General features: G+C 60.1%; 58 protein-coding genes (1 of these 58 only partly in view). 56 read left to right on the plus strand and 2 right to left on the minus strand.

Translation table 11 applies throughout. The features are described 5' to 3' along the window. Positions 1-383: 383 nt before the first annotated feature. The 56 genes from rfbF to ACM6IO_RS13340 all read left to right on the plus strand — a co-directional run bounded on the left by rfbF (position 384) and on the right by ACM6IO_RS13340 (position 56,358). Positions 384-1,157, plus strand: coding sequence for a glucose-1-phosphate cytidylyltransferase (rfbF, locus tag ACM6IO_RS13065; protein ID WP_192419584.1), 774 nt, complete (start codon positions 384-386; stop codon positions 1,155-1,157). Further along, on the plus strand, positions 1,139-2,221 hold the full coding sequence (gene rfbG / locus ACM6IO_RS13070; protein WP_207285378.1) for a CDP-glucose 4,6-dehydratase: 1,083 nt from the start codon (positions 1,139-1,141) through the stop codon (positions 2,219-2,221). The genes rfbF and rfbG overlap by 19 nt, the downstream gene beginning before the upstream one ends. Further along, complete coding sequence (locus ACM6IO_RS13075; protein ID WP_192226012.1) at positions 2,218-2,778, plus strand: dTDP-4-dehydrorhamnose 3,5-epimerase family protein; 561 nt, start codon at positions 2,218-2,220, stop codon at positions 2,776-2,778. Before rfbG ends, ACM6IO_RS13075 begins: the two co-directional genes overlap by 4 nt. Then, positions 2,775-4,001, plus strand: coding sequence for a class I SAM-dependent methyltransferase (locus ACM6IO_RS13080; protein ID WP_192226014.1), 1,227 nt, complete (start codon positions 2,775-2,777; stop codon positions 3,999-4,001). The genes ACM6IO_RS13075 and ACM6IO_RS13080 overlap by 4 nt, the downstream gene beginning before the upstream one ends. Next, positions 3,998-5,119 carry a DegT/DnrJ/EryC1/StrS family aminotransferase gene (locus tag ACM6IO_RS13085; RefSeq protein ID WP_414911600.1) on the plus strand — a complete coding sequence of 374 codons (1,122 nt, stop codon included), beginning with the start codon at positions 3,998-4,000 and terminating at the stop codon, positions 5,117-5,119. The genes ACM6IO_RS13080 and ACM6IO_RS13085 overlap by 4 nt, the downstream gene beginning before the upstream one ends. After that, positions 5,116-5,781: an acetyltransferase gene (locus ACM6IO_RS13090; RefSeq protein WP_414911601.1), complete on the plus strand. Its 666-nt coding sequence runs from the start codon at positions 5,116-5,118 to the stop codon at positions 5,779-5,781. Before ACM6IO_RS13085 ends, ACM6IO_RS13090 begins: the two co-directional genes overlap by 4 nt. A 31-nt stretch (positions 5,782-5,812) precedes the next feature. After that, a complete protein-coding gene (locus ACM6IO_RS13095) occupies positions 5,813-6,541 on the plus strand; it encodes a cephalosporin hydroxylase family protein (RefSeq protein WP_223436172.1) in 729 nt (242 codons plus the stop codon). A 54-nt stretch (positions 6,542-6,595) separates the two neighbouring features. Beyond that, positions 6,596-9,529 (plus strand): glycosyltransferase family 2 protein, encoded by a 2,934-nt coding sequence (locus ACM6IO_RS13100; RefSeq protein WP_414911602.1) that lies wholly within the window; start codon positions 6,596-6,598, stop codon positions 9,527-9,529. A 30-nt stretch (positions 9,530-9,559) separates the two neighbouring features. Next, positions 9,560-10,561, plus strand: a complete 1,002-nt coding sequence (gene pseB / locus ACM6IO_RS13105; RefSeq protein ID WP_192226024.1) for a UDP-N-acetylglucosamine 4,6-dehydratase (inverting) — start codon at positions 9,560-9,562, stop codon at positions 10,559-10,561. Then, positions 10,558-11,721, plus strand: coding sequence for a UDP-4-amino-4,6-dideoxy-N-acetyl-beta-L-altrosamine transaminase (pseC, locus tag ACM6IO_RS13110; protein ID WP_008044617.1), 1,164 nt, complete (start codon positions 10,558-10,560; stop codon positions 11,719-11,721). The genes pseB and pseC overlap by 4 nt, the downstream gene beginning before the upstream one ends. Positions 11,722-11,725: 4 nt before the next feature. Further along, positions 11,726-12,421 (plus strand): pseudaminic acid cytidylyltransferase, encoded by a 696-nt coding sequence (pseF, locus tag ACM6IO_RS13115; RefSeq protein WP_192226026.1) that lies wholly within the window; start codon positions 11,726-11,728, stop codon positions 12,419-12,421. Then, positions 12,418-13,923: a UDP-2,4-diacetamido-2,4,6-trideoxy-beta-L-altropyranose hydrolase gene (pseG, locus tag ACM6IO_RS13120; RefSeq protein ID WP_414911603.1), complete on the plus strand. Its 1,506-nt coding sequence runs from the start codon at positions 12,418-12,420 to the stop codon at positions 13,921-13,923. Before pseF ends, pseG begins: the two co-directional genes overlap by 4 nt. Continuing rightward, entirely contained in the window at positions 13,916-14,968 is a 1,053-nt protein-coding gene (gene pseI, locus ACM6IO_RS13125) for a pseudaminic acid synthase (RefSeq protein WP_008044612.1), read from the plus strand. Before pseG ends, pseI begins: the two co-directional genes overlap by 8 nt. Before the next feature lie 228 nt (positions 14,969-15,196). After that, positions 15,197-16,123: a ketoacyl-ACP synthase III gene (locus tag ACM6IO_RS13130; RefSeq protein ID WP_008035244.1), complete on the plus strand. Its 927-nt coding sequence runs from the start codon at positions 15,197-15,199 to the stop codon at positions 16,121-16,123. Positions 16,124-16,209: 86 nt separating this feature from the next. After that, complete coding sequence (locus tag ACM6IO_RS13135; RefSeq protein ID WP_414911604.1) at positions 16,210-17,502, plus strand: motility associated factor glycosyltransferase family protein; 1,293 nt, start codon at positions 16,210-16,212, stop codon at positions 17,500-17,502. Next, positions 17,499-17,774, plus strand: coding sequence for a hypothetical protein (locus ACM6IO_RS13140; RefSeq protein ID WP_414911605.1), 276 nt, complete (start codon positions 17,499-17,501; stop codon positions 17,772-17,774). Before ACM6IO_RS13135 ends, ACM6IO_RS13140 begins: the two co-directional genes overlap by 4 nt. Before the next feature lie 244 nt (positions 17,775-18,018). After that, positions 18,019-18,864, plus strand: a complete 846-nt coding sequence (locus ACM6IO_RS13145) for a flagellin domain-containing protein (protein WP_008044606.1) — start codon at positions 18,019-18,021, stop codon at positions 18,862-18,864. Between the two features lie 72 nt (positions 18,865-18,936). Further along, positions 18,937-19,302 (plus strand): flagellar protein FlaG, encoded by a 366-nt coding sequence (locus ACM6IO_RS13150; protein WP_008044605.1) that lies wholly within the window; start codon positions 18,937-18,939, stop codon positions 19,300-19,302. 82 nt (positions 19,303-19,384) lie between these two features. Continuing rightward, on the plus strand, positions 19,385-20,818 hold the full coding sequence (fliD, locus tag ACM6IO_RS13155; RefSeq protein ID WP_192226036.1) for a flagellar filament capping protein FliD: 1,434 nt from the start codon (positions 19,385-19,387) through the stop codon (positions 20,816-20,818). Between the two features lie 129 nt (positions 20,819-20,947). Further along, positions 20,948-21,343 (plus strand): flagellar export chaperone FliS, encoded by a 396-nt coding sequence (gene fliS, locus ACM6IO_RS13160; RefSeq protein WP_008044602.1) that lies wholly within the window; start codon positions 20,948-20,950, stop codon positions 21,341-21,343. Between the two features lie 10 nt (positions 21,344-21,353). Then, a complete protein-coding gene (locus tag ACM6IO_RS13165) occupies positions 21,354-21,650 on the plus strand; it encodes a hypothetical protein (protein ID WP_008044601.1) in 297 nt (98 codons plus the stop codon). 173 nt (positions 21,651-21,823) lie between these two features. Continuing rightward, positions 21,824-23,299, plus strand: coding sequence for a sigma-54 dependent transcriptional regulator (locus ACM6IO_RS13170; protein WP_008044600.1), 1,476 nt, complete (start codon positions 21,824-21,826; stop codon positions 23,297-23,299). Positions 23,300-23,409: 110 nt separating this feature from the next. Next, positions 23,410-24,633, plus strand: a complete 1,224-nt coding sequence (locus ACM6IO_RS13175; protein ID WP_404943246.1) for a sensor histidine kinase — start codon at positions 23,410-23,412, stop codon at positions 24,631-24,633. 5 nt (positions 24,634-24,638) lie between these two features. Next, positions 24,639-26,024 (plus strand): sigma-54-dependent transcriptional regulator, encoded by a 1,386-nt coding sequence (locus ACM6IO_RS13180; protein WP_414911606.1) that lies wholly within the window; start codon positions 24,639-24,641, stop codon positions 26,022-26,024. A 214-nt stretch (positions 26,025-26,238) separates the two neighbouring features. Next, the gene (fliE, locus tag ACM6IO_RS13185; protein WP_008044594.1) at positions 26,239-26,568 is read left to right on the plus strand and encodes a flagellar hook-basal body complex protein FliE; all 330 of its coding nucleotides are present in this window, start codon (positions 26,239-26,241) and stop codon (positions 26,566-26,568) included. Positions 26,569-26,583: 15 nt separating this feature from the next. Continuing rightward, complete coding sequence (fliF, locus tag ACM6IO_RS13190; protein WP_008044586.1) at positions 26,584-28,371, plus strand: flagellar basal-body MS-ring/collar protein FliF; 1,788 nt, start codon at positions 26,584-26,586, stop codon at positions 28,369-28,371. After that, positions 28,364-29,383 (plus strand): flagellar motor switch protein FliG, encoded by a 1,020-nt coding sequence (fliG, locus tag ACM6IO_RS13195; RefSeq protein ID WP_003184041.1) that lies wholly within the window; start codon positions 28,364-28,366, stop codon positions 29,381-29,383. The genes fliF and fliG overlap by 8 nt, the downstream gene beginning before the upstream one ends. A gap of 7 nt (positions 29,384-29,390) precedes the next feature. Next, a complete protein-coding gene (fliH, locus tag ACM6IO_RS13200) occupies positions 29,391-30,191 on the plus strand; it encodes a flagellar assembly protein FliH (RefSeq protein ID WP_192226040.1) in 801 nt (266 codons plus the stop codon). After that, positions 30,181-31,539, plus strand: coding sequence for a flagellar protein export ATPase FliI (fliI, locus tag ACM6IO_RS13205; protein WP_192226042.1), 1,359 nt, complete (start codon positions 30,181-30,183; stop codon positions 31,537-31,539). Before fliH ends, fliI begins: the two co-directional genes overlap by 11 nt. Positions 31,540-31,545: 6 nt before the next feature. Next, entirely contained in the window at positions 31,546-31,995 is a 450-nt protein-coding gene (fliJ, locus tag ACM6IO_RS13210) for a flagellar export protein FliJ (RefSeq protein ID WP_008024572.1), read from the plus strand. Positions 31,996-32,209: 214 nt separating this feature from the next. Further along, a complete protein-coding gene (locus tag ACM6IO_RS13215) occupies positions 32,210-32,509 on the plus strand; it encodes an STAS domain-containing protein (protein WP_223436157.1) in 300 nt (99 codons plus the stop codon). 5 nt (positions 32,510-32,514) lie between these two features. Beyond that, positions 32,515-34,218, plus strand: a complete 1,704-nt coding sequence (locus tag ACM6IO_RS13220; RefSeq protein WP_414911607.1) for an ATP-binding SpoIIE family protein phosphatase — start codon at positions 32,515-32,517, stop codon at positions 34,216-34,218. 30 nt (positions 34,219-34,248) lie between these two features. Beyond that, on the plus strand, positions 34,249-34,617 hold the full coding sequence (locus ACM6IO_RS13225) for an Hpt domain-containing protein (protein ID WP_280163294.1): 369 nt from the start codon (positions 34,249-34,251) through the stop codon (positions 34,615-34,617). Between the two features lie 82 nt (positions 34,618-34,699). Next, positions 34,700-36,079: a flagellar hook-length control protein FliK gene (locus ACM6IO_RS13230; RefSeq protein WP_414911608.1), complete on the plus strand. Its 1,380-nt coding sequence runs from the start codon at positions 34,700-34,702 to the stop codon at positions 36,077-36,079. Positions 36,080-36,316: 237 nt separating this feature from the next. Further along, positions 36,317-36,817, plus strand: a complete 501-nt coding sequence (gene fliL / locus ACM6IO_RS13235; RefSeq protein ID WP_008039807.1) for a flagellar basal body-associated protein FliL — start codon at positions 36,317-36,319, stop codon at positions 36,815-36,817. A gap of 9 nt (positions 36,818-36,826) precedes the next feature. Continuing rightward, on the plus strand, positions 36,827-37,795 hold the full coding sequence (gene fliM / locus ACM6IO_RS13240; protein WP_008024584.1) for a flagellar motor switch protein FliM: 969 nt from the start codon (positions 36,827-36,829) through the stop codon (positions 37,793-37,795). A 69-nt stretch (positions 37,796-37,864) separates the two neighbouring features. Continuing rightward, the gene (gene fliN, locus ACM6IO_RS13245; protein WP_008039811.1) at positions 37,865-38,323 is read left to right on the plus strand and encodes a flagellar motor switch protein FliN; all 459 of its coding nucleotides are present in this window, start codon (positions 37,865-37,867) and stop codon (positions 38,321-38,323) included. After that, a complete protein-coding gene (fliO, locus tag ACM6IO_RS13250) occupies positions 38,324-38,767 on the plus strand; it encodes a flagellar biosynthetic protein FliO (RefSeq protein WP_414911609.1) in 444 nt (147 codons plus the stop codon). After that, positions 38,767-39,525 (plus strand): flagellar type III secretion system pore protein FliP, encoded by a 759-nt coding sequence (gene fliP, locus ACM6IO_RS13255; RefSeq protein ID WP_008039813.1) that lies wholly within the window; start codon positions 38,767-38,769, stop codon positions 39,523-39,525. Before fliO ends, fliP begins: the two co-directional genes overlap by 1 nt. Beyond that, positions 39,522-39,791 (plus strand): flagellar biosynthesis protein FliQ, encoded by a 270-nt coding sequence (gene fliQ / locus ACM6IO_RS13260; protein ID WP_008024593.1) that lies wholly within the window; start codon positions 39,522-39,524, stop codon positions 39,789-39,791. The genes fliP and fliQ overlap by 4 nt, the downstream gene beginning before the upstream one ends. 3 nt (positions 39,792-39,794) lie before the next feature. Next, a complete protein-coding gene (gene fliR / locus ACM6IO_RS13265) occupies positions 39,795-40,580 on the plus strand; it encodes a flagellar biosynthetic protein FliR (protein WP_008039814.1) in 786 nt (261 codons plus the stop codon). A 3-nt stretch (positions 40,581-40,583) separates the two neighbouring features. Beyond that, entirely contained in the window at positions 40,584-41,723 is a 1,140-nt protein-coding gene (gene flhB / locus ACM6IO_RS13270) for a flagellar biosynthesis protein FlhB (protein WP_414911610.1), read from the plus strand. Positions 41,724-41,980: 257 nt separating this feature from the next. Continuing rightward, positions 41,981-44,110 (plus strand): flagellar biosynthesis protein FlhA, encoded by a 2,130-nt coding sequence (flhA, locus tag ACM6IO_RS13275; protein WP_008039816.1) that lies wholly within the window; start codon positions 41,981-41,983, stop codon positions 44,108-44,110. A gap of 11 nt (positions 44,111-44,121) precedes the next feature. Then, complete coding sequence (gene flhF / locus ACM6IO_RS13280) at positions 44,122-45,450, plus strand: flagellar biosynthesis protein FlhF (protein ID WP_008024604.1); 1,329 nt, start codon at positions 44,122-44,124, stop codon at positions 45,448-45,450. A 116-nt stretch (positions 45,451-45,566) separates the two neighbouring features. Continuing rightward, positions 45,567-46,397 carry a flagellar synthesis regulator FleN gene (gene fleN, locus ACM6IO_RS13285; RefSeq protein WP_008001746.1) on the plus strand — a complete coding sequence of 277 codons (831 nt, stop codon included), beginning with the start codon at positions 45,567-45,569 and terminating at the stop codon, positions 46,395-46,397. Next, positions 46,394-47,134: an RNA polymerase sigma factor FliA gene (fliA, locus tag ACM6IO_RS13290; RefSeq protein ID WP_007894214.1), complete on the plus strand. Its 741-nt coding sequence runs from the start codon at positions 46,394-46,396 to the stop codon at positions 47,132-47,134. The genes fleN and fliA overlap by 4 nt, the downstream gene beginning before the upstream one ends. 167 nt (positions 47,135-47,301) lie before the next feature. Continuing rightward, the gene (locus tag ACM6IO_RS13295) at positions 47,302-47,673 is read left to right on the plus strand and encodes a chemotaxis response regulator CheY (RefSeq protein WP_008006721.1); all 372 of its coding nucleotides are present in this window, start codon (positions 47,302-47,304) and stop codon (positions 47,671-47,673) included. Between the two features lie 22 nt (positions 47,674-47,695). Beyond that, positions 47,696-48,484, plus strand: a complete 789-nt coding sequence (locus ACM6IO_RS13300; protein WP_008039817.1) for a protein phosphatase CheZ — start codon at positions 47,696-47,698, stop codon at positions 48,482-48,484. Between the two features lie 55 nt (positions 48,485-48,539). Next, on the plus strand, positions 48,540-50,810 hold the full coding sequence (locus ACM6IO_RS13305; RefSeq protein WP_414911611.1) for a chemotaxis protein CheA: 2,271 nt from the start codon (positions 48,540-48,542) through the stop codon (positions 50,808-50,810). Between the two features lie 50 nt (positions 50,811-50,860). After that, positions 50,861-51,991, plus strand: a complete 1,131-nt coding sequence (locus ACM6IO_RS13310; protein ID WP_008024614.1) for a protein-glutamate methylesterase/protein-glutamine glutaminase — start codon at positions 50,861-50,863, stop codon at positions 51,989-51,991. After that, entirely contained in the window at positions 51,991-52,731 is a 741-nt protein-coding gene (locus ACM6IO_RS13315) for a flagellar motor protein (RefSeq protein ID WP_008039834.1), read from the plus strand. Before ACM6IO_RS13310 ends, ACM6IO_RS13315 begins: the two co-directional genes overlap by 1 nt. Positions 52,732-52,746: 15 nt before the next feature. Further along, a complete protein-coding gene (motD, locus tag ACM6IO_RS13320) occupies positions 52,747-53,637 on the plus strand; it encodes a flagellar motor protein MotD (RefSeq protein ID WP_008024618.1) in 891 nt (296 codons plus the stop codon). 39 nt (positions 53,638-53,676) lie between these two features. Next, positions 53,677-54,465: a ParA family protein gene (locus ACM6IO_RS13325; RefSeq protein ID WP_008039835.1), complete on the plus strand. Its 789-nt coding sequence runs from the start codon at positions 53,677-53,679 to the stop codon at positions 54,463-54,465. Position 54,466: 1 nt separating this feature from the next. Next, the gene (locus ACM6IO_RS13330; protein ID WP_414911612.1) at positions 54,467-55,405 is read left to right on the plus strand and encodes a chemotaxis protein CheW; all 939 of its coding nucleotides are present in this window, start codon (positions 54,467-54,469) and stop codon (positions 55,403-55,405) included. A gap of 74 nt (positions 55,406-55,479) precedes the next feature. Then, the gene (locus tag ACM6IO_RS13335) at positions 55,480-55,965 is read left to right on the plus strand and encodes a chemotaxis protein CheW (protein WP_008024622.1); all 486 of its coding nucleotides are present in this window, start codon (positions 55,480-55,482) and stop codon (positions 55,963-55,965) included. Then, entirely contained in the window at positions 55,966-56,358 is a 393-nt protein-coding gene (locus ACM6IO_RS13340) for a DUF2802 domain-containing protein (protein ID WP_008039837.1), read from the plus strand. It begins immediately after the preceding gene. A gap of 117 nt (positions 56,359-56,475) precedes the next feature. Here ACM6IO_RS13340 and ACM6IO_RS13345 read toward each other — a convergent pair whose 3' ends face one another. Together ACM6IO_RS13345 and ACM6IO_RS13350 are read right to left on the minus strand one after the other, a co-directional pair. Then, positions 56,476-56,805: an EscU/YscU/HrcU family type III secretion system export apparatus switch protein gene (locus tag ACM6IO_RS13345; protein WP_414911613.1), complete on the minus strand. Its 330-nt coding sequence runs from the start codon at positions 56,803-56,805 to the stop codon at positions 56,476-56,478. Further along, on the minus strand, positions 56,802-56,835 hold the 3' portion of the coding sequence (locus ACM6IO_RS13350; protein WP_223436141.1) for a flagellar hook-length control protein FliK. The gene runs 1,541 nt beyond the window's last position; 34 of the gene's 1,575 nt are visible here — the last part of the coding sequence; its start codon lies beyond the right edge, outside the window — the gene reads right to left on this strand; it ends in the stop codon at positions 56,802-56,804. The genes ACM6IO_RS13345 and ACM6IO_RS13350 overlap by 4 nt, the downstream gene beginning before the upstream one ends.

The raw sequence follows: 56,835 nt of genomic DNA on the forward strand, positions 1-56,835 counted from the left end.
AGCCGCCCCCGGCCATGGATGGCCGATGGCGGCGGGCCCACGGAGCAGGACCGGAGCGAGGGAATGCCGAGCCTAGGCGAGGCACCGAACGAAAGGGGCAAGAGCGCTTTGGTTACTTTCGCGCTTTTCGAAAGTGACTCGCCGTAAGGGCGAAACCAATAGCCGCCATGACCACAAAAACGGATATACACCCAAGGCCCAGAGCCCACCCACCCCAGCGAAAGAGCTGGCGCGTTTCCTGCAAGCCCCCCCGATATCGCCATAAAACGAGCACTTCCGGTGAATCCAGAAGCGCCCTGAGCGGCATTGAAGGTTTTATCCAGAAGGCCTGCAAAAGCTTGATACAGCTTGGCTGAGCCCTGTGACGAACAAGAGGGGAGACGATGAAGGCAGTTATTTTGGCGGGCGGCCTGGGCACGCGCATCAGTGAGGAGTCGCACCTCAAACCCAAGCCGATGATTGAAATCGGCGGCAAGCCAATTCTCTGGCACATCATGAAGCAGTACTCCGCTCACGGGATCCATGACTTCGTGATTTGCCTGGGCTACAAGGGCTACGCGATCAAGGACTTCTTCGCCAACTACTTCCTGCACACCTCTGACGTCACGTTCGACATGTGCAACAACCGCATGGACGTTCACCAGAACTACAGCGAGCCATGGCGCGTCACGCTCATCGATACCGGTGAAGACACCATGACTGGCGGGCGCTTGCGTCGGGCCAGCCGCTACCTGGAAAACGAAGACGCGTTCTGCTTCACCTACGGCGACGGCGTGTCCGATTTGAACATCGGTGCCCTGGTGGACTTCCACCTGTCCCACGGCAAGCTCGCCACGGTCACGGCGGTTCAGCCGCCCGGTCGTTACGGCGCACTGGAACGCGACGGTCACCTGGTCCGCGGTTTTACTGAAAAGCCGCGCGGTGACGGAGGCTGGATCAATGGTGGCTTCTTTGTGCTGTCGCCCAAGGTCCTGCCGCTGATTACCGCCGACGAGACGGTTTGGGAATCCGAGCCTTTGGTCGGCCTGGCCAGCAGCGGTCAACTGGCTGCCTACCAGCACGATGGTTTTTGGCACCCGATGGACACCCTGCGCGATAAAAACCATCTGGAGCAGTTGTGGCAGAGCGGGGAGGCCCCATGGAAGCAATGGGACTGAGCCCGGAATTCTGGCGCGGCAAGCGGGTTCTGCTGACCGGCCACACCGGTTTCAAAGGCAGTTGGCTGACGTTGTGGCTGCAAAGCCTCGGCGCGAAAGTCAGCGGGTTTTCGCTCGATCCGTCCACCGAGCCGAGCCTGTTCGAACTGGCACGTGTCCACGAAGGCATCAACGATCAGCGCGGTGACCTGCGTGACCTGGGGGCCCTGCTTGAACTGATCGCCGACACCCAACCGGAAATCGTCCTGCACCTGGCGGCCCAGCCGCTGGTGCGCGAGGGTTATCGCGATCCGCTGGGGACTTACTCCAGCAACGTCATGGGCACCCTGAACCTGCTTGAAGCGATCCGTCAGGTCGGCGGCGTGCGCGCCTGCGTGCTGGTAACCACCGACAAGGTCTACGCCAATCAGGAATGGTTGTGGCCATACCGTGAAAACGAAGCCCTCGGCGGCCACGATCCTTACAGCAGCAGCAAAGCCTGCTGCGAGTTGCTGGCGCAGTCGTATGCGGCATCGTTTTTCCCGGCTGAGAAGTATGCCGAACACGGTCTGGCCCTGGCCACGGCCCGAGCCGGCAACGTGTTGGGCGGCGGTGATTTTGCCCCTGAACGTTTGATTCCAGATGTCCTGAAAGCCTGGTCCGCCGACGAGCCGGTGACCCTGCGCTACCCGCAAGCGGTCCGCCCGTGGCAACACGCGCTGGAGCCGCTGGCCGGTTACCTGCAACTGGCCGCCGGTCTTTACGAGCGAGGCCCCGAGTTCGCCGGTGCGTGGAACTTCGGCCCGAGCGAAGCGGACATGTGCAGCGTCGGCGAAGTGGTCGAGCTGCTCGCCAACCGCTGGCCACAAGCGCGCGGATTGCGCATCGAACCGAGTGAATTGCATGAAGCAGGCCTGTTGCGCCTGGACAGCAGCCGCGCCCGCCAACTGTTGGCCTGGCAGCCGCGCTGGTCGTTGCAACAATGCCTGACCCAGACCCTCGACTGGCATCTGGCCTGGCAAAACGGCGACGACATGCGTGGCATCACGTTGGGTCAGTTGAACCTGTACCGAGGCGCGCTGTGAGCGAGTTTTCGTTGAAGGCGCTGCCGCTGACGGGCTTGTTCAGCGTGCAGCACAAACGCTTCGAAGACGATCGCGGGCACTTCGCCCGGTTGTTCTGCGAGGGCAGCCTGAGCGCCTTCGGCCAAGCGTTTTCCATTCGCCAGATCAACCATTCCTGCACCCGCGCACGCGCGAGTGTGCGTGGTCTGCATTACCAGAATGCCAACGCGCCGGAAGCCAAGCTGATCACCTGCCTGCGCGGTGAAGTCTGGGATGTGGCGGTGGATTTGCGGCCCGACTCCGCAACGTTCCTGCACTGGCACGCCGAACACCTGCGGGCCGGCGACGGTCGCAGCCTGCTCATACCTGCCGGGTTTGCCCACGGCTTCCAGACCCTGACCGACGACGCCGAATTGCTTTACCTGCACAGCGCCGACTACGCGCCGGAGCATGAAGGCGGCTTGTCGGTGAACGATCCACGGCTGGCGATTGCCTGGCCGTTGCCTGTCAATAATCTGTCAGCCAGGGACGCCAGCCATCCCTTGCTCGATGAACGTTTCGCTGGAGTGCGTCTATGAACTGCCGTGGTTGCGGTACTCCTTTGGCCTTGCCGCTGATCGACCTCGGCACCTCGCCGCCGTCGAACGCCTACGTTCGTGCCGATCAGCTGGAACAGGCTGAACAGTGGGTGCCACTCAAGGTTGCGGTATGTCAGCAGTGCTGGTTGGTGCAAACCGAGGATTACACCAGCGCCGACAGCCTGTTCGACGCTGAGTATGCGTATTTCAGTTCGTTCTCCAGCACCTGGCTGGCGCATGCCGATCGCTACGTCGCCGAGATGGTCGAGCGCTTCGGCCTGACCGCCGACAGTCGTGTGGTGGAAATCGCTGCCAACGACGGTTACCTGTTGCAGTACGTCGCCGGTCGCGGCATCCCTTGCCTGGGCGTTGAGCCAACCCGCAGCACCGCGCAAGCGGCGCGGGAAAAAGGCCTGGAGATCCGCGAGTTGTTCTTCGGCCGTCACACCGCTGCGCAATTGGTCAGCGAAGGCTGGTCCGCGGACCTGATGGCTGCCAACAACGTGTTGGCCCACGTGCCGGACATCAATGATTTCCTCGGCGGCTTTGCGACCCTGCTCAAGCCGACCGGCGTGGCGACGTTCGAGTTTCCGCAACTGCTGACGCTGATGGCCGGGCAACAGTTCGACACGCTGTATCACGAGCACTATTCCTACCTGTCCCTGACCGCCGTGCAGACATTGTGCGAACGCAACGGCCTGGAAGTGTTCGACGTCAGTCAGCTGTCGACCCACGGCGGTTCGCTGCGGGTTTTCGTCCAGCGTGCCGATGGCGTTCGTCGTGACGTGCAGCCTGCGGTTGCTCAGCAACTGCAAGCCGAAATCACCGCCGGTGTGAAAACCCCCGAGTACTACGCGACCCTCGCGCCAGCCGCCGAGGGCATCAAGCACCAATTGCTGCGCTTCTTGTTGCAGGCGAAAGCCGATGGCAAACGTGTGGTCGGTTACGGCGCCGCCGCCAAGGGCAACACGTTGCTCAACTACGCCGGGGTCAAGCCTGATCTGTTGGCCTGGGTCGCCGACGCCAATCCGCACAAACAGGGCAAGTTCTTGCCTGGCAGCCGGATTCCGGTGGTGTCGCCCGAGCGTATCGCCCTCGAACAACCCGACTACATCCTGGTTCTGCCATGGAACCTGTTGCCTGAAATCACCCAGCAATTCGCCTCGGTCAAAGAGTGGGGCGCACAGTTTGTCGTTGCCGTTCCGGAGTTGAGTATTCAATGAGCAGAATTCACTACACCAAACCGAGTGTCGGCGAACTGGAAGCCCGGTATGCCCTGGATGCCGTGCAGAACGGTTGGGGCGCGCGTTGCTACGAATACCTGACGCGTTTCGAGCACGGGTTTGCCGAGCACCTTGGTGCGACCTATGCCATCGCGACGTCGAGCTGCACCGGCGCGCTGCACATGGGGATGGCGGCGCTGGGCATCGGCGCGGGTGATGAAGTGATCCTGGGCAACACCAACTGGATCGCTTCGGCGGCACCGATCACCTATCTGGGCGCTACGCCGGTGTTTGTCGATGTTCTGCCGGATAGCTGGTGCCTGGATCCGGAGCTCGTCAGGCAGGCAATTACCCCGAAGACCAAAGCTATTCTCGCGGTCCATCTTTACGGCAACCTGTGTGACATGGACGCATTGCTGGCGATCGGTCGCGAACACGGTATCCCGGTCATCGAAGACGCCGCCGAAGCCATCGGCTCGCAGTGGCGCGGCAAGGCTGCCGGCTCGATGGGGGCGTTCGGTGCGTTTTCATTCCATGGCACCAAAACCATGACCACCGGCGAGGGCGGCATTTTCGTCACCTCGGATAAAGCCCTGTATGAGCGCGTCCTGACGTTGTCCAACCATGGTCGTGTCGCGGGCAGTACCAAACAATTCTGGCCAGAGTTCATCGGCTTCAAATACAAAATGAGCAACTTGCAGGCGGCCGTCGGCTGCGCTCAGGTTGAGCGGATCGAAGAGCTGATCGAACGCAAGCGGACGATATTCGCCAATTACGCCCGCGCGCTGTCATCGCTGCCGGGGGTTTCGCTGAACCCCGAACCTGCCCATGCCCGCAACGGTTACTGGATGCCCACGGTGGTATTCGATGCCGAGACAGGGATCCATCGCGACGAGATGATCGCCGCGTTCCAGGCCGCCGATATCGACGCCCGCGTGTTCTTCTGGCCACTGTCGTCGTTGCCCATGTTCAGCGAGCACGTAGTCGATACTCCGGTTTCGTCTGCCTTGCCGGAGCGTGCGTTCAACCTGCCGAGTTATCACGACATGACTGACGCCGATCAGGCACGGGTGGTGGATGTGGTGCGTACACTGCTGGCAAAAAGGCAATCACTGTGAAGATGTACTTGCTGGGCGCGGCCAACCCGGAAGCGGTGCGCATGCTGCACGCGGTGAAGCGCAGCACGCCGAATGTCGAGTTTGCGTTTCTGGACAATGACCCGAACAAACACGGGACACCGTTTTTTGGTGTTCCGGTCATTGGCGGTTCGGCGTTGGTCAGTGAGCTCAAGGGGCCGGACGTACGTTTCGTCAACCTGATCACCGGCAGCACCCAACTGCGCTACGAGACCACTCGCCAACTGGTCGAGGCCGGAGCAACGCTGGGCCAGTTCATCCACCCCGGCATTGACCTGACCATGACTCGCATGGGGCAGGGCAGTTATCTGCAGGAAGGCGTAATCATGCAGGCCGAGGTAACGCTGGGCGACAACACCAGCATCAGCGCCGGCAGCGTGGTGGGGCATGAAGGGCAAATCGGCCACTCGGTGTTCATGGCGCCCGGCGTATGCATCGCCGGTTGCGTGGAGATCGGCGACGGCACGTTCATCGGCACCAACGCCACGATTCTGCCGCGCTTGCGTATCGGACGCTGGGTGACCATCGGCGCCGGTGCCGTCGTCACCAAAGATGTCCCGGATTATTCAGTCGTGGCGGGCAATCCCGCCAGGATCATCAAGACCAACGTGGTGCCTTACCCCGACGGTAAGGTCTTCAACTAACCCGTTTGCCTATTTTTTTTGGAGCGTTTCAATGAATCCCCATGAGCAGTTTCGCGAAGAAGTAAAAGACAACATCGAAGGCCTGAAGAAGGACGAGGCGCTGCAAGCCGAGTCGCTGGCCTGGGTCGGCACCACGGCCAAACACAAGTACACCTACAACTTCAGCTGGATGGGCCGGCCGATCATTCAGTTCCCGCAGGACATGGTCGCCATGCAAGAAATCATCTGGAACCTGCGTCCGGATGTGATTGTTGAAACCGGCATCGCCCACGGCGGTTCGCTGGTGTTTTACGCCTCGATCCTGGAACTGATGGGCCATGGCGAAGTGCTGGGTGTCGACATCGATATCCGCCAGCACAACCGCGAAGCGATCGAAGCTCACCCGATGAGCAAACGCATCCAGATGATCCAGGGTTCGAGCATCGACACGGCCATCGTCGACCAGGTGCGCGAGCGCATCCAGGGCAAGAAAGTGCTGGTGGTCCTGGACTCCAATCACACCCACGAACACGTGCTCGAAGAGCTGCGCCTGTATGCACCGATGGTCTCGGTGGGCAGCTATTGCGTGGTCATGGACACCGTGGTCGAAGACATGCCGGAAGATGCGTTCCCGGACCGTCCATGGGGCAAGGGTGACAACCCGAAAACCGCGGTCTGGGCCTACCTGGAAGAGAACCGTGATTTCGAGATCGACCAGGCCATTCACAGCAAGCTGCTGATCACTGTCGCGCCGGATGGCTACCTGCGCCGAGTACGTTAAGCGACACCTCTATTCAAGCGTTAATCAGGCAATCGGTCTGTGGTGGGGAAGGATATGCAAGGCATTTACGGTTCTGAAAACATGCAGCCCTTGAGTGAACTGTTCACTCTGGTGCTGATTACACACAATCGCCCGACGTTCCTGCGCAGGGCATTGCAGTACTACAGCACGTTGCCTTGCAAGATCCTGGTTCTCGATTCGTCGGCCATCGCGCTCGAAGGTGCGGCGGCGGTTGCGGACACCATCGACTATCGGCATTTGCCGCAATTCGGCTACTGGGGAATCCAGGCCAAACTGGTGTACGGCGTCGAGCAGGTCACCACGCCTTACATGGTCTTCGCTTCCGACGATGATTTCCTGATGCACGGTGGCCTCACCGAGTCGGTGAACTTCCTCGAAGCCAACCCCGACTACGGTCTGTGCCATGGCTATTGCCTGATGTACCTGACCCATTCCAACTATGTGCAGTACTACCTTCGTGACAAGAAAGTAAACGAGGACTACAACGCCGAGCTCGGTCAGGATCGTGTACTCGATTACGTGAGCCAGTACATTCCGCCGTTCTATGCGGTCCATCGGACTTCGCTGCTGCGTGACTGGTATGCCGCGATGCCTGAAGGAACGATCTTCCAGTGGCAGGAGATCGGGCATGTCTACTACATGCTCGCCCGGGCCAAGGCGCGGATTCTTCCAATTCCTTACGTGGTGCGAGAGGTCAACTATGGCCGCTCGGATCACAACACCGAGATCATGACGACCCTGGCCCTCAAGGACGCCCGGTCTGTCGCCGACCGTGAGCGTTTTGCCGGCTTCCTGGCATCGCTGCCGACCGGCATCAAAGGTCTGGATGAACACCAGACCGCGCAGGTCGCGCTGCAAAGTTTTGCCGCCCTCGCCGAGAGCCTGACGAAACGCAACGCGCTGACCATCGAGCCGATTTTCGAGTCTTACTGGACGGATCCGACGATAGGGCCGAAGCGGGTCTTCGGCCCTCAGCAATACGTTGAAATGCCGTTCTATAACAGTGCCTTCTTCGACCAACTGACGCAGTGCGAATTCCTGCTTCATTCGATGCCGGCTGGACGCTTGCAACTCGAAGAAATGGAAGGCGCGTTGCTCAAGCAGGAAGCGTTGCAGCGCACCTATTCCAATGACACTCCGGCGACCATCCAGACCCGTCTGATTGAAGCCGTTGGCCTGGGAGCGTTCAACCGTCGGGTGATGCAGAAACTGGCGCAGCAGTTGTTGGATATGGATGAAGCCGCTGATGCCCGGATACTGACCGACTGGGTTGAGCGTCTGGACAGCGTGCCAACCTTCGACAGCCGTCAGTTGCTCGACACAATGCCGTCGGGACGTTTGCAAAACTGGCTGCAGGCCCGGCAACCGAACGATACCGCGGTGCGCAAAATCAACCAGCACCTGGCGGCCAGCGAAGGGGGCCCTCAGTTCGGCATTCTGCTGCTCGATCTGGACGCAGACATGGACAAGCTTCAGGTCACTCTGGACAGCCTCATGGAAAGTGCGTTCCGGGCGTTCAAGGTGGTGATCTTCACCACGGGCGACTTGCCGGCAGTCACCACGGCACAAAACACCCTGCATTTCGTCAAGGTCACGGCGGCCAATTACGTCGACAAGCTGAACCAGATCGCTCGTCAGTCGACTTCGGACTGGTTGCTGCTGGCCGAGGCGGGTGACGAGTTCACCACTGCCGGCTTCTTGCGTGCCAGCCTCGAGTTGCAAGACGCCGAGGGTTGCCGTGCGGTGGCGATGGACGAAATTCATCGCCAGGAGAATGGCACGCTGGTCGATGTGTTCCGGCCAGCCTTCAACCTCGACCTGTTGCAGAGCCTGCCGTCACTCATCGCACGGCACTGGCTGATTCGCCGCGAAGCGCTGGTGGAAGTCGGCGGTTTTGCCCGCGAGTTCGCCTCGGCGCTCGAGTTCGACCTGCTGCTGCGCCTGATCGAAACCGGTGGCCTGGCCGGCCTTGCCCATTTGGCCGAGCCGTTGCTGATCACCGCCGCTCCTGAGCCGACAGCCAACGAGCACGAGCGTCAGACGTTGGTCCGTCATCTGGTGACCCGCGGTTATCAAGCCCAGGTCAGTGCCGAAGCATCGGCTGGTTTGCGTATCGAATACCGCCATGCGGGGCGTCCGAAGGTATCGGTCATCATCCACAGCCAGGACAACCTGGAGCACTTGCAGCGCTGCCTGGTCAGTGTCTTGCAGCGCACGCGCTATCAAAACAACGAAGTTATCATTGCCGATAACCACAGCCAGTCCGCCGAGCTTCACACCTGTCTGGACAGCCTGGAACGAAACGGACGGGGCCGGATTCGTCTGGTCAAGGCTGAACAGCGTCTCAGCACGTCGGCCCTGATCAACCTCGCAGCCGGCGAGGCTCAAGGCGAATACCTGGTGCTGCTGGCGGCGGACGCCGAAGTGGTCAACGCCAACTGGATCGAGGCGCTACTCAATCAGGCCCAGCGTCCCGAAGTCGGCGTGGTCGGTGCCAAGCTCGTGGACCGCGAAGGCAGCGTGACCGGTGCCGGGTTGATTCTGGGGCTCGACGGCGGGATTGCTTCGCCCTTCATTGGTGAGAAGAAGGACGCGTCCGGCTACATGCGCAGACTGCTCGTCGAGCAGAATTACGCGGCCGTCAGCGGTGCATGCCTGATGATTCGCAAGGAAGTATTCGACGCACTCGGCGGTCTGGATCGGGAGCATTTCGATGACGTGTACGCCGATGTCGATCTGTGCCTGAAAGTCGCCGACGCCGGGTTGCTCACGGTGTGGACGCCGCAAGTGCAAGTTACCCACCCGGGCACCTTGCCGGACGCTCCCCAGGCAGTGGCGGCCCTGCGCGACAAGTGGCAGGCGCGTTTCGCGCACGACGAGGCTTACAACAACAACCTGGCCTTGACCGGCAAGGGCTTTGCCCTGAGTGAACCGGCCCCGGTGAACTGGGCGCAGTTGCTCGCATAAGCCTGACTGACAGGTACAAGGACTCAAGGCATGTTCAACGGTAAATCGATTTTCATCTCAGGCGGCACCGGCTCGTTCGGGCGCAATTTCATCCGCCGGCTGCTGGAGCAATATCAGCCGAAGCGGGTGGTGGTGTTCTCGCGCGATGAGCTCAAACAGTACGAGATGCAGCAGACGTTCAACGCGCCGTGCATGCGTTACTTCCTCGGTGATGTGCGCGATGCCGACCGTCTGCGCCAGGCCATGCGCGGCATCGATTACGTGGTGCATGCCGCGGCACTGAAACAAGTGCCGGCAGCAGAGTACAACCCGACCGAATGCATCCGCACCAACGTCAACGGCGCGGAAAATATCATTGCCGCGGCCATCGACAACGGCGTGAAAAAAGTCGTCGCGCTGTCCACCGACAAGGCTGCCAGCCCGATCAACCTGTACGGCGCGACCAAGCTGCTGTCGGACAAATTGTTCGTCGCTGCGAACAATATCGCCGGCGACCAGAACACCCGTTTTTCGGTGGTCCGTTACGGCAACGTTGCCGGTTCGCGTGGCTCGGTGGTGCCGTTTTTCAGCAAGCTGATCGCCGAGGGCGCCACGGAGCTGCCGATCACCGATGAGCGCATGACGCGTTTCTGGATCACCCTCGATCACGGTGTGCAGTTTGTGCTCGACAGCTTCGCCCGCATGCACGGTGGTGAAGTGTTTGTGCCCAAGATCCCGTCAATTCGTATCGTCGATCTGGCACTGGGCATGGCTGAACATCTGCCGCACAAGAACGTCGGCATTCGTCCGGGAGAAAAACTCCATGAGTTGATGGTGCCGCTGGACGACGCGCGGATGACCCTGGAGTTTGCTGATCACTACACCATTCAACCCTCGATTCGTTTCACCAGCGTCGACGTGGATTTTGCCGTCGACAAACTGGGCGAGCAGGGCCGGCCTGTCAGAGAAGACTTCGAGTACCGGTCCGACACCAATCCGCACTACCTGTCGGTTGGCCAGATCGCTGAACTGCACGCGAAACTGCCGGCATGATTCCCTACGGTCGGCAGAGCCTCGATCAGGCAGATATCGATGCGGTGGTCGCCGTGCTGCAGTCGGACTGGCTCACTCAAGGGCCGACCATCGAACGCTTCGAACAGGCATTGGCGCAACGTTGCCAGGCTGATTTCGCCGTGGCGGTGTGCAATGCCACGGCGGCGTTGCACATTGCCTGCCTCGCGGCCGGACTCGGCCCGGGTGATCGGCTATGGACTACGCCGAATACGTTTCTGGCTTCGGCCAACTGTGGTCGCTATTGCGGCGCCGAGGTGGATTTTGTCGACATCGATCCACTGACGTGGAATCTCGACGCTTACGCACTGGCATCGAAGCTTGAGGCCGCCGAGCGCGCTGGCACGCTGCCGAAGGTGCTGGTGGCCGTAGCGTTTTCCGGGCAGAGCTGCGACATGCGCATGATCGCCGGGCTGGCCGAACGTTATGGTTTTACGGTGATCGAGGACGCGTCCCACGCGGTCGGTGCTTCCTATGCCGGACGCCCGGTGGGCTGCGGCGAATTTGCGGCGATGACGGTGTTCAGTTTTCACCCGGTGAAAATCATCACCAGCGCCGAAGGGGGCATGGTGTTGACCAACCGCCCTGAACTGGCCGAGCGCTTGCAGCGTCTGCGCAGCCACGGCATGACCCGCGATCCGCAACAGATGACCGAAGCCAGTCACGGCCCCTGGTACTACCAGCAGGTGGAGCTGGGCTTCAATTACCGGATCACCGATCTGCAGGCGGCACTCGGTCTGTCGCAGCTGGACAAGCTCGATGGCTTCATTGCGCGCCGCCGTGAACTGGCGGCGCGTTATGAGCGGTCGCTGGCGTACTTGCCGCTGACCTTGCCCGGCGCGCAGCCGGAGGCCGAATCGGCGTGGCATCTGTACGTGGTGCGGTTGCACACCGACCGGATCAACCTCAGTCATCGCCAGGTGTTCGAAGGCTTGCGAGCGGCCGGGGTCGGTGTGAACCTGCACTACATACCGGTGCATTTGCAGCCGTACTATCGCGACCTGGGGTTTGCCGAAGGTGACTTCCCGCAGGCCGAACGTTATTACGCCGAGGCCATCAGCCTGCCGATGTTTCCTTTGCTGAGCGATGAGCAGCAGGACTATGTGGTGGCGCAACTGCGGCGCCTGGTTCTTGAGGAGTAGTGTTGTGAGCAGCGTTGCGATCATTCCGGCCCGCGGCGGCAGCAAGCGAATCCCGCGCAAGAACCTCAAGCCGTTCGACGGCGTGCCGATGATCGTTCGTTCGATTCGCACGGCGCTGGAGTCGCAACTGTTCGACCAGGTGATCGTCAGCACCGACGATGAAGAAATCGCCGAGGTCGCGCGTGATCACGGGGCTCAGGTGCCGTTCTTGCGTCCTGCGTCGTTGGCCGACGACTTCACCGGCACCGCCGCGGTGATCGTTCATGCCTTGAATCAATTACCAGCGTTCGACTATGCCTGCTGCATCTACGCAACCGCACCGCTGTTGCAGGTAGGGTTTCTGCGTCAGGGACTTGAACTGCTGGAGCAGCATCCGGAAAAATCCTTCGCGTTTTCCGTGACCGATTTCGGCTTTCCCGTGCAGCGCGCCTTGACCCTCGACGAGCAGGGCGCGCTGACATCGTTGTACCCGGAATTCCGCAATACGCGGTCGCAGGATCTGCCCGCAGCCTTTCAGGACGCCGGCCAGTTCTACTGGGGGCGCAGCGAGGCCTGGTTGCGCGGCGACGTGTTGTTTTCCCCGGTAAGCCTGCCGGTGATCCTGCCGCGGCATCTGGTGCAGGACATCGACACCCTCGAAGACTGGACACGCGCCGAATACTTGTACGCTGCGCTGAAGGCTGGTGGTGAGTTGCAATGAGAGTGCTGATTCGCTCCGACGCGTCGCCCACCATTGGCAGCGGGCACATCGCTCGTTTGTTGCCGCTGGCCAGGGTTTTGCGCAAACAGGGCTCGCATGTTGCTTTTGCATGCCGCCAACTGCCGGGGCATCGGCTGGACATGCTGGCAGCCGAAGGCTTCGAAACCTTCGCACTGCCCGATCGTTATCCCGACGAAGACCCGCAACAAGCCATCGAATCCATGCTGCCGTGGCAGGCGGACATCGACGCGCTGGCGCACGCCTTGGAAAACCATCCGGCATTCGACTGGATCATCGTCGACCACTATGGGCTCGATCATCACTGGCAGACGGCGGCTCGGCGCTGGGCGCCACGGATCGCTGCGGTGGACGACCTCGCCACTCGCCAGTACGCCGTCGACCTGCTGCTCAACCAGAACCTGTCGGGTACACCAGAGGCTTATGGTTCGCTGCTTGAGCCTGGTTGCCAGACGTTGTTCGGCCCGCGATTCGCGATGCTGCGCGATGAGTTCTGCTGCCCGGCAATTGCGATCAAGCCCCAGGTAAAACGGGTGCTGGTCAATTTCGGCGGTTTCGATGCGGCGATGCAGACTTATCACGCGATGTTGGCGATGGCCGATTTCCATGCGCTGGAAGTTGATTTCGTGGCCGGTGCCGATAACCCGGCATGGGACAAGATGGTGGCCATGGCGGCGAGTCATCCCAACTGGCGCTTGCACAGTTTTGTCAGCGACTTCTACCGCTTGATGATCGAGGCCGACCTGTTCGTCGGCGCCGGTGGGGGAACCAGTTGGGAGCGGGCGGCCTTGGGGTTGCCGACGATTTGCATTGCGGTCTCGAATAATCAGCAGGCCAACGGCGAGGTCATGGCGGCCTCGGGCGCCCATGTGTACCTGGGACCCCGTGAGCAGGTGAGCGTCGAACAATTGCGTCAGGCCATCGGTTTTGTCGCGGGCAATCCTGGGATACGCCAGAGTCTGGCCGAGCATTCGCGCCAGTTGGTCGATGGTCGGGGCGCACAGCGGGTGGCGGCCGCCCTGGCCGGCGCGGTGTTGCTGATCCGCCCCGCGACCACCGACGATGCACAGCTACTGTTCGACGGGCGTAATGCCGAAGCGGTACGGCGCTGGTCGCAGGAGACCGGGGTGATCGAATGGTCGTCGCATCAAAACTGGCTGGCCGCCAGTTTGAACAATGCACAGCGTCTGCTGCTGATCGCCGAGGCCGATGACGGCCCGGTGGGCGTGTTGCGTTATGACTTGAGCGAATTTGAAGCTGTAGTCTCGATTTATCTGTTTGAAGATCGCATCGGCCTGGGCTGGGGCAGGGCGCTGTTGGCTCGGGGCGAGGCTTTCGTGACCACCCATTGGCCGCAACTGCGGACTATCACCGCTCAAGTCGTGCCAGATAACCAGCCGTCGCTGAAGGTTTTTCGCGAAGCCGGTTTCACTCAGAATGCTTGCGCGTTCACGCGCGTATTAAAGGATCACTGCAATGACTAGCTTCAAAATTGGCGACCGCTTGATCGGGGCCGATGCGCCGCCGTTCATCATCGCCGAGATGAGTGGCAACCATAACCAGTCATTGGACATGGCCCTGCAAATCGTCGATGCCGCAGCCAAGGCGGGTGCGCACGCCTTGAAGCTGCAAACCTACACAGCCGACACCATGACCCTGGACCTGTCCGAGGGCGAGTTCTTCATCAAGGACCCGAACAGTCTGTGGGCCGGATCGTCCTTGTACGCGCTCTACGAAAAAGCGCATACGCCGTGGGAGTGGCACGCGCCGATTTTCGCCCGCGCCAAGGCGCTGGGGATGCTCGCGTTTTCCACGCCGTTTGATGACACCGCAGTGGACTTCCTCGAAAGTCTCGACGTGCCGGCCTACAAGATCGCCAGTTTCGAGAATACGGACCTGCCGTTGATTCGTCGGGTCGCTGCGACCGGCAAGCCATTGATTATTTCTACCGGCATGGCCAGCATCGCTGAACTCGACGAAACCGTACGTGCCGCCCGCGAAGCCGGTTGCAAGGATCTGGTGTTGCTCAAGTGCACCAGCACCTACCCGGCGACGCCCGCCAACAGCAACGTGCGGACGATTCCTCATTTGCGCGAATTGTTTGGCTGTGAAGTCGGGCTGTCTGACCACTCGATGGGCGTCGGTGTGTCTGTGGCCGCGGTGGCTCTCGGGGCGACGGTGGTGGAAAAGCACTTCACCCTCGACCGCAGTGCCGGTGGCGTGGACGCGAGTTTTTCGCTGGAGCCGGCGGAGCTCGCCAGCCTGGTGATAGAAACCGAACGCGCGTGGCAGGCCATGGGGCATGTGCATTACGGTGTGACGGACGCCGAGCGCAAGTCTCTGATGTACCGCCGCTCGCTCTACGTGACTCAGGACATGGCTGCCGGCGAGCCCTTTTCTGTCGCTAATCTGCGAGCCATTCGTCCGGGGCTGGGGTTGGCTCCAAAACACGCGGAAACCCTTCTGGGCCGCCGTGCCCGTAAGGCTATCCCGCGCGGAACGCCGCTGGACTGGTCGTTGGTCGAATAACCCCTTATGGTGCCGATTCGGCAAAATAGAGTGACCTGCGAGTCATAACGCGCATCTTCACTGTATTGTATTAATCGGGAAGGTGGCGCCTGGCCTGTTTTTGGCCCAGTGATAGCCTTTTATTCTTCCCGCTGTCGCCTCAATGAGGCGGCGTTTTTCTCCGTTTGTCGGCGCCCCTCGAATCATTACGAGCGGTGGTATTGGGCTGTTTATTATTGGGAAGCCGTAATGATTGGCATAAAAAGCATTGCGAGCTACGTTCCTGTAGCCGGCGTGGACAATTACGCACAAGGTGCAAAATTCGAAAAGGATGAAGAATTCATCCTGGGCAAGATCGGTTCGGCCTTCCTGCCGCGCAAAGACGCTGGTCAGGAAACCTCGGACCTGTGTGTCGAAGCAGCCAATGCGCTGTTCGCCAACAATCCGGACTTGAAACGTGAAGACATCGACGTACTGATCGTCGTCACGCAGAACGGCGACGAAGAAGGCCTGCCGCACACCGCCGCCATCGTTCAGGACAAACTGGGCCTGCCGACCACCGTCGCCGCGTTCGATATTTCCCTGGGCTGCTCGGGCTACGTCTACGGCATCTACGCCATCAAGGGTTTCATGGAAGCCGCAGGCTTGAAGAATGGCCTGCTGATCACCGCAGATCCGTACTCGAAGATCGTCGACCCGGAAGACCGCAACACCACCATGCTGTTTGGCGATGCCGCCACTGCAACCTGGATGGGCGAAAACGCGCCATGGCAACTGGGCAAGGCCAAGTTCGGCACCGACGGTTCCGGTGCGCCGCACCTGAAGGTGACCGACGGGGTGTTCTTCATGAACGGCCGTCAGGTGTTCAACTTCGCGCTGCTGAAAGTCCCGGCGCACTTGCACGAACTGCTGACCGATTCGCAGCTGACCGCTGACGATATCGATGCGTTCTGCATTCACCAGGGCAGTGCCGCGATTGTCGACGCTGTGGCTCGACGCTTCGAAGGCGAGCCGGAGAAGTTCATCAAGGACATGGTCGAAACCGGCAACACCGTTTCGTCGAGTATCCCGTTGCTGCTGGAGAAACACGTACTGGACTCCACCTGGAAACGTGTGGCGTTGAGCGGTTTCGGCGTTGGTTTGTCATGGGGCTCGGCGATTATCTATCGCCCTTGATCCTTCAAAAGCCAGGCATAAAAATAGCGTTCAAGGTGTAACCTTGAGCGCTATTTTTTTTTTGCCCGAATGAAAAGCGAGGCTCCATGAGCGAGTTGTTTGAGCGCAACGGCGAGTTGATTCAGCGGCGTTGGCCCAAGGTCTGGCATCGACTGTCGGTGGAGAACAGCACCGAGTTGCGCGCTGATCTGGTGGATGGCCAGGGCTCGACATTGAGCATCAATGGCATTCAGTTGACCAGTCGCCATGACCGCACTCGCGAAGCGTTGATTCAGGCCGGCAGCCTGCCCGTCGACAGTCCGGTGGTGCATGTCTATGGCACCGGGCTGGGGGATTTGCAGCTGCAATTGCTGGAGCGAACCGGGCTTGAACGGTTGTACGTGCACATTCTGAACGGCGCGGTGTTTTCCCTGGTGCTGCAACTGCTCGATCAACAGTCGTGGCTCGCCGATTCACGAGTGGTGCTGCTGTACGCCGGCGATCTGGCGGAAATCCAGTTGCCGTACTTCGCGCTGCCTTCGGAGCTGGTGCTGGCGGACGACTACAACGCCAAGATCCGCGACCGGCTGATCAGCGAAACCCATTTGACCTTCAACAATCGCGAGTTCAATGCCGACAATCCGGAGATTGCCGAGCGTTTGCAGGCGAGTGTCGAGCGTGTTCGCGCCGATGCCGATGCTGCGGAGCTGTTTGCCACCTGTTCCGGCAGGGAAGTGTTTGTCATTGCCACCGGACCCAGCCTGGAACAGCACTTCGACACGCTGCGCGCGGTACGCGAACAGGCGCAGCGGCCGTTGTTCATTTGCGTCGATACGGCCTACCGACCGCTTATCGAGCATGGGATCAAGCCGGATGTAGTGGTCACGATTGATCAGCGTATCTCGACGCGACATTTGCCGTGCGATGCCACGCGCGATATCACGCTGGTCTACATGCCCATGGTTGATCCAGAGGTCTTGGGAGGCTGGCAGGGCAAGCGTTACGTGGCCTATTCCGCCAGCCCTGTCTATAGGGACATGCGCGAGCAGTTGCCCAAGGCCCAACTGTTTGTCGGTGGCAGTGTGATTCACCCGGCGGTGGACCTGGCGGTACACATGGGGGCCAGCCAGATCACGCTGTTCGGCGCCGATTTTGCTTTTCCGAACAACAAGACCCACGCCGGCTGGAATGACGGTGACCTTGGGCCGAACGTGGGCGCCGCCCGGCACTGGGTGCTCGATGGCCACGGTCAGCGAGTCAAGACGCAGCTCAATTTCCGCAGTTACTTGTGCGAGCTGGAACGGTACATCGCCGGGCATCCTCAGATGGCTTTCTATAACAGCAGTCGGGCAGGGGCGATGATCGTCGGCACGACGTTTCATCCGGAGCTCACGCGATGACTGAATCCTCCCTGATTGCCCAAGCGCTGCAGTGTTCTGTTTTGTTCCGTCTGGGGCGAGATGTCGAAGCGGCGCTGCTCATGGTCCAGATTTGCAGTGATGTGCAATCCGCAATGGGGCACGAGACTGTCGAGATCCAATCCCGCTGGACGGCGTTGCTCACCGACATGCAGGCCTGTCAGGAGGCGCAGGACTGGTTGGCGCTGGCCGATTATCTTGATTATGAGTTGCCCCAATTGCTGGAAGCGACCACGGCCGGTCAAGGCTTTTGACAATGTGCCGGTACAGGCGAGTCCTCGCTGTCCCGTTACCGGCATTTCCCTGACGTCACTTTTTTGGATTGGCTTGCCGCCAAGCCCTTGTTTTATGGGGGGTGGCAGTGTGATGGCAAATTTTTTTCAAAATGGCCTAAAGCAACCTGCATTCGCGACGATAACTATTACGAAGGTTCTCTAGGCCATACCCGGCGGTTGCCAGGGCCGGAAGCCGCAGTACCCAACCAACGAGGAATTCGTCATGGCTTTGACAGTAAACACCAACACTACGTCGCTGAACGTTCAGAAGAACCTGAACCGTGCTTCCGACGCGCTTTCGACTTCGATGACTCGCCTGTCTTCCGGCCTGAAAATCAACAGCGCCAAAGACGACGCCGCCGGCCTGCAAATCGCTAACCGTATGACCTCGCAGATCCGTGGTCAGACCATGGCTATCAAAAACGCCAACGACGGTGTTTCGATCGCTCAGACCGCTGAAGGCGCTCTGCAAGAGTCGACCAACATTCTGCAACGTATGCGTGAAATTGCACTGCAATCGCGAAACGACTCCAACGGCACTGCTGACCGTACCGCTCTGGACAAAGAATACCAACAGTCGGTTGCAGAACTGACCCGTATTGCTCAGTCCACCAACCTGAACGGCAAAGCGCTGATCGACGGTACTGCTGGCGCAATGGAATTCCAGGTAGGTTCGAACACTACTTCCGACAACCAGATCACTCTGACCCTGTCGACCAGCTTCGACGCCAGCGCCCTGGGCATGACCGGTACTACCATCTCCGGTACTTCCAACTCGGGTAACCACAACTCTGTATTGTCCGCGATCTCGGCCATCAACATTGCCCTGGACAAAATCAACTCCACTCGTGCTGACCTCGGTGCTGCTCAGAACCGTTTCTCCACCACGATCTCCAACCTGCAGAACATCAACGAAAACGCCAGTGCTGCACTGAGCCGCGTACAAGATACCGACTTCGCTGCTGAAACTGCACAGCTGACCAAGCAAAACACCCTGCAACAAGCTTCCACTTCGGTTCTGGCCCAGGCCAACCAACTGCCATCCGCTGTACTGAAACTGCTTCAGTAATAGCTGGGTAAGTTTTGGCGGGGGAGTGCGCACGCGCGCTCTCTCGCTTTTTCAATTTAAGAGGTGATGGACATGGATATGAGCGTGAAGCTGAACTTGTCTTATCCTGCCGCGAAGCCGGCGACGACTGTTGCTGAACAATCGGTGGAAAAGCCTCGAGCCGATGCTGCCACCGTGGCAACGGTCAAGGATGAATCAAAAGACGCGCAAAGCGAGCAGGACAAACTGAAGATGGCCGTTCAGGAAATCGAAAAGTTCGTTCAATCGATCAAGCGCAATCTGGAGTTCTCGATCGATGAACCTTCAGGCAAGGTTATCGTTAAAGTGATCGCCAGTGAGTCGGGTGAAGTGGTTCGCCAGATCCCCAACGAAGAAGTGCTCAAACTGGCCAATAGTTTGAATGATGCAAGCAGCCTGTTGTTCAGCGCTAAAGTCTGACAGCTGGCACGAATTTTGTTGCTATGTTCTTTTGGGCGTTGTAATGGTCAAAAGGCCGGCGACACACTGAAGGGAGTCCCACATGGCAAGTCCAATTCTACCGGGTCTGGGGTTAGGCTCCGGCCTTGACACCACGGCTATCGTCAAAGCTTTGGTTGATGCTGATAAATCGGCCAAGCAAACCCAGATCAACCGGCAGACGAACACCAATACATCGCAGATTTCCGGTGTCGGGACCCTCAAGAGTGTGTTGGCGAATTTCCAGGCCGCGATCAAAAACCTTGGTGATACCAAGACCCCTCAGTTCCTGGGTTACAACGCCACGAGTTCCGATCCCAAAGTGCTGACCTCTGTCGCCAGCAACTCGGCGGTCAACGGCACGTATGTCATCAAGGTCAACAACCTTGCGACATCTTCGAAAGTGGCGACCGCTGCGTTTGCCCTTGGCCCTACCAGTGCCATTCAGGACGGTACGCTCAATATCACTCAAAATGGCATTGCCCGACCGGTCACCATTCCTCCTGGCGCTACGTTGCAGACGGTGCGGGATGCGATCAACACCCAGCAAGGCGCCAATGGCTTCAGTGCCAACATTGTCACTGACTCCTTCGGTTCGCGTCTGGTCCTGGGGTCTACCGCGACCGGTTTGAATTCCGATATCACGCTCAGTGGTATTCCGGGCCTGGAAATTACCGCGGGCCAGAAAATGGGTCCCACGCCTGATGGGACTTCGGCGGGTGCCATCGGCGAACTCGCTGCGAATGCCAGCTTTACGGTTGACGGGCTGGCTATCTCCAGCAAATCCAACACCGTGGATAGCGCCATTTCCGGCCTGACACTGAATCTGGTGACGACGGGTACTTCCACTGTGACGGTCGGGCCGAACAGTGACGGTTTGAAAAAATCGATCCAGGCCTTTGTCGACGCTTTCAACCAGGTGGTCAGCACCGTCAGTACGCTGAGCAAGCCTTCCCTGGATAAAGATGGCAAGCCAACCATTCCCGCGGCATTGACCGGTGACTCGCTGGGTCGCAGTGTTCTGGCGTCGATCCGTGAACCGTTGGCAAGTACCGGTGCTGGCGACAAACTGACCGTGCTTTCGCAGTTGGGTATTACCACTAACCAGAAAACCGGTGCGCTCGATTTTGACAGCACCAAGTTCTCTGCGGCGATGGATACGCAGAAACTGGGTGGTGAAATTCAGAAGCTGTTCCTGGGTGATCCTGCGGCGACCGGCGATGCGGCCAAGGGGCTGCTGGAGCGAATGAATTCGGCGATTACGCCTTATACCGTGACTGGCAACGAAGGCATCCTTGATGCGCGTTCGGCCAGCCTGGCGAAGGTTAAAACCAACCTGGCCAGCCAGCAGGAGGCATTGGATCGTCGAGTCGCGACTCTGACAACCGTGCTGACCAAGAAGTACAACGACATGGACACTCTTGTCGGCAAGCTCAAGGCAACGGCGAGCAACATTACCTCGATGTTTGAGGCGATGAACGCACAGAAAAAAGGCTGATAGCGCGTAGGCGCCAAAAGCCCGGCAGCGAATTCCGCTTGTCGGGCTTTTTTTGTTTCGATCTAAAGATTTTTGACGCGGTGTCGATACACTGGCTATACGAATCACAAAGTTTTGATGAGGTACAGCATGAACCCGATGTTAGCCCTTCGGCAGTACCAGAAGATTGGTGCTCAGGCCCAGACTTCCGAAGCCAGCCCCCATCGCCTGGTGCAAATGCTCATGGAAGGTGGGCTGGATCGCATCGCTCAGGCCAAGGGTGCCATGGAACGCAAGGATATTCCCAACAAAGGCATTTTCATCGGCAAGGCGATCGCGATCGTCGGTGGCTTGCGTGAAGGCCTGGACCTGGAAAATTCGATTGAGTCTGTGGGTGAGCTGGACAAGCTGTACACCTACATGATGAAGCGCCTGGCAGAAGCCAACGTCAAAACCGATCCAAAGATTCTCGACGAAGTCGCCGATTTGCTTCGCACAGTCAAAGAAGGCTGGGATGCTATCGCCGCGCCGGGTCCGCAGTTTTAAGGAGATCACCATGAGTCTTGTATTGCAGCGTATCGAACACACTCGTGATGCCCTCGTCGGTGCCTTGGCCGAGCGCAATTGGGAAGCCATCGGTGAGTTGGATCTGGCTTGTCGTTCCTGCATGGAAGACGTCTTGAGTGAAGCTTCGGTAGACGAGGCCGCCTTGCGCGACAATCTTGAGGAGTTGCTGGGGGTGTACAAGCAGCTTCTGGAGGCGGCGACAGGTGAGCGACAAGCAATAGTTGATGAGATGTCGCAGATCCATCAAGCACAGAACGCTGCAAAGGTTTACCATCTGTTTGGTTAATTAATCCTCAGTTAATCCAAACATAGTGCGCCATAAATTTGACTGTGCACGGTTTTTTGACTTAACTAGTGGCTGGTTCCAGATTTCAGGCGTCTACAGGCATAACGTGTCTGCAAGCGTCTAGCTTGCCCCATCATTTCGGGCATTGAGTTGACTAGGGAAGTTGCTATTGCATGTGGCGTGAAACCAAAATTCTGCTGATTGATGACGATAGCGTCCGCCGCCGCGACCTGGCGGTGATTTTAAATTTTCTTGGCGAAGAAAATTTACCCTGCGGTAGCCATGACTGGCAGCAGGCTGTCGGCTCTTTGTCATCAAGTCGTGAAGTGATCTGTGTCCTCATCGGGACGGTCAATGCTCCTGGTGCACTTCCGGGCTTGTTAAAGACACTCTCTACCTGGGATGAGTTCCTTCCGGTTTTGTTAATGGGCGATAATTCTTCCGTTGACTTGCCAGAAGACCAGCGTCGCCGAGTGCTTTCGACCCTCGAAATGCCACCCAGCTACAGCAAACTGCTCGATTCGCTGCACCGTGCCCAGGTCTATCGAGAGATGTACGACCAGGCCCGCGAGCGCGGTCGTCATCGCGAGCCCAACCTTTTCCGCAGTCTTGTCGGCACCAGCCGGGCGATTCAACACGTCCGTCAGATGATGCAGCAAGTTGCCGACACGGACGCCAGTGTGCTGATCCTCGGCGAGTCGGGGACTGGCAAGGAAGTGGTCGCGCGCAACCTGCACTACCATTCCAAGCGTCGTGACGCGCCGTTCGTCCCGGTCAACTGCGGGGCGATCCCGGCCGAGTTGCTGGAAAGCGAATTGTTCGGCCATGAGAAGGGCGCGTTCACCGGGGCGATCACCAGTCGCGCCGGGCGCTTTGAGCTGGCCAACGGCGGCACGCTGTTCCTCGACGAAATCGGCGACATGCCGCTTCCGATGCAGGTCAAGCTGCTGCGCGTGCTGCAGGAGCGCACTTTCGAACGCGTGGGCAGCAACAAGACCCAAAGCGTCGATGTGCGCATCATCGCGGCGACTCACAAGAATCTCGAAAGCATGATCGAGATCGGCACTTTCCGCGAAGACTTGTACTACCGCCTGAACGTGTTCCCGATCGAGATGGCACCGCTGCGCGAACGTGTCGAAGACATTCCGCTGCTGATGAACGAGTTGATCTCGCGCATGGAGCACGAGAAGCGCGGTTCGATCCGTTTCAACTCCGCAGCGATCATGTCGCTGTGCCGTCACGGCTGGCCGGGCAACGTTCGCGAACTGGCCAACCTGGTGGAGCGCATGGCGATCATGCACCCGTACGGGGTGATCGGTGTGGTCGAGTTGCCGAAGAAATTCCGCTACGTCGATGACGAAGACGAGCAACTGGTCGATAGCCTGCGCAGCGATCTTGAAGAGCGCGTGGCCATCAACGGTCACACTCCGGACTTCACCGCCAACGCCATGCTGCCGCCGGAAGGCCTGGACCTGAAAGACTACCTCGGTGGTCTGGAACAGGGCCTGATCCAGCAGGCGCTGGATGATGCCAATGGCATCGTGGCGCGCGCTGCCGAGCGGTTGCGGATCCGTCGTACCACGCTGGTAGAGAAGATGCGCAAGTACGGTATGAGCCGTCGCGATGGTGATGAACAGGCGGATGATTGACGCCTGTTTTTCAAGTCGTTCATTTGTAGGCGGTTTTTTTTAGGCACGGGTATTGCTACATCCCTCGCAACGTTCCGTTTAACTGACGGTCAGCCAAGCGAGAGAGCCCGATGCCCCAAGCCGCCCAGATGTCTCCTGTCCCTGATGCTTCGGGACAAACGTCGTCCGTAGAGCAGGCAAGCCGGCTTGGCCTTGAGCAGGCTTTCGCGTTGTTCAACCAGATGTCCAGCCAGTTGACCGACTCCTACAGCATGCTTGAAGCCCGGGTCACCGAGCTCAAGGGTGAGCTGGCGGTGGTCAGCGCTCAGCGCATGCAGGAACTGGCGGAAAAAGAACGCCTGGCCAACCGTCTGCAAAACCTCCTCGATCTATTGCCCGGCGGCGTTATCGTCATCGACGCTCAGGGCATCGTGCGTGAAGCCAACCCCGCTGCTTGTGAGTTGCTCGGCCTGCCTCTCGAAGGCGAGCTGTGGCGTCATGTCATTGCCCGATGCTTCGCGCCGCGCGAAGACGACGGCCACGAAATCTCGCTCAAGGACGGTCGGCGTCTGTCGATCGCCACCCGCTCGCTGGATGCCGAGCCCGGCCAGTTGGTGTTGCTCAACGACCTGACCGAAACCCGTCATCTGCAAGATCAACTGGCTCGCCACGAACGCCTGTCTTCCCTCGGTCGAATGGTCGCGTCGCTGGCTCACCAGATTCGTACGCCGTTGTCCGCCGCATTGCTTTACGCCAGTCATTTGACCGAGCAAGAACTGCCGGTTGCCACGCAGCAACGTTTTGCCGGGCGCCTTAAAGAGCGTTTGCATGAGCTGGAGCATCAAGTGCGCGACATGCTGGTGTTCGCTCGTGGCGAGCTGCCGCTGACCGATCGCGTTACGCCGAAAATGCTGATGCAATCCTTGCAGGCAGCGGCGCTGACCCATGTGCAGGATTTGCCGGTTCGCTGGCAGTGCGACAGTCATGCGGGTGAGTTGCTGTGCAATCGCGACACGTTGGTCGGGGCGATTCTCAATCTGATCGAGAACGCGATCCAGGCCAGTGCCGGCGACGTTCGCTTGAAAGTCCATCTCTACACCCGTGACAACAACCTGCGTGTCTGCGTCAGTGACAGCGGCAGCGGCATCGATACGAAAGTGTTGGCGCGTTTGGGTGAGCCATTTTTTACCACTAAAACCACCGGGACCGGCCTTGGCCTGACCGTGGTCAAGGCCGTGGCTCGTGCCCATCAGGGAGAATTGCAGCTGCACTCGCGGTTGGGTCGCGGCACCTGCGCGCAGGTGATTCTGCCGCTGTTTTCTGATGAAAAGCGCAGTGCTCAGGGAGTGGAGTGAACGACATGGGGATCAAGGTTTTACTGGTCGAGGATGACCGCGCATTACGCGAAGCACTGACCGATACGCTGTTGCTCGCAGGGCATGACTACACAGCCGTGGGGTCGGCCGAAGAAGCGCTGGACGCCGTCGGAGTCGAGGCGTTCAACCTGGTGCTCAGTGACGTCAACATGCCGGGCATGGACGGCCATCAACTGCTCGGATTGCTGCGCGCTCGCCAGCCGCAGTTGCCGGTGCTGCTGATGACGGCGCACGGCGCCGTAGAGCGCGCGGTCGATGCGATGCGTCAGGGCGCGGCGGATTATCTGGTCAAGCCGTTCGAGCCCAAGGCTTTGCTGGATCTGGTTGCGCGGCATGCGCTGGGCAGCCTCGGCGCTGCCGACAGCGAGGGGCCTGTAGCGTTCGAGCCGGCCAGTGCGCAGTTGCTGGAATTGGCCGCACGGGTGGCGCGCAGTGATTCGACGGTGTTGATCTCCGGTGAGTCCGGGACCGGTAAAGAAGTGCTGGCGCGTTACATCCATCAGCATTCTCATCGCGCCAGCCAGCCGTTCATTGCGATCAATTGCGCGGCGATTCCCGACAACATGCTCGAGGCAACGCTGTTCGGTCACGAAAAGGGTTCGTTCACTGGCGCCATCGCGGCGCAGGCCGGCAAGTTCGAACAGGCCGACGGCGGAACCATTCTGCTCGACGAAATTTCCGAAATGCCCCTGGGGCTTCAAGCCAAGTTGCTGCGCGTGTTGCAGGAGCGCGAAGTCGAGCGGGTCGGCGCGCGCAAGCCGATCACGCTGGATATTCGGGTCGTCGCCACCACCAACCGTGACCTTGCGGGTGAAGTGGCAGCAGGGCGTTTCCGCGAAGACCTTTACTATCGCCTGTCCGTATTTCCGTTGGCCTGGCGTCCGTTGCGCGAACGCACCGCCGACATCCTGCCGCTGGCCGAGCGACTGCTGACCAAGCACGTCAATAAAATGAAGCATGCAGCGGCGCGACTGTCGCCCGAGGCGCAGGCGTGCCTGATCGGCTATCCGTGGCCGGGCAATGTGCGGGAGCTGGATAACGCGATTCAGCGTGCATTGATCCTGCAGCAGGGCGGTGTGATCCAGCCGCAGGATTTCTGCCTGGCCGGGCCGGTCGCCTGTGCGCCGTTGCCGGTATTGACCGCCGTGCCGGTGCGGGTTGCTGACGTGGAGTCCGAGTCTGCCGGTGCGTTGGGTGATGACCTGCGTCGCCGCGAATTCCAGATGATCATCGATACCTTGCGCTCTGAGCGGGGGCGTCGCAAGGAAGCGGCAGAGCGTCTGGGCATCAGCCCTCGCACCCTGCGCTACAAACTGGCGCAAATGCGTGATGCCGGAATGGATGTGGAAGCGTACCTGTTCGCCACCTGATTTTACTTTGTGGGAGTGAGCCCGCTCGCGATGGAGCCAGGAGCGACGCGTTATCGTTCACGACCATCGCGAGCAGGCTCGCTCCTGCAGAAGTTTGTGAGCTGATAAAGGGCTTTTGTTCTGGGCGGCCACGGAGATGGCACCCTTGTTGCTAACACCTCACTACCCGCCGAGTGAGTGTCAAAAAATTGCGGGTCGTCAATGAGAGTAGACCATGAGCCAAGGTATTGAATTCAATCGGTTGATGCTGGACATGCGTTCCATGCAAATGGATGCCATGTCTGCGCCGAAATCGACTGCCGCCGTCCCTGAATTGAGCGGCAGCAGCTTTTCCGACATGCTCGGTCAGGCCGTCAATAAAGTGAGCGACACCCAGCAGGCTTCCAGTCAGTTGGCCAGTGCCTTCGAGATCGGCAAGAGTGGTGTCGACCTGACGGACGTGATGATTTCCTCGCAGAAGGCCAGCGTGTCTTTCCAGGCGTTGACCCAAGTGCGTAACAAGCTGGTTCAGGCATACCAAGACATCATGCAGATGCCGGTTTAAGGACGAGATTGAGTCATGGCAGAAGCAGTCGCCGATAATGTTCCGGCCAAGGCCACACCGATAGACGGCAAACCGCCGCTGTTCGGCTTGTCCTTCCTGGAAAACCTCTCCGAGATGACCATGTTGCGTCAGGTGGGCCTGTTGGTCGGCCTGGCTGCGAGCGTGGCGATTGGCTTCGCCGTGGTGTTGTGGTCCCAACAGCCGGACTACCGGCCTCTGTACGGCAGCCTTGCCGGTATGGACGCCAAGCAAGTCATGGATACCCTGGCTGCCGCAGACATTCCCTATACCGTTGAACCGAACTCCGGTGCCTTGCTGGTCAAGGCCGATGACCTGTCCCGTGCGCGACTGAAGCTCGCGGGCGCTGGTGTCACTCCCAGCGACGGCAACATCGGTTTCGAGATTCTCGACAAGGATCAGGGACTCGGCACCAGCCAGTTCATGGAAGCGACCCGTTATCGTCGCGGCCTCGAAGGCGAACTGGCCCGGACCATCTCCAGCCTGAACAACGTCAAGGGTGCCCGCGTGCATCTGGCGATTCCGAAAAGCTCGGTGTTCGTGCGCGACGAGCGCAAGCCGAGTGCTTCGGTGCTGGTTGAGCTGTATTCCGGTCGTTCGCTGGAGCCGGGTCAGGTGGTGGCGATCATCAACCTGGTCGCGACCAGCGTTCCAGAACTCAGCAAATCGCAGATCACCGTCGTCGACCAGAAGGGCAATCTGCTCTCGGATCAGGCGGAGAACTCCGAGTTGACCATGGCCGGCAAGCAATTCGATTACAGCCGTCGCATGGAAAGCATGCTCACTCAGCGCGTGCACAACATCCTGCAACCGGTGCTGGGCAACGACCGCTATAAAGCCGAAGTCTCGGCGGACGTGGATTTCAGTGCTGTCGAGTCGACCTCCGAGCAATTCAACCCGGATCAGCCGGCGTTGCGCAGCGAGCAGTCGGTCAACGAGCAACGCACCGCCAGCAATGGCCCGCAAGGCGTACCGGGTGCTCTGAGCAACCAGCCGCCATCGCCTGCCTCGGCGCCGCAAACCACCGGTGGCGCTACCGCGTCGGCCGGCATGGTGCAGCCAGGCCAGCCACTGCTGGATGCCAACGGTCAGCAAATCATGGACCCGGCCACCGGCCAACCGATGCTGGCACCGTACCCGGCGGACAAGCGTCAACAATCCACCAAGAACTTCGAGCTCGACCGTTCCATCAGCCACACCAAACAACAGCAAGGGCGTTTGAACCGCCTGTCGGTGTCGGTAGTGGTGGACGATCAGGTCAAGATCAACGCAGCCAACGGCGAAACCACCCGTGCACCGTGGAGCGCCGACGAATTGGCGCGCTTCACCCGTCTGGTACAGGACGCCGTCGGTTTTGACGCCAGTCGTGGCGACAGCGTCAGCGTGATCAACATGCCGTTCTCCGCCGAGCGCGGTGAAGTGATTGCCGATATTCCGTTCTACTCCCAGCCGTGGTTCTGGGACATCGTCAAGCAAGTGCTGGGTGTCTTGTTCATCCTGATACTGGTGTTCGGTGTGCTGCGTCCGGTGCTCAACAACATCACCAATGGCGGCAAAGGCAAACAGCTGGCCGGTTTTGGCGGCGACGTGGAACTCGGTGGCATGGGCGGCCTGGACGGCGAACTGGCCAACGACCGCGTCAGCCTCGGCGGCCCGACCAGCATCCTGCTGCCGAGCCCGAGCGAAGGCTATGACGCACAGTTGAACGCAATCAAGAGTCTGGTGGCAGAAGATCCGGGTCGCGTGGCCCAGGTCGTGAAAGAGTGGATTAACGCAGATGAGTGATAACCGAGCCGCCGTCGCCAAACTGTCCCGGGTCGATAAAGCCGCAATCCTGCTGCTGTCCCTGGGTTCTACCGATGCCGCCCAGGTGCTGCGCCACATGGGGCCCAAAGAGGTCCAGCGTGTGGGTGTGGCCATGGCGCAGATGGGTAACGTGCACCGCGAGCAGGTCGAGCAGGTGATGAGCGAGTTCGTCGACATCGTCGGCGATCAGACCAGCCTGGGCGTCGGCTCCGACGACTACGTGCGCAAAATGCTGACTCAGGCGCTGGGCGAGGACAAGGCCAACGGCCTGATCGACCGGATCCTGCTGGGCGGCAACACCAGTGGCCTCGACAGCCTGAAGTGGATGGAACCGCGCGCCGTCGCCGACGTGATCCGTTACGAGCACCCGCAGATCCAGGCGATCGTCGTGGCGTATCTCGACCCGGACCAGGCCGGCGAAGTGCTGGGCAACTTCGACCACAAGGTGCGACTGGACATCATTCTGCGGGTTTCCTCGCTGAATACCGTGCAGCCAGCCGCCCTGAAAGAACTCAACCAGATTCTCGAGAAGCAGTTCTCCGGCAACTCGAATGCCTCGCGCACCACCCTGGGTGGCATCAAGCGTGCGGCCGACATCATGAACTTCCTCGACAGCTCGATCGAAGGTCAGCTGATGGACTCGATCCGCGAAGTCGACGAAGACCTGTCCGGTCAGATCGAAGACCTCATGTTCGTGTTCAACAACCTGTCCGATGTCGACGACCGCGGGATTCAGGCGTTGCTGCGCGAAGTCTCCTCCGATGTACTGGTACTGGCCCTCAAGGGCTCGGACGAAGGCGTCAAGGAAAAGATCTTCAAGAACATGTCCAAACGGGCGGCCGAACTGTTGCGCGACGACCTCGAGGCCAAAGGCCCGGTGCGTGTCAGCGACGTGGAAACCGCACAGAAAGAAATCCTCACCATTGCTCGCCGTATGGCCGAAGCCGGAGAAATCGTTCTCGGCGGGAAGGGCGGCGAAGAGATGATCTAAGGTCACTATGTCGTCCAAACATGATGAGTCCCAGACCGACCTGATCCGCGCCAAGGACGTCGCGGGTTTCGACACCTGGTCACTGCCCAGTTTCGACCCGCCTGCACCGGAGCCCGAGCCGGAACCAGAGCCCGAGCCGCCGGAAATGGAGGAAGTGCCGCTGGAAGAAGTCCAGCCACTGACCCTCGAAGAACTCGAAAGCATTCGCCAGGAGGCCTACAACGAAGGCTTCGCCACGGGTGAAAAAGAAGGTTTTCACAGCACCACGCTCAAGGTCCGTCAGGAAGCAGAGGCGGTCCTGGCGCCGAAAGTCGCCGCGCTTGAGCAACTGATGGCCAACCTGTTCGAGCCTATCGCCGAGCAAGACACCCAGATCGAAAAGTCGCTGGTCGACCTCGTGCAGCACATCACCAAACAGGTGATTCAACGCGAACTGGCCATCGACTCGACGCAGATCGAACACGTCATGCGCGACGCCCTCAAGCTGTTGCCGCTGGGCGTGGGCAATGTGCGGCTGTACATCAATCCGCAGGATTTCGAACAGGTCAAAGCCCTGCGCGAACGCCATGAAGAAACCTGGCGCATCGTCGAGGACGAAGCCTTGTTGCCTGGTGGTTGCCGGGTCGAGACGGAGCACAGTCGCATCGACGCCACCGTTGAAACGCGCATCGCCCGGGTCATGGACAAGCTGTTCGATCAGTTGCACGAGCAGGCCCTGCACCCGGCCGCGCCGGACCTGAGCCTGGAGCTGCCGATCGAGGCCAAACCTGCGGTCGAAGCCGAGCCGGACGTTCCCGATGCGCCTTGATCGCACCAGCTTCGCCAAGCGCCTGGGCAGTTACGCCGAGGCCACGGAACTGGCCGGCGCACCGATCCTCGAAGGCCGCTTGCTACGCATGGTCGGCCTGACCCTCGAAGCTGAAGGCCTGCGCGCCGCCATGGGCAGCCGCTGCATGGTCATCAACGACGACAGTTACCATCCGGTGCAGGTCGAAGCCGAAGTCATGGGCTTCTCCGGCAGCAAAGTCTTTCTGATGCCGGTCGGCAGTGTCGCCGGCATCGCGCCCGGCGCCCGTGTGGTGCCGTTGGCCGATACCGGTCGTCTGCCGATGGGCATGAGCATGCTCGGACGGGTGCTCGACGGCGCCGGTCGTGCGCTGGACGGCAAGGGCGGCATGAAGGCTGAAGACTGGGTGCCGATGGACGGCCCGACGATCAACCCGCTCAAGCGTCACCCGATCAGCGAGCCGCTGGACGTGGGCATTCGCTCCATCAACGGTTTGTTGACGGTCGGTCGCGGTCAGCGGCTCGGGCTGTTCGCCGGTACCGGCGTCGGCAAGAGTGTGCTGCTGGGCATGATGACCCGCTTCACCGAGGCCGACATTATCGTCGTCGGGCTGATCGGTGAACGGGGTCGAGAAGTTAAGGAATTCATCGAGCACATTCTCGGTGAAGAAGGGCTCAAGCGCTCGGTGGTCGTGGCGTCCCCGGCGGACGATGCGCCGCTGATGCGTCTGCGCGCCGCGATGTATTGCACGCGGATCGCCGAGTATTTCCGCGACAAGGGCAAGAATGTCCTGTTGCTGATGGACTCGCTGACTCGTTTCGCCCAGGCCCAGCGGGAAATCGCCCTGGCCATTGGCGAGCCGCCGGCGACCAAGGGTTATCCGCCATCGGTGTTCGCCAAGTTGCCGAAACTGGTGGAGCGAGCTGGTAACGCTGAAAAGGGCGGCGGCTCGATCACCGCGTTTTATACCGTGTTGTCCGAAGGCGATGACCAGCAGGATCCGATCGCCGACTCGGCGCGGGGTGTGCTTGACGGGCACATCGTCCTGTCTCGGCGCCTGGCTGAGGAAGGGCATTACCCGGCCATCGACATCGAAGCGTCGATCAGCCGGGTCATGCCGTCGGTGGTGTCGCCGGAACACATGGCCCGCGCCCAGTATTTCAAGCAGTTGTGGTCGCGCTATCAGCAGAGCCGCGACCTGATCAGTGTCGGCGCCTACGTCGCTGGCGGAGATCGCGAGACCGACCTGGCGATTTCCCTGCAGCCGCAGCTGGCCAAATACCTGCGCCAAGGGTTGAACGACAGCATCAGCCTGGGCGAAAGCGAATCCTATCTGGGCTCGATCTTCGCGCCTGCGGCTGGCGGTTAATCGATCATGGCCCAGAGTCGGGCAGGGCGTCTGGCGCCGGTGGTCGAAATGGCCGAAAAGGCCGAGAAAACCGCCGCTCAGCGGTTAGGCCATTTTCAGGGCCAGGTTCGAGTGGCAGAAAGCAAGCTCGCCGACCTTGAAGCCTTTCGGCTCGACTATCAGGAACAATGGATCGTGCGCGGCAGCAGCGGCGTCTCGGGCCAGTGGCTGCTGGGTTATCAGGGCTTCCTCGCGCAACTGGGCACCGCCATCGATCAGCAGCGACAAAGCCTGGCGTGGCATCAGAACAATCTGAACAAGGCACGGGAAACCTGGCAGCAGGCATTTGCCCGGGTCGAAGGCTTGCGCAAACTGGTTCAGCGTTACGCAGACGAGGCGCGACAGCTGGAAGACAGGCGCGAACAGAAGCTGATGGACGAGTTGTCCCAGCGGTTGCCGCGTGAGAGTCCGTACTGAATCAGTCAGGCCGCGTTATCGTTCTTCGCGGGCAAGCCTCGCTCCTACAGGTTTCGCATCGTCCATGATTTCGTGAACGGCACAAATCCCGCAGGAGCGAGGCTTGCCCGCGAAGGCGTCCTCAAAAACTCCGCCCCTTTCCAGCCTTGCCCCCATCTCCGTCAAGTGCTAAACCTTGTACAAGTATGTTCACCAATGACAAGGATGCCGTTCAATGTCAGTCGTTACAGAAGTCTCTCCGGATGGGCAAAAACTGACGATATCGATCAGAGGACGATTCGACTTCGCCAAACATCAGGAATTTCGCGAGTCCTACGAGAACAAGGAACTCTCTGCAGTGGTCGTCGATTTGAAAGAAGCGACCTACCTCGACAGTTCTGCACTGGGCATGCTGCTTCTGCTGCGTGATCACGCCGGTGGCGACGATTCCGACATTCGCGTCGTCAACAGCAGTACAGACGTGAAGAAGATTCTCGCCATCTCCAACTTCGACAAACTGTTCGACATCAGTTGATCAACGTGCAGCCGCTCGAGCCGCTGACGATCCTGATCGCCGAAGACAGCGCGGCCGACCGCATGCTGCTGTCGAGTATCGTCCGTCGTCAGGGCCATGAAGTGCTTACGGCCACCAATGGCGCCGAAGCGGTCGAAGCGTTCTGCCAGCAACGACCGCAACTGGTCTTGATGGACGCCATGATGCCGGTGATGGACGGTTTCGAGGCAGCACGGCAGATCAAGGCACTGGCCGGGGAAACCCTGGTGCCGATCATCTTCCTGACGTCGCTGAGCGAAAGCGAAGCCTTGGCGCGATGTCTGGAGGCCGGCGGTGACGACTTTCTGGCAAAACCCTACAACCAGGTGATCCTCGCCGCCAAAATCAAGGCAATGGACCGCTTGCGCCGGTTGCAGGCCACCGTGCTGGAGCAGCGCGACCAAATTGCCAGGCACCACGATTACCTGCTCAACGAGCAGCGTGTGGCCAAGGCCGTGTTCGACAAGGTCGCCCATTCCGGCTGCCTGAACGCCCCCAACATCCGCTACCTGCAATCGCCTTATGCGCTGTTCAATGGTGATTTGCTGCTCGCGGCGTTCACTCCGGCCGGCGACATGCACGTGCTGCTCGGCGATTTTACCGGCCATGGCTTGCCGGCCGCCGTCGGGGCGATGCCGCTGGCCGAGGTCTTCTACGGCATGACCGCCAAGGGTTATGGCCTGTCGGAAACCCTGCGCGAGATGAACGCCAAGCTCAAGCGCATCCTGCCGGTGGACATGTTCTGTTGTGCGACGCTGTTGTGCCTGAGTTTTCAGCGGCGCTCGGTGGAGGTCTGGAACGGCGGGATGCCGGACGGTTACCTGCACAGTATTGCCAGCGGCGAGCGCACACAGCTGACCGCTCGGCATTTGCCGCTTGGCGTGCTGAGCCCGCAGACGTTCGATGACCGCACCGAAGTGTTTCCGATGGCGGTCGGGGACCGGGTGTTCCTGCTGTCTGACGGGGTGATCGATACGTGCGATGCCAATGAGCAGTTGTTCGGCGTCGAGCGATTGCAGCGGGTGTTTGCGGCCAATCGTCGGCCGGATCAGCTGTTCGAGGAGATCGAGCAGGCGCTGCGGGATTTTCGCGGTGAGGCCCGCGACGATGTCAGCATGGTCGAAGTCAGCCTGTTGGAGGCTGCGCAGCTGAGTCCGCCGGCCCTGGTGTATTCCGACAGCGGTCAGTCCTGCCCGCTGGACTGGTCGGTGAGTTTCGAGTTTCGTGCGGCTACCCTCAAGCGCTTCAATCCATTGCCGTATCTTTTGCAGTTGCTGCTGGAAGTGCATGGTTTGCGCGCCCAGAGCGGTGCGCTTTACAGTGTGCTCGCGGAGTTGTACTCCAATGCACTGGAGCACGGCGTGCTGGGGCTGGACTCAAGCCTGAAACGCGATGCCTCGGGTTTTGCCCGCTATTATCAACAGCGCAATGCACGTCTGGACGAGCTGCAGGACGGCTATGTGCGGGTGCATTTGCAGGTTGCACCCAAAGGCGAGGGTGGTTGCCTGACGATTCGTGTCGAAGACAGTGGCAAGGGTTTTGATGTCGACAGGGTGATGGCGCGCCCCCTCGATGGTGCCCGTCTGTCGGGACGCGGGGTCAGTCTGATCCGCCAGTTGAGCCGTAACGCCAACTGGTCCGACGATGGTCGTAGTGCCCGCGTGGAATTTTTCTGGGAGGCTCTGGCATAATCCGCGCATTCTTGATCAAGGAGTGAGCAAGTGGCTGACACACATCTGGATCGCGACGTGCTGAGCGCGTTGCAAGAGGTCATGGAGGAAGATTATCCGACGTTGCTGGATACTTTCCTCGCCGATTCCGAAGAGCGCTTGAGTCTGTTGCACAAGGCTGGCGATGCGGAGACGCTCGGTGCCACGGCGCACAGTTTCAAGGGCAGTTGCAGCAACATGGGCGCCATGCGCCTCGCCGAGCTGTGCAATGAGCTCGAGCAACTCAGCAAGCAGAAGTCTCTGGAAGGCATCGAGAAACTGGTCGGAGAAATCGATGGCGAATTCGCCATTATCCGTCCCCTCTATGAAGCAGAGCGCCAGCGCTCTCTCGCTGATAATGCGACCGTCCGGCGTTTTTAACGCCGCTTAAGCAAAACTGGCGCAACCCTTGCAGATATCACCGCAACTGTACCTACGATCCCAGTGCAGCGGAGACCGTTTCATGCCCGTTACCCCCAATATTCTTCTTCAGGCCGCCGCTCAGGCCAAGACTCAAGCCGCCTCCGCCAATCCACCGGCGCTGTCCGCTGAGCCCGGGGACAAAGCCTCCAGCTTCGCTCAGGTCTACGCCAATCAAGCCCAGAACAAGCCCTCGGCGGCCACCGATGGATCGCCGAAGCCGGTGCGCGATAAAGCCCCGGACAGCCCCGATAAAAAGAGCGTCGGCAACGACAATGCTGCCGCCCCGGAACCGACGGTTGCCGATAGCGGCAAAACCTTGCCCGCCGATAAACCGGCGCCGGCCGACGACAAGGCTGCCAGCGATGATACCGCAGAGGCCGCGGATACCGCAGAAACCCCGGTAGTCGTCGACACGGCGCCGGTTGATCTGGCTCTCGATCCGTCATTGCTGCCAGCGTTGCAAGCCGTGGTGGCAGCTCCGGTTCCGCAAGCACCGCCAGTGGTGGTCACTGAGCAGCCGCAAGTGCAGGCGCCTCCTGTTGCTGCGCCAGTGGCGGCGGTACAGGTTGCCGCACCGGCGGATGACGCGTTCGATCCTGAAGCCGATCCGCTGGATGCGCTGCCGGCCGTGCGTATGGCCATGGAGCAGGGCGGTCATATTTCCGCTGCCAGTCAGGCGCAACTCAAGGCAGCACCGACGGCTGCTCAGGCCCAGGCTGATGGCGAACCCACCTCGGCACAGAACTTTGCCGCCGGCATGGCGGGCATGCTCGATGTGCAGGCGGACAAGGACAGTACCAGCCAGGGCGGTGAGAAAACCTTCAGTGGGTTGATCGATGACGGCCTCAAGGACTTGAAGTCGGCGAGCAGCGATACTCGTGTCGATGACTTCGCCAACCGTCTGGCGGCGCTGACTCAGGCAGCTACACCGAAAACCGCCAACGCGGTACCGGTGAATCAGCCGATCACGATGAATCAAAGCGGCTGGACCGAAGAAATCGTGAACCGGGTCATGTACCTGTCCAGCGCCAATCTCAAGGCGGCCGATATCCAGTTGCAACCCGCCGAACTGGGTCGCCTCGACATTCGGGTGAACATGGTGCCGGACCAGCAGACCCAAGTGACCTTCATGAGCGCGCATCCAAGCGTTCGCGAAGCGCTCGATGGTCAGATGCACCGCTTGCGTGACATGTTCGCGCAGCAGGGCATGGGGCAGGTTGATGTCAACGTGTCCGACCAGTCGCGTGGTTGGCAGGGGCAGGGTCAGGAACAACAGGCTCAGCAGGGGCAGGGCGGGCGCAGCAACGCCAGCGGTGGTCGCCTCGATGGTGTGGATGAAGAGCTCGCACCGACCGTTGCCGAAGTCGCGGCCAGTACCACCAGTGTCATCGGTTCCAGCGCCGTCGACTACTACGCCTGATCAAACGCAATCCCTTGTAGGAGCGAGCGGTTCGGCGTTCCGACTTGCCCGCGAAGAACGATGTTGCGGTTTAACTGACAAACCGCGTTATCGTTCTTCGCGGGCAAGCCTCGCTCCTACAAGTGCGGTATTCGCCGATCATTCGCTGTCTCCAATACCTCCCGACACTTCTGGCATAACACTTGCTCTTGCCTTGCCGTGCGACTGTGAAAACCCGAATAGTGACGGATTATTGGCATGGCGAAGAGCGAAGCAGTAGTAAAAGACCCCGCAACCAAAGGCAAAATCAAGCTGATCATTGTGATCGTGGTGGCCCTGCTGCTGGCGATCGGCTTGTCCGTGGGAGCGACCTGGTTCTTCATGCACAGCGCTCAGAGCAAACCTGCCGCCGTGGTTGAAACTGCCCCGGCCGGCAAGCAACCAGCGGTTTTCGAGCAAATGGCGCCGGCCTTCGTGGCCAACTACAACCAGAACGGCCGCCAGCGCTTCATGCAGGTGAGCATCACCATGCAGGGCCGCAATCAGGCTGACCTGGAAGCCCTGAAAGTCCACATGCCGGTCATCCGCAACAACCTTGTCATGCTGTTCTCCGGGCAGGATTTCGCGACCCTGGCGTCGCCGGTCGGTCAGGAAATGCTGCGCCAGAAAGCCACGGCCAGCGTCCAGGAAGTGGCGCAGAAAGAGCTCGGCAAAGTGGTCATCGAACAGTTGCTTTTCACTAATTTCGTACTGCAGTAGGAACACGACATGGCCGTGCAGGACCTGCTGTCCCAGGATGAGATCGATGCGCTGTTGCATGGTGTCGACGATGGTCTGGTACAGACCGATACCGCTGCCGAACCCGGCAGTGTCAAAAGCTACGACCTGACCAGCCAGGATCGCATCGTCCGTGGACGCATGCCGACCCTGGAAATGATCAACGAGCGTTTCGCCCGCTACACCCGCATCAGCATGTTCAACATGCTGCGCCGCTCGGCGGACGTTGCCGTCGGTGGTGTGCAGGTGATGAAGTTTGGCGAATACGTGCACTCGCTGTACGTGCCGACCAGCCTCAACCTGGTCAAGATCAAGCCGTTGCGCGGCACGGCGCTGTTCATCCTCGACGCCAAACTGGTGTTCAAACTGGTGGACAACTTCTTCGGCGGCGACGGCCGTCACGCGAAGATCGAAGGGCGTGAATTCACCCCGACCGAACTGCGTGTGGTGCGCATGGTGCTGGAGCAGGCCTTCGTCGATCTGAAGGAAGCCTGGCAGGCGATCATGGAAGTGAACTTCGAGTACATCAACTCGGAAGTGAACCCGGCCATGGCCAACATCGTCGGCCCGAGCGAAGCCATTGTGGTGTCGACCTTCCACATCGAACTCGATGGCGGTGGCGGCGACCTGCACGTGACCATGCCGTACTCGATGATCGAGCCGGTGCGCGAAATGCTCGACGCCGGCTTCCAGTCGGACCTCGACGATCAGGACGAGCGTTGGGTCAATGCCCTGCGCCAGGACGTGCTCGACGTCGACGTGCCGATCGGTGCCACGGTTGCCCGTCGCCAGTTGCGCCTGCGCGACATTCTGCACATGCAGCCGGGGGACATTATCCCGGTCGAAATGCCGGAAGAAATGATCATGCGCGCCAATGGCGTGCCTGCGTTCAAGGTCAAGATGGGCTCGCACAAAGGCAACCTCGCGTTGCAAGTGATCGAGCCGATCGAGCGCCGTTGACCGGCGCCTCTACATATTCGCTTTTAACTGACGGCTGCCCTCTGATGGGTTGCCCGCCGAGGACACATGATGGCTGACGATATGAATACCCAGGACGACCAGGCGCTGGCTGACGAATGGGCTGCGGCCCTGGAAGAAACCGGCGATGCCGGGCAGGACGACATTGACGCCTTGCTGGCGGCTGACGCTGCTGGTTCGTCGTCGAACCGTCTGCCGATGGAAGAATTCGGCAGCGTGCCGAAAAACAACGATCCGGTAACCCTGGACGGTCCGAACCTGGACGTGATCCTCGACATCCCGGTGTCGATTTCCATGGAAGTCGGCAGCACCGACATCAACATCCGTAACCTGCTGCAGCTCAACCAGGGTTCGGTAATCGAGCTCGATCGCCTGGCCGGTGAGCCGCTGGACGTGCTGGTCAACGGTACGTTGATCGCTCACGGTGAAGTGGTGGTGGTCAACGAGAAGTTCGGCATCCGCCTGACCGACGTGATCAGCCCAAGCGAACGCATCAAGAAGCTGCGCTGAGTGAAAAAGCTTTCGGGGTTGTTACTGGCCTTGCCGTTCAGTGCGTTGGCGGCCGAACCGGCGGCTAATGCTGCCGTGGCTGCGGCACCTGCTGTCAGTAGCGGTGTGGCGGGCCAGTTGACGCAATTGGTGCTCGGTCTGCTGCTGGTGCTGGGGTTGATCTTCTTCCTCGCCTGGCTTCTGCGCCGGGTCCAGCAGGCCGGGCCTGTGGGCAAGGCGCAGGTGATCGAGTTGATCGGTTCCCGGGCGCTGGGTCCGCGTGACCGATTGATGCTGGTGCAGGTCGGCAACGAGCAGATTCTGCTCGGTTTGAGCCCCGGCACCATCACCGCGCTGCATGTGCTCAAGGAGCCGGTGCACGTACCGGTCACCGAGAAAGCGACCCCGGAATTTGCCCTGCGCCTGATGGAACTGATGGGCAAGGATCAGAAGGATAAGAAGTAATGGGTGCGCTACGCATCATCTTGACGCTGGCCCTGATGCTGGCCGCGCCGCTGGCCTTCGCCGCCGATCCGTTGTCGATCCCGGCGATCACCCTGGGCACCAACGCACAGGGTGCTCAGGAATATTCGGTCAGCCTGCAAATCCTGCTGATCATGACCGCGCTGAGTTTCATTCCGGCGTTCGTCATGCTGATGACCAGCTTCACGCGGATCATCATCGTCTTCTCGATCCTGCGTCAGGCCCTGGGCCTGCAGCAGACGCCGTCGAACCAGATCCTCACGGGCATGGCGCTGTTTCTGACCCTGTTCATCATGGCGCCGGTGTTTGACCGGGTGAACCAGGATGCCTTGCAGCCGTATCTGGCGGAAAAACTCACCGCCCAGGATGCCGTGGCCAAGGCTCAGGTGCCGATCAAGGACTTCATGCTGGCGCAGACGCGCAGCAGCGATCTGGAACTGTTCATGCGCCTGTCCAAGCGCACGGACATTGCCACGCCGGATCAGGCGCCGCTGACCATTCTGGTGCCGGCCTTCGTCACGTCCGAGCTGAAAACTGCGTTCCAGATCGGCTTCATGATCTTCATTCCGTTCCTGATCATCGACCTGGTCGTCGCCAGTGTGCTGATGGCCATGGGTATGATGATGCTCTCGCCGCTGATCATTTCCCTGCCGTTCAAGATCATGCTGTTCGTGCTGGTGGATGGCTGGGCGCTGATCATCGGGACATTGGCGAGTAGCTTCGGCGGTGTTTCGCCATGACGCCGGAAGTCGCGGTAGACATCTTTCGTGAAGCGCTCTGGCTGACCACCATGATGGTCGCCGTGCTGGTGATTCCGAGTCTGCTGGTGGGTCTGCTGGTCGCGATGTTCCAGGCGGCCACGCAGATCAACGAACAAACCCTGAGCTTCTTGCCGCGCCTGCTGGTCATGCTGGTGACGCTGATCGTTGCCGGTCCGTGGCTGGTGCAGACGTTCATGGAATACATCCTGCAGTTGTACGGCAATATTCCTCGGGTCATCGGCTAAGCCATGCAGTCACTGCTGCAACTGACCGATACCCAGATCAGCACCTGGGTGGCGACGTTCATGTTGCCCCTGTTTCGCATCGGTGGCTTGCTGATGGTCATGCCGGTTTTCGGTACGACCCTGGTGCCCCAGCGGGTGCGTCTGTATTTCGCCCTGGCGATCACGCTCGTGATTGCGCCCGGGTTGCCGCCGATGCCGCCGGTCAATGCACTGGACTTGAGCGGGCTGCTGCTGATTGCCGAGCAGATCCTCATTGGCGCGGTGATGGGGTTCGCCCTGCAACTGTTCTTCCAGGCCTTCGTGGTCGCCGGGCAGATCGTTTCGATTCAGATGGGCATGGGCTTCGCGTCGATGGTCGACCCCACCAACGGCGTGTCGGTGGCGGTGATCGGGCAGTTTTTCACCATGCTGGTGACGCTGTTGTTCCTGGCCATGAATGGCCACTTGGTGGTCTTCGAAATTCTCACTGAAAGTTTCACCACGCTCCCGGTCGGTAGCGGCTTTATGGTTTCGCAATTCTGGGACCTGGCCGGCAAGCTCGGTTGGGTGCTGGGTGCGGCATTGTTGCTGGTGCTGCCGGCGATCACGGCGCTGCTGGTGGTCAACATCGCGTTTGGCGTGATGACCCGCGCCGCTCCGCAACTGAACATCTTTTCCATCGGCTTCCCGCTGACCCTGGTGCTCGGGCTGTTCATTGTCTGGGTCGGGCTGGCGGACATCATCAATCAGTACCAACCGCTGGCTACCGAGGCCTTGCAGTGGTTGCGCGAACTGGCACGGGCGCGCTGAGTCATGGCTGAGAGCGAAAGCGGTCAGGACAAAACAGAAGACCCCACGGAGAAACGTAAAAAGGACTCCAGGGACAAGGGCGAGATTGCTCGCTCCAAAGAGCTCAACACCTTGGCGATCATGCTTGCCGGTGCCGGTGCGCTGCTGATTTTTGGCGGGGCTTTGGCGCAGGACATGATGGAGCTGATGCGCATGAACTTCACGCTGTCGCGGGAAGTGATTCTGGATCAGCGCAGCATGGGCACCTTCCTGCTGCACTCGGGGCAGATTGCCCTGTTGGCGATTCAGCCGGTGATGATCACCTTGCTGCTGGCGGCATTTCTCGGCCCGATTTCCCTCGGCGGCTGGCTGTTCGCGGCAGGCTCGATGGCGCCGAAATTCAGTCGCATGAACCCCGGTGCGGGGCTGAAGCGGATGTTCTCGGCCAAGGCGCTGGTGGAACTGCTCAAGGCCCTGGCGAAGTTTTTCATTGTGCTGTTCGTCGCGCTGGCGGTGTTGAATTCCGACATCGACGACCTGATGCGCATTGCGCACGAGCCGTTGGAAATGGCGATCATTCACAGCCTGCAAGTGGTCGGCTGGAGCACCCTGTGGATGGCGTGCGGCTTGATCATCATCGCCGCCGTCGACGTGCCGGTGCAGCTCTGGGAAAGCCACAAGAAGCTGCTGATGACCAAGCAGGAAGTGCGCGACGAGCACAAGGATCAGGAGGGGAGGCCGGAGGTCAAGCAGCGCATTCGCCAGTTGCAGCGCGAGATGTCCCAGCGCCGGATGATGGCGGCCATTCCTGAGGCCGATGTGGTCATTACCAACCCGACTCACTATGCCGTGGCGCTCAAATACGACCCGGACAAGGGCTCGGCACCGATGCTGATTGCCAAGGGCAGTGATTTCCTGGCCCTGAAAATCCGTGAAATCGCCGTGGCCAACGAGGTGCTGCTGCTGGAGTCTCCGGCCCTGGCGCGTTCGATCTATTACTCCACGGAGCTGGAGCAGGAAATTCCTGGCGGGCTTTATCTGGCGGTCGCTCAGGTATTGGCTTACGTCTACCAGATCCGACAGTACCGCGCGGGCAAGGGCAAGCGGCCGGATCCGCTCAAGGATGACTTGCCGATTCCACCGGATCTGCGCCGCGATTCCTGAGTTTTGCGCTAGTCGTGCCGACGCCTTCGCGGGCAAGCCACGCTCCTACAGGTTTTGCGTCGACCACAAAAACATCTGTGCCATCCGTCCTGTAGGAGCGTGGCTTGCCCGCGAAAGCGTCAGCCCGAACAGCACAAATCCCCCTGATAAACCCCTCTGTTCCAAGCGCTCGGCAAAAGTTGGAAGGCTTCTTGCAGTAGCCGCCCTGCGTCTGCTTCAGGCGTCAAAAGTTTGCTTTAAAGGAACGGGGAAAACCGGTGGATCGCTCTCAGTTACTCAACAGTGCCCGCACAAACGTTGCCGACTTAAGTCGGGGCAATCTGGGCGTGCCGTTGTTGCTGCTGGTCATGCTGGCCATGATGATGCTGCCAGTGCCGCCGTTCCTGCTGGACGTGTTCTTCACGTTCAACATCGCGCTGTCGATCGTCGTGCTGCTGGTCTGCGTCTACGCGTTGCGGCCGCTGGATTTCGCGGTGTTCCCGACCATTCTGCTGGTGGCAACGTTGTTGCGACTGGCGCTGAACGTGGCCTCCACGCGAGTGGTGATGCTTCACGGGCAGGACGGCCACGCCGCCGCCGGTAAGGTGATCCAGGCGTTCGGTGAGGTGGTGATCGGCGGTAACTACGTGGTCGGTATCGTGGTCTTCGCGATTTTGATGATCATCAACTTCGTCGTGGTAACCAAGGGTGCCGGGCGGATTTCCGAGGTGAGCGCACGTTTCACCCTCGATGCGATGCCCGGCAAACAAATGGCGATCGACGCCGATCTGAACGCCGGCCTGATCGATCAGAACCAGGCCAAGATGCGCCGGATGGAAGTGGCCCAGGAGGCCGAGTTCTATGGTTCCATGGACGGTGCCAGCAAGTTCGTGCGTGGCGATGCCATCGCCGGTTTGCTGATTCTGTTCATCAACCTGATCGGCGGCATGGCGGTCGGTATCTTCCAGCACGGCATGACCTTCGGTGATGCGGGCAGGGTTTACGCGTTGCTGACCATCGGTGACGGTTTGGTGGCGCAATTGCCATCACTGTTGTTATCTACAGCTGCAGCGATCATGGTGACCCGTGCTTCCGGTTCGGAAGACATGGGCAAACAGATCAATCGCCAGATGTTCGCCTCGCCCAAGGCGCTGGCCGTGGCAGCGGGCCTGATGGCAGTGATGGGCCTGGTGCCCGGCATGCCGCACTTTTCCTTTCTGACCATGGCGGCCCTGGCGGCCGGTGGCGCGTACCTGTTCTGGAAGAAGCAGAACATCGTCAAGGTTCAGGCCCTGCAAGAGGTCAAGCGTCAGCAGGAATTGCTGCCATCGCCGGCTCGCGCTCAGGAAACCAAGGAGCTTGGCTGGGACGATGTGACGCCGATCGACATGATTGGCCTGGAAGTCGGCTATCGTCTGATTCCGCTGGTGGACCGCAATCAGGGTGGTCAGCTGCTGGCGCGGATCAAGGGTGTGCGTAAAAAGCTGTCCCAGGATCTGGGCTTCCTGATGCCGACTGTGCATATCCGTGACAACCTCGACCTCGCACCGAGCGCCTATCGCCTCACTCTGATGGGGGTGATCCTGGCCGAAGCGGAGATTTATCCGGACCGCGAGCTGGCGATCAACCCTGGTCAGGTCTACGGTTCGCTCAACGGTATTACCGCCAAAGATCCGGCTTTCGGGCTGGAGGCGGTCTGGATCGAAGTCAGTCAACGCGCACAGGCACAATCCCTCGGTTACACCGTGGTCGATGCCAGTACGGTAGTGGCAACCCATTTGAACCAGATTCTGTACAAGCACTCCAGTGAGCTGATTGGCCACGAAGAAGTGCAGCAACTCATGCAATTGCTGGCCAAAAGCTCGCCAAAACTGGCGGAAGAGCTGGTGCCGGGCGTGGTTTCGTTGTCGCAGCTACTCAAGGTGCTCCAGGCGTTGCTGGCCGAACAGGTGCCCGTGCGGGACATTCGCAGCATCGCCGAAGCGATCGCGAACAATGCCGCCAAGAGTCAAGATACTGCCGCGCTGGTGGCCGCCGTCCGCGTCGGCGTATCTCGTGCAATCGTCCAAAGCATTGTGGGGACTGAGTCGGAGCTGCCAGTTATCACCTTGGAGCCAAGGTTGGAACAAATATTGCTCAATAGTCTTCAGAAGGCAGGACAAGGCTCGGAAGAGGGCGTTCTGCTGGAGCCAAGCATGGCTGAAAAACTGCAACGCTCGTTGATCGATGCGGCGCAGCGTCAGGAAATGCAAGGTCAGCCGGTGATTCTGCTGGTGGCCGGCCCGGTTCGCGCGATGCTGTCGCGATTCGGCCGACTGGCAGTCCCGGGTTTGCATGTGTTGGCTTACCAGGAAATCCCTGACAACAAGCAAGTGACCATCGTTGCGACAGTAGGGCCCAACGGCTGAGGTAGTGGTTTATGCAAGTTAAGCGTTTTTTCGCCGCCGATATGCGTCAGGCCATGAAGCTGGTTCGTGATGAGCTGGGCGCTGATGCCGCCATCATTGGCAACCGCCGGATCGCCGGTGGTGTCGAGCTGACGGCCGCTCTGGATTACAAACTGTCGGCGCTGGCCCCGCGTGTTCCGAACATGGAACTCGAGGATGAGCTGCGCAAGACCCAGTCGCGGATCGTCACCGCCCAGGCCGAACTGAGCCTGCGCAGCGATGGCGAGAGCGACAAGTCCACCAATCGCCAGTTGTTCGCCGGCCTGCCGTTGACTGCCGCCGAGCCGCTGATCGAGCCGACCTACGCTGAACCTCGTCGCCCGGCACCGGCCCCCGCGCCTGCCGCGACCGGTGTTGATCCGCGTGCCTTCGACTCGATGCGTTTCGAACTCAACAGCCTGCGCGAACTGATGGAAGTACAACTCGGTTCGCTGGCCTGGAATCAGTTGCAAGGCAGCCGCCCGGCCCAGGCCAACCTTTGGCGTCGCCTGCAACGCATCGGTTTGTCCGGTCCGTTGTCCCGCGATCTGCTGGAACTGATTACCGACATTGATGAACCTCGTCAGGCCTGGCGCATGTTGCTGGCGCACCTGGCGCGGATGATCGCCACACCGGAAGTCGAGCCACTGGAAGAGGGCGGCGTGATTGCCATGGTCGGCCCTGCCGGCATGGGCAAGACCACCACCCTGGCCAAGCTCGCGGCCCGTTACGTGCTCAAGTACGGCGCGCAGAACATCGCGCTGGTGAGCATGGACAGCTACCGCATCGGTGCCCAGGAACAACTCAAGACCCTCGGCCGGATCCTCAATGTGTCGGTGACGCACGTCGATCCGGGCCAGTCCCTGGTGCAGGCGCTGGATCCTTTGCTGCGCAAGCGCGTGGTGCTGATCGATACCGCGGGCCTTCAGGCCAGCGATCCGGCATTGCGCATGCAGCTCGAAAGCCTGGCCGGTCGTGGCATCAAATCAAAAAATTATCTGGTTCTGGCAACCACCAGCCAAAAACAGGTTCTAACCGCCGCTTATCACAGTTACAAGCGCTGCGGGCTGGCTGGCTGCATCCTGACTAAACTGGATGAGACGGCAAGCTTGGGCGAGGTGTTGAGCCTGGCGATCAGTCATGAATTGCCGGTGGCTTACCTGACTGATGGACCGCGTATTCCGGATGATCTGCATCTGCCGCGTCGTCATCAGTTGGTCAGTCGCGCCGTTAGCGTGCAAATGCAGGAAGAACCCAGCGAAGAAGCCATGGCTGACATGTTCGCTGATATTTATCACAGCCCGACCAAGCAGGTTGGCTGAGGTATTAATGAACAGTTTTTGTACCTACATCGATGGTCTGCCATGCATTGTTCAGTTGATGAACGCGCAGCCAGTAATGTGGCCTCCGTCTATGCAAGACAAGGTAAAGAAATAACATGGGCAGCATGCATCCCGTACAGGTGATCGCGGTGACCGGCGGCAAAGGTGGCGTCGGGAAGACTAATGTGTCAGTGAACTTGTCCCTGGCTCTAGCTGAGCTCGGCCGGCGCGTCATGCTGCTGGACGCCGATCTGGGGCTGGCGAATGTCGACGTCCTGTTGGGACTGACACCCAAACGTACCCTGGCCGACGTCATCGAAGGCCGCTGTGAGCTGCGCGACGTGTTGTTGCAGGGGCCAGGCGGCATCCGCATCGTCCCGGCCGCGTCCGGCACACAAAGCATGGTTCATCTGAGTCCGGCCCAGCATGCCGGCCTGATCCAGGCGTTCAGCGATATCGGCGACAACCTCGACGTGCTCGTGATCGACACCGCTGCGGGTATTGGTGACTCGGTAGTCAGTTTTGTTCGCGCCGCGCAAGAAGTCTTGCTGGTGGTCTGCGACGAGCCGACTTCGATCACGGATGCCTACGCCCTGATCAAACTGCTCAACCGCGACTACGGCATGAACCGCTTCCGCGTCCTGGCCAACATGGCCCAGAGCCCGCAGGAAGGCCGCAACCTGTTCGCCAAGTTGACCAAGGTCACGGACCGCTTCCTCGACGTCGCCTTACAATACGTTGGTGCGGTGCCGTACGACGAAAGCGTGCGCAAGGCTGTGCAGAAGCAGCGCGCGGTCTATGAAGCCTTCCCTCGTTCCAAGTGCTCCCTGGCTTTCAAGGCCATCGCACAAAAGGTCGATACCTGGCCGCTGCCTGCCAACCCGCGCGGGCACCTGGAGTTTTTCGTCGAGCGCCTCGTGCAACAAACGGCAGGACCCGTGCTATGACAGCCAGCGGTTACAACCTCTACAAGAAGTCGGCGCGTGACGCGCAGTACGAGCTGATCGAGCGTTACGCGCCACTGGTCAAACGCATTGCTTACCACCTGCTGGCGCGACTGCCAGCCAGTGTCCAGGTCGAAGACCTGATCCAGGCCGGGATGATCGGCCTGCTTGAAGTATCCACCAAATATGACGCCAGCAAAGGCGCGAGTTTCGAGACGTACGCGGGCATCCGGATCCGCGGCGCCATGCTTGATGAAGTGCGCAAAGGGGACTGGGCGCCACGTTCGGTCCACCGCAATACCCGCATGGTCAGCGACGCAATTCGCTCGATTGAAGCTAAAACCGGCCGTGACGCTAAAGATCACGAAGTTGCGGCCGAACTCCAATTGAGTCTCGACGATTACTACGGGATTTTGAACGACACCCTGGGCAGCCGCTTGTTCAGTTTCGACGACCTGTTGCAGGACGGCGAACACGAAGGGCTGCATGAGGATGGCGCGAGTGCTCATCTCGAGCCGTCGCGCGATCTGGAAGATGAACGCTTCCAGGCAGCGCTGGCGGACGCGATTGCCAATTTGCCGGAGCGTGAGCGACTGGTGTTGGCGCTGTACTACGACGAAGAGTTGAATCTCAAGGAAATCGGTGAGGTTCTGGGGGTCAGCGAATCTCGGGTCAGCCAGTTACACAGCCAGTGCGCGGCCCGTTTGCGGGGGCGTTTGGGGGAGTGGCGAGCGCGCTGAAGGCAGTGTGGGGACACTGCGAACTTGGCTGGTGTGGTGTTGAACTGCGCCGGTCTCGATCTGTTGTGCTCCAGACAGTCATTGAGTGCTTTGCCGGATTGATTGAAATGGCGCGTCCAGGTGCTGGGCGCGTTTAAGACTGCTTGGAGGTCGAATTGGACAAGAACATGAAAATCCTCATCGTTGATGACTTCTCAACGATGCGGCGGATCATAAAAAACCTGTTGCGTGACCTTGGGTTCACCAACACGGTCGAGGCCGACGATGGCATTACTGCCATTCCGGTTCTCAACAGCGGAAGCATCGACTTTCTGGTAACGGACTGGAACATGCCTGGCATGACCGGTATCGATCTGCTGCGCCACGTGCGCGCCGATGAAAAGCTCAAGCACCTGCCAGTGCTGATGGTGACCGCTGAAGCCAAGCGCGAGCAGATCATCGAAGCGGCCCAGGCCGGCGTAAACGGCTATGTGGTCAAACCCTTCACGGCCCAGGCGTTGAAAGAAAAAATCGAGAAGATTTTCGAACGCATCGGTTGAGAAACTGCGCCACGGGGAAGCTATGGACCAAAACGAATCTTCACAGGGCGATTTTGAATCGACCCTGAAAAAACACGCGGTCGAACTGGTCGAAAGCCTTGAGAAAGGCAAGTTCGGCGACGCTGTGCAACTGATCCATGAGCTCAACCAGACCCGTGACCGCGGCCTGTATCAGGAAGTGGGCAAGCTCACCCGCGAGCTGCACAGTGCGATCGTCAATTTTCAGATTGACCCGCACATGCCGCAAGCCGAGGAAGTGTCCCAGATCACAGATGCCACCGAGCGTCTGGGTTACGTTGTCAAGCTGACAGAGGCCGCAGCCAACCGCACCATGGATCTGGTCGAAAACTCCACGCCGCTGGTCAACAGCCTGAGCGATGAAGCTCAGGCACTGAGCACGGACTGGGGGCGGTTCATGCGTCGCGAAGTCGGGGCTGAGGAGTTTCGTGAGCTGGCACGGCGTGTCGATGGTTTCCTGGCACGTAGCAGCGCGGACAACCGCGCGGTGTCGAGCAACCTCAACGACATTCTGCTCGCTCAGGATTACCAGGACCTCACCGGTCAGGTGATCAAGCGTGTGACCCAATTGGTCACCGAAGTTGAAAGCAACCTGCTCAAGCTCGTGCTTATGGCCAGTCAGGTGGACCGCTTTGCGGGCATCGAACATGACCGTGAAGCGATGCTTGCAGAAAAAGATCCGCAAAAACATCTCTCTCAGGGTGAAGGTCCGCAGATTCATGCCGATAAAAGAGAAGACGTTGTGTCCGGTCAGGACGATGTGGACGATTTGTTATCCAGCCTAGGATTTTAGATTTTTTAGCATTTTAGGTTTTTTAGGTTTTTAGACCTTTAGGAGCACCCCCTTAATGAGCTTCGGCGCCGATGAAGAGATCCTTCAGGATTTCCTGGTTGAGGCCGGCGAGATTCTAGAGCAACTGTCCGAACAGCTGGTCGAGCTTGAAAGCCGACCGGATGATGCGGACTTGCTCAATGCAATTTTTCGCGGTTTTCACACTGTAAAAGGGGGCGCCGGCTTCCTCCAGCTCAACGAGCTGGTGGAGTGCTGTCACATCGCCGAGAACGTGTTTGACATCCTGCGCAAGGGTGAACGTCGCGTCGATTCGGAATTGATGGACGTGGTTCTCGAAGCGCTGGACGCGGTGAACGGCATGTTCAGCGAAGTCCGCGAGCGTGGCCCGATAACGGCCGCCACGCCTGAATTGCTTGCAGCCCTGGCCCGTCTGGCCGAGCCGCAAACCGCCGATCAAGCCGCACCTGTGGCTGAAGTGGTGGAAGAGCCGGCTGCCGAAGCCGAATCAGGCGACATCACCGATAACGAATTCGAACAACTGCTGGACTCGCTGAACGCCGTCAAGGCTCAGGCTGAGGCCCCGGCCGCTGTTGCGCTGCCGGCCGGCGATGCCGCGACCAGCGATGAAATCACCGATGCCGAGTTCGAGTCGTTGCTCGATCAGTTGCACGGCAAAGGCCAGTTCGCCGTCGACGCAGTGGCAGCACCCGCTGCGCCTGCCGCACCGTCTGCGCCGAAAGCGCCAGGTGACAGTTCCGACATTACCGACGACGAGTTCGAAGCACTGCTCGATCAGCTGCACGGCAAGGGCAACTTTGCGGTCGATGCGCTGGAATCGGCCATTGCCTCGGTACCGACCCCGGCTGCGCCAACCGCAGCAGCGGCTGGCGGCGATCTGATCTCGGATCACGAGTTCGAATCGCTGCTCGACGAATTGCATGGCAAAGGCAAGTTCACTGAAGTCGGCACCGGTTCCGCCGCCTCTTCGGTAGCTACGCCCGTCGCCAAGGCCCCGGCACCTGTCGCCAAGGCGCCCGAGCCAAAAGCCGAAGCAGCGAAGCCTGCTGCCGCCGCTGCACCGAAACCTGCCGCCGCTGCTGCACCGGCGCCTGCCCGTGCAGCGGCCGCGCCGCCTGCGGAAAAACCGGCCAGCGAAGCCGAGACCACCGTGCGGGTCGACACCGCGCGTCTCGACGAAATCATGAACATGGTCGGCGAGTTGGTACTGGTGCGTAACCGCCTGGTTCGCCTGGGTGCCAACAGCGCCGATGAAGCCATGTCCAAAGCCGTGTCGAACCTCGATGTGGTCACGGCCGACTTGCAGACCGCTGTCATGAAGACCCGGATGCAACCGATCAAGAAAGTCTTCGGGCGCTTCCCGCGTCTGGTTCGCGACCTGGCTCGCCAGCTCAAGAAAGAGATCAACCTGGAACTGGTCGGCGAAGAAACCGACCTCGACAAAAACCTTGTCGAGGCCCTGGCCGACCCGCTGGTCCACTTGGTGCGCAACTCGGTCGACCACGGTATCGAAGAGCCGGCCGATCGCGAAGCGATGGGCAAACCGCGCAGCGGCAAAGTGATTTTGTCCGCTGAACAGGAAGGCGACCACATCCTGCTGTCCATCTCCGATGACGGCAAGGGCATGGACGCCGACGTGTTGCGCGGCATCGCGGTGAAGAAAGGTTTGATGGACAAGGATGCGGCGGATCGCCTCAGCGAGTCCGACTGCTTCAACCTGATCTTCGCACCGGGTTTCTCGACCAAGACCGAGATCTCCGACGTGTCGGGTCGTGGCGTGGGCATGGACGTGGTGAAAACCAAGATCGCCCAGCTCAACGGCACCATCAATATCTACTCGACCAAGGGCAAGGGCTCGAAGATCGTCATCAAGGTCCCGTTGACCCTGGCGATCATGCCGACGCTGATGGTCATGCTCGGCAACCAGGCGTTCGCGTTCCCGCTGGTGAACGTCAACGAGATCTTCCACCTCGACCTGTCGACCACCAACGTGGTGGACGGCCAGGAAGTGGTGATCGTGCGGGACAAGGCGCTGCCACTGTTCTACCTCAAGCGCTGGCTGGTCAGCTCCGCCGCTCACGAAGAGCAGCGCGAAGGCCATGTGGTGATCCTTTCGGTGGGCACCCAGCGGATCGGCTTCGTTGTCGATCAACTGGTCGGCCAGGAAGAAGTGGTCATCAAGCCATTGGGCAAAATGCTCCAGGGAACCCCGGGCATGTCGGGCGCCACCATCACCGGTGACGGTCGCATTGCGCTGATTCTCGATGTTCCGAGCATGCTCAAGCGTTACGCCGCACGGCGTATTTGATTCTGGGGGAGCGGGGCGACGAAGCCTCGCCCCCGCCTAACGGAGTGTTTATGGTAGTCAAAGTCCTGGTGGTGGACGATTCGGGGTTTTTCCGCCGCCGCGTCTCGGAAATTCTTTCAGCGGATTCGAATATCCAGGTCGTCGGTACGGCGACCAACGGAAAAGAGGCGATCGATCAGGCCCTGGCCCTCAAGCCGGACGTGATCACCATGGACTACGAGATGCCGATGATGGATGGCATCACGGCAGTGCGGCACATCATGCAGCGCTGCCCGACCCCGGTGTTGATGTTCTCCTCGCTGACGCACGAAGGCGCTCGGGTCACCCTGGATGCGCTGGACGCCGGCGCGGTGGATTTCCTGCCGAAGAATTTCGAAGACATCTCGCGCAATCCCGAGAAGGTCAAGCAACTGCTGTGCGAGAAGATTCTCAGCATCTCGCGCAGTAACCGTCGTGTCAGCGCCTACAGCGCGCCGGCACCGGTCGCTGCACCCGCGCCGACACCTGCGCCTTCCAGCATCGGCAGTTATGGCAGCAGCGCACCTGCTCGTCCGGCACCGGCACCGATCCCGGCTCGCACATTCGCAGCCAGCCCATCGTCGCCAGCGCCGAAACGCAAAGCCTACAAACTGGTTGCCATCGGTACGTCCACGGGCGGCCCGGTTGCCCTGCAACGGGTTCTGACCCAGTTGCCGGCCAATTTCCCGGCCCCGATCGTGTTGATCCAGCACATGCCGGCCGCCTTCACCAAGGCGTTCGCCGAGCGTCTGGACAAGCTCTGCCGCATCAGCGTCAAGGAAGCCGAGGATGGCGACATCCTGCGTCCGGGCCTGGCGCTGCTGGCGCCGGGTGGCAAGCAAATGATGATCGACGGCCGTGGCGCGGTGAAAATCCTGCCGGGCGACGAGCGTCTGAACTACAAGCCGTGCGTGGACATCACGTTCGGTTCGGCCGCCAAGTCCTACGGTGACAAAGTTCTGGCGGTGGTACTGACCGGCATGGGCGCCGACGGTCGTGAAGGCGCGCGCCTGCTCAAGCAGGGCGGCAGCTCGATCTGGGCTCAGGATGAAGCCAGCTGCGTGATCTACGGCATGCCGATGGCCATCGTCAAAGCCGAACTCGCCGATGCGGTGTACGGTCTCGACGACATTGGCAAGCACCTGGTCGAGGCGTGCATCTGATGGACGTACTCAGCCTTATCGGGATCATCATGGCGTTCGTCGCCATCATCGGTGGCAACTTCCTTGAAGGCGGCCATCTCGGCGCGCTGGCCAACGGTCCGGCAGCGTTGATCGTGCTCGGCGGGACCGTCGGCGCGGCGCTGCTGCAATCGCCGATGAGCGCGTTCAAGCGCGCCATGCAGATTGTTGGCTGGATCCTGTTCCCGCCGCGCGTGGACCTGGCCGGCGGTGTTGACCGCGTGGTGAACTGGAGCCTGACCGCCCGCAAGGAAGGTCTGCTCGGTCTGGAAGGTATCGCCGACGCCGAGCCTGACGCCTACTCGCGCAAAGGCCTGCAACTGTTGGTGGACGGCGCTGAGCCGGAGGCGATTCGCAGCATTCTGGAAGTGGATTTCTACACCCAGGAAAGCCGCGACATCGAAGCCGCCAAAGTCTTCGAAAGCATGGGCGGCTACGCGCCGACCATCGGCATCATCGGTGCGGTGATGGGCCTGATCCATGTCATGGGCAACCTGGCCGATCCGTCGCAATTGGGCAGCGGCATCGCCGTGGCCTTCGTCGCCACCATCTACGGCGTCGCCAGTGCCAACCTGGTGCTGTTGCCGATTGCCGCCAAACTCAAATCCGTTGCAATGCGTCAGTCGCGTTATCGCGAAATGTTGCTGGAAGGCATCCTGTCGATCGCCGAAGGTGAAAACCCTCGCTCTATTGAGTTGAAGCTTCAGGGCTTCATGGATTGATGGGAGACATGGACTATGGCACGCCGTCGACAACCTGAAGAACATGTAAACCATGAACGCTGGCTCGTTTCCTATGCCGACTTCATTACGTTGCTGTTCGCCTTTTTCGTGGTGATGTACTCGATCTCTTCGATCAACGAAGGCAAGTACAAGATCATCTCGCAAGCGTTGATCGGCGTGTTCACCGATTCGGATCGTTCGCTCCAGCCGATCCCCATCGGTGAAGAGCGTCCGAAAACCGTGACCCCGGCCAAGCCGCTGGTCAAGGACAGCGAACAGGTCGACGCCGGCATCGCCGGTGCCAGCGACCCGCTGAAAAGCATTGCCGATGACATCAGCGCCGCATTCGGCGACTTGATCAGCTCCAACCAGATGACCGTTCGCGGCAACGAGCTGTGGGTCGAGATCGAACTCAATTCCAGCCTGTTGTTCGGCAGCGGCGATGCCATGCCCAGCGACATGGCGTTCAACATCATCGATAAGGTCGCAGTGATCCTGAGGCCGTTCGACAACCCGATTCACGTCGAAGGTTTCACCGACGATCAACCGATCCGCACCGCGCAATACCCGACCAACTGGGAGCTGTCCTCGGCCCGTTCGGCGAGCATCGTGCGGATGCTGGCGATGCAGGGGGTAAATCCTGGTCGTTTGGCGTCGGTGGGTTACGGCGAATTCCAGCCGGTGGCCAACAACGCGACCGCCGAAGGCCGTGCGCGCAACCGTCGTGTGGTGTTGGTGGTGTCACGAAATCTTGATGTCCGTCGCAGCCTCACAGGCACCGGAACCGCTCATGCGCAACCGGATGCCGCGTTGAAGCGTGCTGGCACACAAACTGCACCTGCACCAGTCAAGTCGCCGGGACGAGAGAGCGCCGTCAATTCTCCGTCACCCGCATTAACACGTTGAGCTATTTCCCGGTCGAATCGACCGGGAGGAACAATCCGAATGAGAGTCTGGGCCGTTGCCAATCAAAAGGGTGGTGTTGGTAAAACCACTTCCTCTATCGCTTTAGCCGGGTTGCTGGCTGAGGCGGGCAAGCGCGTGGTCGTGGTCGATCTCGATCCCCACGGCTCGATGACCAGCTACTTCGGTTACGACCCCGACAGCCTGGAACACAGCAGCTACGACCTGTTCCTGCACCGGGGCAGCGTGCCGCAAGGCTTGCCCGGTCAGTTGCTGTTGCCCACCAGTCACGCGAGTATTTCCCTGTTGCCGTCGAGCACCGCGCTGGCGACGCTTGAGCGCCAGTCGCCGGGGCAGAGTGGTTTGGGCCTGGTGATTGCCAAGAGCCTGGCGCAATTGTGGCAGGACTTCGATTACGCGGTGATCGACAGCCCGCCGTTGCTCGGCGTGCTGATGGTCAATGCCTTGGCGGCCAGTCAGCAATTGGTGATTCCGGTGCAGACCGAGCACCTGGCGGTCAAAGGCCTGGAGCGCATGGTCAACACGCTGGCGATGATCAACCGTTCGCGTAAGCAGCCATTGGCATTCAACATCGTGCCGACCCTGTTCGACCGGCGCACGCAAGCGTCGCTCGGGACCTTGCGGGTGTTGCGCGACAAGTATCCGGAAGAAATCTGGCAAGGCTACATCCCGGTCGATACGCGTTTGCGCGACGCCAGCCGTGCCGGCGTGACGCCTTCGCAATTCGACGGCAAGAGCCGCGGCGTGCTGGCCTATCGCGCGCTGCTCAAGCACTTGCTGACGCAACAATCCGTTGCGCAGGTGGCGTGAGATGAATCGCCCGGTAAAAATCACTTCCCGTCCGCAACTTGCGCTCCAGTCCTATCTGGACAGCTTGTTGATGGACGCAACCGAAGAGTTGCCGCCGGAAGTCGAAGCGATTCCCGAGGTGGTCGAGGTTGAAGCGGCGCTGGACGAATTCCAGGCCGCGGTGCTTGAAGAGCAGGCGCGCGATGCGCAGAAGCCGGCCGAGAAACCGCCAGCCGTTGCCGCGCCGGTCACCGCACCTGTGGTGAAAGCCCCGGTGGCGCTGATGGAAGCGCCGGCTCTGGCGCCGGTATCGACCATCGCACCGCTGCTGCAAGCGCTGGTTCCGCCGACCGCACCGCTGCTGCAAGAGTTGGTGCCGCCGACAGCACCGCAGTTGCAAGCGCTCGTGCCGCCGATCGTCGAAGTCCATCTGCCGCCGAGCAACACGCCGCCGCCAGTGGAAACCAACGGCCGCCCTGCGTGGGCCGCCGAGCCGTTCGAATGCCTGTTGTTCGATGTCGCCGGGTTGACCCTGGCGGTGCCGCTGGTGTGCCTGGGCTCGATTTATTCCCTGGCCGGTCAGGAACTGACACCGCTGTTCGGTCAGCCGGAATGGTTCCTCGGGATTCTGCCGAGCCAGGCCGGCAACCTGAAAGTGCTCGATACCGCCCGTTGGGTCATGCCAGACCGCTATCGCGATGACTTCCGTCAGGGCCTGCAATACGTTATTTCGGTTCAGGGCTACGAGTGGGGGCTGGCAGTGCATCAGGTCAGCCGCTCGTTGCGCCTGGACCCGAACGAAATCAAATGGCGCACCCACCGTGGTCAACGGCCATGGCTGGCGGGCACGGTGATTGAACACATGTGTGCGTTGCTCGACGTTTCCGAACTGGCCGAGCTGATCGCCAGCGGTGGGGCGAAGCACATGGGCGGCGGCAAGCCGTCTCACAAACCGACATAAAAAACACGCGGGGCAAGTGACTTGCCATCGCACTGAACACACACCGCTAGGGCGGTTTTTCGAGGGGTCAGGGTATGAATGATAAGGCGTCGTCTGCAAAAGGTTCCGAAGATCCGATCCTGCAATGGGTAACCTTCAAGCTGGACAATGAAACCTACGGCATCAACGTGATGCGCGTTCAGGAAGTCCTGCGTTACACCGAAATCGCCCCGGTCCCGGGTGCCCCGAGCTACGTGCTGGGCATCATCAACCTGCGCGGCAATGTGGTGACCGTAATCGACACCCGTCAGCGCTTCGGCCTGATGAATGCCGAGATCAGCGACAACACCCGGATCGTCATCATCGAAGCCGACAAGCAAGTGGTCGGGATCATGGTCGACAGCGTGGCTGAAGTGGTTTACCTGCGTCAGTCGGAAATCGAAACCGCGCCGAACGTGGGTAACGAAGAGTCCGCCAAGTTCATTCAAGGCGTGTGCAACAAGAACAACGAATTGCTGATCCTGGTCGAGCTGGACAAGATGATGAGCGAAGAAGAATGGTCGGAACTGGAGAGTATCTGATTGATTCTTGAGGTTGCGGTCATTGTCCTGTTCCTCTTCTGGGCAGGCACGCTGGCAATGTTTCTGGCGTACATTCGCGGTCAGCGGCGGATCGCTGCGCAACAGGCCGAGGGCGATGCGCTGCGCGATCAGCGCATCAAGGACCTGGGCAAACGCGTTGACAACTACCAGAACGGCAGCGTGCGCATGGGTGAAGACCTGCACGAGCTGCGCGCGGTGGTCGGGCCGTTGCCGGACAAGCTGGCTCAGCTTGAACAGCGCGACCCGTCGAGCCTGTCGTTTGCCCAGGCAGCACGCCTGGTCGGAATGGGCGCGAGCGTCGATGAACTGACTCAGTCCTGCGGCTTGACCCAGGCTGAGGCGGAGTTGATGAGCAAGCTGCACAAGAACTGACATAGCCAATCGCGAGCAGGCTCGCTCCCACAGGGGACCGGTGACGGACACAAAATGTGTGAACGCCGCCAATCCATTGTGGGAGCGAGCCTGCTCGCGATTGGCGTCTTCAAAACCTCAGTAATCATCCCCGCGATCGGTGATGTCCTTCTCGATCATCGGCGCACTCGGGTCATGCCCTGCCGGAAACTTGCCTTTCAAATTCCAGGAAAACGCAATGATCTCGGCGATCGTGCGATACAACTCCTCCGGAATACTGTCCCCAAGCTCCATCCTCGCGAGCAATTTCACCAGCTCGGCATTTTCGTAGATCGGTACTTCATAATCGCGGGCAATCTTGAGGATTTCTTCCGCCAGTTCTTCGTCGCCCTTGGCCGTGAGGGTAGGGGCGTGGGTGCCGTCGTATTTGAGGGCGATGGCCTGGCGTGGAGTATCGGGATTTCTCATGCGGTTTCGTCGACCCAGCGTTGTTCCAGA

This window comes from Pseudomonas sp. IT-P44, assembly GCF_949768225.1.
GTDB classification, from domain to species: Bacteria; Pseudomonadota; Gammaproteobacteria; order Pseudomonadales; family Pseudomonadaceae; genus Aquipseudomonas; species Aquipseudomonas migulae.

What these genes read in the sequence shown, in the direction of transcription:
- ACM6IO_RS13310 (WP_008024614.1), top strand. Translation starts at nt 50,861, where the DNA reads ATGGTAGTCAAAGTCCTGGTGGTGGACGATTCGGGGTTTTTCCGCCGC.
- ACM6IO_RS13140 (WP_414911605.1), top strand. Translation starts at nt 17,499, where the DNA reads ATGACTGAATCCTCCCTGATTGCCCAAGCGCTGCAGTGTTCTGTTTTG.
- fliM (WP_008024584.1), top strand. Translation starts at nt 36,827, where the DNA reads ATGGCCGTGCAGGACCTGCTGTCCCAGGATGAGATCGATGCGCTGTTG.
- motD (WP_008024618.1), top strand. Translation starts at nt 52,747, where the DNA reads ATGGCACGCCGTCGACAACCTGAAGAACATGTAAACCATGAACGCTGG.
- fliF (WP_008044586.1), top strand. Translation starts at nt 26,584, where the DNA reads ATGGCAGAAGCAGTCGCCGATAATGTTCCGGCCAAGGCCACACCGATA.
- ACM6IO_RS13100 (WP_414911602.1), top strand. Translation starts at nt 6,596, where the DNA reads ATGCAAGGCATTTACGGTTCTGAAAACATGCAGCCCTTGAGTGAACTG.
- rfbG (WP_207285378.1), top strand. Translation starts at nt 1,139, where the DNA reads ATGGAAGCAATGGGACTGAGCCCGGAATTCTGGCGCGGCAAGCGGGTT.
- fliD (WP_192226036.1), top strand. Translation starts at nt 19,385, where the DNA reads ATGGCAAGTCCAATTCTACCGGGTCTGGGGTTAGGCTCCGGCCTTGAC.
- rfbF (WP_192419584.1), top strand. Translation starts at nt 384, where the DNA reads ATGAAGGCAGTTATTTTGGCGGGCGGCCTGGGCACGCGCATCAGTGAG.
- ACM6IO_RS13180 (WP_414911606.1), top strand. Translation starts at nt 24,639, where the DNA reads ATGGGGATCAAGGTTTTACTGGTCGAGGATGACCGCGCATTACGCGAA.
- ACM6IO_RS13165 (WP_008044601.1), top strand. Translation starts at nt 21,354, where the DNA reads ATGAGTCTTGTATTGCAGCGTATCGAACACACTCGTGATGCCCTCGTC.
- fliP (WP_008039813.1), top strand. Translation starts at nt 38,767, where the DNA reads ATGGGTGCGCTACGCATCATCTTGACGCTGGCCCTGATGCTGGCCGCG.
- fliR (WP_008039814.1), top strand. Translation starts at nt 39,795, where the DNA reads ATGCAGTCACTGCTGCAACTGACCGATACCCAGATCAGCACCTGGGTG.
- fliE (WP_008044594.1), top strand. Translation starts at nt 26,239, where the DNA reads ATGAGCCAAGGTATTGAATTCAATCGGTTGATGCTGGACATGCGTTCC.
- fliQ (WP_008024593.1), top strand. Translation starts at nt 39,522, where the DNA reads ATGACGCCGGAAGTCGCGGTAGACATCTTTCGTGAAGCGCTCTGGCTG.
- pseC (WP_008044617.1), top strand. Translation starts at nt 10,558, where the DNA reads ATGATTCCCTACGGTCGGCAGAGCCTCGATCAGGCAGATATCGATGCG.
- fliL (WP_008039807.1), top strand. Translation starts at nt 36,317, where the DNA reads ATGGCGAAGAGCGAAGCAGTAGTAAAAGACCCCGCAACCAAAGGCAAA.
- fliN (WP_008039811.1), top strand. Translation starts at nt 37,865, where the DNA reads ATGGCTGACGATATGAATACCCAGGACGACCAGGCGCTGGCTGACGAA.
- ACM6IO_RS13130 (WP_008035244.1), top strand. Translation starts at nt 15,197, where the DNA reads ATGATTGGCATAAAAAGCATTGCGAGCTACGTTCCTGTAGCCGGCGTG.
- flhB (WP_414911610.1), top strand. Translation starts at nt 40,584, where the DNA reads ATGGCTGAGAGCGAAAGCGGTCAGGACAAAACAGAAGACCCCACGGAG.
- ACM6IO_RS13175 (WP_404943246.1), top strand. Translation starts at nt 23,410, where the DNA reads ATGCCCCAAGCCGCCCAGATGTCTCCTGTCCCTGATGCTTCGGGACAA.
- pseI (WP_008044612.1), top strand. Translation starts at nt 13,916, where the DNA reads ATGACTAGCTTCAAAATTGGCGACCGCTTGATCGGGGCCGATGCGCCG.
- flhF (WP_008024604.1), top strand. Translation starts at nt 44,122, where the DNA reads ATGCAAGTTAAGCGTTTTTTCGCCGCCGATATGCGTCAGGCCATGAAG.
- ACM6IO_RS13170 (WP_008044600.1), top strand. Translation starts at nt 21,824, where the DNA reads ATGTGGCGTGAAACCAAAATTCTGCTGATTGATGACGATAGCGTCCGC.
- fliG (WP_003184041.1), top strand. Translation starts at nt 28,364, where the DNA reads ATGAGTGATAACCGAGCCGCCGTCGCCAAACTGTCCCGGGTCGATAAA.
- pseG (WP_414911603.1), top strand. Translation starts at nt 12,418, where the DNA reads ATGAGAGTGCTGATTCGCTCCGACGCGTCGCCCACCATTGGCAGCGGG.
- ACM6IO_RS13080 (WP_192226014.1), top strand. Translation starts at nt 2,775, where the DNA reads ATGAACTGCCGTGGTTGCGGTACTCCTTTGGCCTTGCCGCTGATCGAC.
- ACM6IO_RS13335 (WP_008024622.1), top strand. Translation starts at nt 55,480, where the DNA reads ATGAATGATAAGGCGTCGTCTGCAAAAGGTTCCGAAGATCCGATCCTG.
- ACM6IO_RS13085 (WP_414911600.1), top strand. Translation starts at nt 3,998, where the DNA reads ATGAGCAGAATTCACTACACCAAACCGAGTGTCGGCGAACTGGAAGCC.
- ACM6IO_RS13330 (WP_414911612.1), top strand. Translation starts at nt 54,467, where the DNA reads ATGAATCGCCCGGTAAAAATCACTTCCCGTCCGCAACTTGCGCTCCAG.
- ACM6IO_RS13305 (WP_414911611.1), top strand. Translation starts at nt 48,540, where the DNA reads ATGAGCTTCGGCGCCGATGAAGAGATCCTTCAGGATTTCCTGGTTGAG.
- ACM6IO_RS13150 (WP_008044605.1), top strand. Translation starts at nt 18,937, where the DNA reads ATGGATATGAGCGTGAAGCTGAACTTGTCTTATCCTGCCGCGAAGCCG.
- fliH (WP_192226040.1), top strand. Translation starts at nt 29,391, where the DNA reads ATGTCGTCCAAACATGATGAGTCCCAGACCGACCTGATCCGCGCCAAG.
- ACM6IO_RS13230 (WP_414911608.1), top strand. Translation starts at nt 34,700, where the DNA reads ATGCCCGTTACCCCCAATATTCTTCTTCAGGCCGCCGCTCAGGCCAAG.
- fliA (WP_007894214.1), top strand. Translation starts at nt 46,394, where the DNA reads ATGACAGCCAGCGGTTACAACCTCTACAAGAAGTCGGCGCGTGACGCG.
- ACM6IO_RS13345 (WP_414911613.1), bottom strand. Translation starts at nt 56,805, where the DNA reads ATGAGAAATCCCGATACTCCACGCCAGGCCATCGCCCTCAAATACGAC.
- ACM6IO_RS13315 (WP_008039834.1), top strand. Translation starts at nt 51,991, where the DNA reads ATGGACGTACTCAGCCTTATCGGGATCATCATGGCGTTCGTCGCCATC.
- ACM6IO_RS13295 (WP_008006721.1), top strand. Translation starts at nt 47,302, where the DNA reads ATGAAAATCCTCATCGTTGATGACTTCTCAACGATGCGGCGGATCATA.
- ACM6IO_RS13095 (WP_223436172.1), top strand. Translation starts at nt 5,813, where the DNA reads ATGAATCCCCATGAGCAGTTTCGCGAAGAAGTAAAAGACAACATCGAA.
- pseB (WP_192226024.1), top strand. Translation starts at nt 9,560, where the DNA reads ATGTTCAACGGTAAATCGATTTTCATCTCAGGCGGCACCGGCTCGTTC.
- fleN (WP_008001746.1), top strand. Translation starts at nt 45,567, where the DNA reads ATGGGCAGCATGCATCCCGTACAGGTGATCGCGGTGACCGGCGGCAAA.
- ACM6IO_RS13145 (WP_008044606.1), top strand. Translation starts at nt 18,019, where the DNA reads ATGGCTTTGACAGTAAACACCAACACTACGTCGCTGAACGTTCAGAAG.
- ACM6IO_RS13325 (WP_008039835.1), top strand. Translation starts at nt 53,677, where the DNA reads ATGAGAGTCTGGGCCGTTGCCAATCAAAAGGGTGGTGTTGGTAAAACC.
- ACM6IO_RS13300 (WP_008039817.1), top strand. Translation starts at nt 47,696, where the DNA reads ATGGACCAAAACGAATCTTCACAGGGCGATTTTGAATCGACCCTGAAA.
- fliI (WP_192226042.1), top strand. Translation starts at nt 30,181, where the DNA reads ATGCGCCTTGATCGCACCAGCTTCGCCAAGCGCCTGGGCAGTTACGCC.
- fliJ (WP_008024572.1), top strand. Translation starts at nt 31,546, where the DNA reads ATGGCCCAGAGTCGGGCAGGGCGTCTGGCGCCGGTGGTCGAAATGGCC.
- ACM6IO_RS13215 (WP_223436157.1), top strand. Translation starts at nt 32,210, where the DNA reads ATGTCAGTCGTTACAGAAGTCTCTCCGGATGGGCAAAAACTGACGATA.
- fliS (WP_008044602.1), top strand. Translation starts at nt 20,948, where the DNA reads ATGAACCCGATGTTAGCCCTTCGGCAGTACCAGAAGATTGGTGCTCAG.
- ACM6IO_RS13135 (WP_414911604.1), top strand. Translation starts at nt 16,210, where the DNA reads ATGAGCGAGTTGTTTGAGCGCAACGGCGAGTTGATTCAGCGGCGTTGG.